This is a genomic window from Paenibacillus solisilvae (assembly GCF_042656405.1).
Classification (GTDB): domain Bacteria; phylum Bacillota; class Bacilli; order Paenibacillales; family Paenibacillaceae; genus Paenibacillus_Z; species Paenibacillus_Z solisilvae.
Map to the genome: position 1 here is coordinate 1 of NZ_JBHSOW010000058.1, position 57671 is coordinate 57671.

Below are 57671 nucleotides of genomic sequence, written 5' to 3' on the forward strand. Positions count from 1 at the left end.
CGCGACATGGGCGGACAATCTGCCGTTATTTGCAGCGAAACGGATGAAAAAACGAAAAGTTTGGCTGATATCGTTTGGGCCATGCCCGACACATTGCCGGGTGATGAATGTCTGACTCCGCTGCTATACCAGATTCCATTGCAAATTTTTTCATACTCTTACGCACAAGCGGTAGGTGCGGTCATGTTGGGATTTGACGATAAAGCCAGAATGGAAGTAAATTTCAGACAAATCTTTGGCAGCTCGATCATCGCTTAAGGAGGGTTTCAAATGGTTGAACATTTCCAAGTTGCTATCATCGGTCATCTGACGGTGGATGACATCGTACTGCCCAATGGCAATACAAAGATTGGATCTCCGGGAGGGAATGTTCTCTACGCTGCTTTGGGAGCAAAAGCCTGGGGTGTCAACCCATTCGTCATCACATGCCAAGGGAGAGATTATCCTTTGGAAACGATGGACACGTTGATTGGTGCGGGAATTGATACGAGCCATATCATTCCTTTAAATGTTTCGTCTGTCCGACAGTGGGCTTTATATGATGTGAACGGCGGCAGAAAATATGTCCTCATCAACAAGGAAAGCAACTACCTAGACATATCGCCCCGTCCCCACATGATTCCCGATCAATCGATGGATAATATTCAGTTTGCACATATCGCCCCAATGCCTGCGATAATACAAGAGGAATGGGTTGAGTGGTTAACGTCCCGGGGGGTCCGATACATTTCTCTGGATCCGCATGAGGATTACATGTCGGATGATCTTCTATGGAAAAGAATACTGCCGCAGTTGACGATTTTTATGCCGTCAACTGTAGAGGTCGAGGCCATGTCTGGGGATTGTTTAGATACGTTGAAAGCAGCTCGACGAATTGCTCAAATGGGTCCCAGAATTGTGGTGATCAAGCAAGGGGCTCATGGCAGCCTAGTGTACGAAAGGGATACTGACTCTGCCACGTATATTTCTCCCATTACGGCCGCGGAAGTGGATCCGACCGGTTGCGGTGATTCCTATTGCGGAGGATTTTTAGCCGGAATGGTGTCTGGCGGTGACCCTGTTTTTGCGGCAAAATGGGGAAGTGTTTCTGCTTCATTTGTGCTTGAAGGGTATGGGCCATCTGCTGCTTATGAGGTTAGTCGCTCATTCGCTGAAGAACGATATAAGAATTATGAAGATATTACTTTATAGTAGGGGATGTTTATCATTAATAATTGGTATAAGTCTAAACCGTTAATTGGAATGATTGGATGTCCACCGCTGCCGGGTTCGGGCGCGTACACAGGTATGGAAAGGGAGAAATACATCGATTGTGTTCTTCAAGAAGCCCGTACGTTACAAGAAGGCGGCTTTGATGGAATGATGCTGCAAAATATCGGTGACCTTCCCGTCTCTAAAGAGGCAAGTGCTGAAACGATCGCCTGGATGTCTTCACTTGGGGCATTGATAAGGTCGGAAGTCAATATTCCGTTCGGAATCAGCCTTTTAGAGGACGATCCTGAACCAATTCTTGCGGTAGCCCACGCTGTTGGTGCTCAATTTGTCAGATTAAAAGTTTATGTTGGAGCGATGGTAGGACCTGACGGAATCGTGGAAGGTGTAGCCGCTCGTGTCCAACGTTACAGAAGAGCTCTTATGGCTCAGCATATTACGGTGTTTGCGGATGTTTTTGATCGAACCAGAATGCCTCTTGGTAATTTTACATTGGAAGAAATGGCGCATGAAGCTGTTTGGTTTGGGAAAGCGGAAGGTTTGGTCATTACTGGCCGAAATCTGCTTCAAAGCTTTGAATTTCACGAACGGGTAAAAACCGTGACTGATGTGCCGATCTGGATTGGCGGCGGAGTTGATGTGGACAACATCGAGCAGGTTATGGAAAAAACAGATGGTATGATTATCGGAACTTCTATCAAAAAAGGCGGCAAATTATTAGAAATGATTGATCTCGAGCGCGTAAAAAGGTTAGCGGATCTCAAGAGAAAGTTTAGTGTTTAGTAGGAAACGAGGCTTCGTGAATCCGAAAAGACGCAGCCTGTAGTAAAAGGCTGCGTCTATTTTATTATTGAAAAATCTTGATATATTTATGTGTACGTGTATGATATGAAAGAATGAAATCTTTGAGATGAGAGGATTTTTTATGTTGGAACCAATTAATAAGAACTATCGGATGTTTGAACAAATCATAACACGTATACATAACTATATCGTAACTAACCATTTACAGCCCGGAGATAAATTAATGACAGAAAGGGAAATGGCCGAATTGCTGCAGGTCAGCCGTTCATCGGTAAGAGAGGCGCTGAGAGTGCTAGAAATGATCGACTGTATACAGTCGAAACCGGGTGAAGGTACGATTCTAAAAAGTCCGGACCTTTCCAAAATGATAACAAGATTTCTTCCTTTCTTCTCCATCACGCCTGTGGCGGCAGTGGAATTCTTGGAGACTAGAAGAATCCTGGAAGGGGGAATTGCTAAACTGGCCGCTCAGAGACGTACTAGAAAAGATCTAAACCTGATGAAACAGTCTCTGGATTTGATGAATACTACTAGCGAATTAGAAGTTCAGACACAAGCGGACCTCAATTTCCATTTTTATATGGCGAATGCAGCTAAAAATAAAACGCTGTCTGATTTTCTCTTTGTCGTTTCGGATAACCTACGGCAAAATTTATATACGAATCGGCTTCGGTTCTATTCAATACCGGGGGTTTACAAAGAATTAAGTGAACAACATATGTCAATTTATCAAGCAATTAAAGACCAGGATCCGGAACGAGCACAGCGGGAACTGGAAAGCAAACTGGATTATACCATTGATGTTTTGAAAAAGGTTACAGAATCGGGACGTTGGCTTTAAGTAATATAACATAGGCCAAACGAACAGACAATTGTTCTTGCAGCTAGGAGGTGGTCTGTTGAAACAAATAATATGTATCTTTTCTGGCATCCTTGTGTTTTCTTTTGGGAATTTGCTTTTTGCGATTCCTAACCATATAACACCGGGAGGAATTACTGGATTAAGTAATGTATTTTATTATGCGCACGGTATGAACATCGGCTTATCTCTTTTTCTGCTAAATCTGCCGATATTTATTATTGCATGGCTAATATACAGAAAGCTAGTATACAGATCACTCCTAAGCATGTTCTTATGTTCAGTTCTTACTGGTGTTTTTCAAAGTATTGTTGTGCCGTGGGGCATTCATAACATCGTCATTGGATGTTTATTCGGTGGTACTCTTATGGGATTAGGACTCGGCATTATTGGCATTTCCGATTCAAGCCTAGGAGGTGGTACTCTAGTCGGTAAGTTATTGCAGCTTAAATATGGCTTTTCGTTTAGTTTAACCACTTTACTCTTTGATTCGCTCGTATATCCGATTTCTTTTTTTGTAATTGGCGCGAAGGAAACTTTTTTTTCCCTTCTTTTATCCATTTTCAGTGCATCAGGTATACGTTTGGTTTCTTGGGCATTAGCTAAAGCGAAGAGAAGAAAGGTTACGGAGAATGCGATAGGAGAGCTTGATATCCTAAGCCACAGTGACTGATGACCGGACCCGGTGATTTGAATAGTAACTAAGACAAGTTAAACAAAAATTACAATATATTAAGTTGGAAGAAGCCGCATACGGGTAGACGCAATATAATTTATCAATTAGGAGAAATGAATTCATGACTTGGCTAAAAGATATTATTGGAACGGAAAAAGCGATTATTGCAATGTGTCATTTTTTACCCCTTCCCGGGGATCCGTATTACGATAAAGAGAAAGGTATGGAATATGTAATAGAGATGGCCCGAAAAGATTTGCTGGCACTACAAGAAGGTGGAGTCGATGCCGTGTTATTTTCAAACGAATTCAGCCTTCCCTATTTAACGGATGTTAAAACCGAAACCGTGGCGGCTATGGCTCGAATTATCGGCGAGCTCATGTCGGATATCAAGGTTCCTTTTGGTGTTAATGTGTTGTGGGACGCAAAAAAATCACTGGACTTGGCTGCGGCCACCGGTGCCAAATTTGTGCGCGAAATTTTTAGCGGAGTTTACGCAAGCGATTTCGGATTGTGGAATACAAACGTCGGGGAGACCATCCGTCACCAACATCGAATCGGCGCAGGCAACGTTAAACTTATTTACAACATTGTCCCTGAGGCTGCCAGTTACCTAGCAGATCGTTCTATTGAAAGCATTGCAAAATCAACGGTTTTCAACAATCGCCCGGATGCGCTTTGCGTATCAGGGCTTACTGCAGGGTCCATAACGGATTCGCAAATTTTGAAGCTTGTTAAGAACACAGTTCCGGATACTGTGGTGCTGGCCAACACGGGCGTCAGATTGGAAAACCTTGAAGAACAGCTCTCCATCACCGATGGAGCCGTGGTTGGGACAACTTTCAAATATGAAGGCAAATTTGAAAACCATGTCGATATCAACCGTGTAAAAGCTTTTATGGATAAGGTAAAATCGTTCCGAAAACCATTGATTACAGTTTAATGCAAGGATGGACCACAAAGTCCAAAGGATACAGTTGGTGAAATATCTCAAGTAATGATTATAGATTTGAAATTAGAATAATAAACAGCCTATAATGAGCCCGATTATTTGTTAATTTGGTTCATTATTGGCTTTTTTGTTTATGAAAGATTTTATTTAAATCGGTAAACGCTTTCATTTAGAGGTGTTTAAAAGGAGGGGTCAAAAAATTTATACGACGAAAGAAATGTTCGGGTGTTAGACTGCGATGCAGAATGATGCATGGAAACCGGAATATAAATATTTAAAATGGAGGTTCGATCCGGCGCAGCCAGCCAGGCTTGGTGCTGACCCAGCACTCCGCTTGACGTGTTCGATTCTGACACGCGAAGGAATATATTCATTGCCCGAAGGACGTCGATTCGCCATCATGAGACAAGAGGGGATGAGGGAATGATCGAATGTTATCATAGTTACATTGACGGCAAATGGGTCCAAGCGGAAAGGAACTTTGCTGTGAAGAACCCGGCGACGGGCGAGATTATTGCCGAGGTAGATCAATGCGACGAAGAGCATATCGAACAAGCGGTCGCAGCGGCGCGAAGAGCTTATTCGGAATGGAACGCCCTGGGACCGGCAGGCCGGTCGGAACTTCTGCTCAAATGGTCAGAGATTTTGAAAGAACGCGCCGACGAATTTGCGAGACTGGAGACGTCGCAGACCGGGAAACCGATCATTATGACAGAGACGTTCGACATCCCCTTTTCCATTGATAATTTGCGGTTTTTCGGAGCCGCCGCCCGAATCATGCCAGGGATGGCGACGGCGGAGTACGTCCCTGGGCATCAAAGCTCGATACGCCGGGAACCGCTTGGCGTGGTGGGCTTGATCTCGCCTTGGAACTACCCGATGAACATGGCCGTATGGAAGCTGGGTCCTTCGCTGGCTGCGGGCAATACCGTCATCATCAAGCCGGCCAGCCTGACCCCGCTGACCACCATCGAGATGGCGAGAGCAGCACACGAGGCCGGTATTCCGCCAGGCGTGCTGAACGTGGTCACGGGACCGGGAAGCGTTATCGGAGAAGCGCTTGTAAAACATCCTGACGTGCGCATGATATCCATCACCGGGGATACGCAGACTGGCAAGAGAATCATGGTCCAGGCTGCCTCCACGGTGAAGAAGCTGCATTTGGAGCTGGGCGGTAAAGCGCCATTCGTGGTATTTGCGGACGCGGATATGGACGCAGCGATCCAAGGAGCGGCTATGGGCGGATTCATCAATTCTGGTCAGGATTGCACGGCGGCCACGCGGTTGTACGTGGAATCTTCCATCTATGAGGAGTTTTTGTCAAAGTTGGCCGAGCGCGTGACACGGATTCGCGTGGGGCTCCCGATGGACCCGGGCACGGAAATGGGTTCTTTGATCTCGCATGAACATCGTGATAGGGTGGATGGATTCGTGCAGCGGGCTATCCTCACTGGAGCGAAGGTGGCAGTCGGCGGCTGCCGGCCAGATGCGCCCGAGCTGGCTGACGGAGCCTATTATATGCCGACAGTAGTCTACGATGTGAAACAAGATTCGGAGATCGTTCAGGAGGAAATATTCGGACCGGTATTGGTCGTGCTTCCTTTCGAAGGCGAGGAGGAGGCGCTTAGGCTGGCAAACGACACGATCTACGGACTTGCTTCGTCGGTTTGGACGAGGGACGTGTTCAAGGCGAACCGAATGTCTGCGGGCATTCAAGCCGGTACGGTATGGATCAACGATCATATCACCATCGTCTCGGAAATGCCGCACGGTGGCTTCAAGCAGAGCGGCTTCGGCAAAGATATGTCGCTTTACGCATTAGAAGACTATACGCAAATCAAGCACGTGATGGCCGATCTGACCGGCCGGGTCTATAAAGACTGGCATTATATGAAGTGATGTTTGCTAGCCTAGACCCGCCGCAGCTTCCAAAATATTATAGGTCGATGGGGTTGTCATGGAGCCACAAATTTCGGATTTTCCGTCAAGTGGACAATGAAAAAGCTTAATTATGATGCGGCCGTTTTCCGGTATTCAACCGGGGAACGGTCGCTTAGTCTTTTCTGGAACCTGCTGTAATTGTAAAATTCAGTTACCGGCGAACAAGGAACCACAACCAATTAATTCAAGAGGGTTCTAATAGAAGTCCTTACTCATCCAGAAGAGCTGTCCAAGAGTAGTTTTAACTACTGTGGAGCAGTTCTTCTTTTTCGCTGTTTTCTGGTATCATGTCGAATACTTCACTAATCTTGAAATTGCGATGTAGGTTATAAATGACTATCCATAGACAGGGTCTATGGCCTATGTCAAATATATTAATTACTTGAATGGGGTGATTTCGTATTATAGTGGAACTACGAATTAATACCACATTAAATTTATTCGTAACTGGGAGGAGTAACCATGAGACACTATTATAGTTCTAATAAAGCTCATATTTTCTGGGATGAAGTGGTAGAATCCGTTGTGATTAGCTGGAATTCCTTTGCCAATGGGAACGAGTTCCGCGAACCTTTAGATAAAATGATTGAATTGGCAGTCATAAAGAAGGCTAAAAAAGCCTTATTTGATAGCAGTCACATATTGGTCTTAGCAGAAGACACGAAATGGTTGTCTGAACAGTGGCTTCCAAGACTCTTGAATGCCGGCATTAAATATACGGCGACTGTTAATCCAACGAGATCAGATACAAACAGCGGCATTAAGAATACAACTACCGGAAAAGATACAACAAAATTGCTTCACCATGAATTTATGGATATACAAAAAGCAGTAGCATGGTTATCGGGAATAGCAGCGTGAAATTCATTATACATTAGCGTCACGAAAGGTGGAGAAGATTTTGGAGCGAGAGTTAGCATTAGAGATTGTACGCGTAACGGAAAAGGCCGCATTGGAATCCGCGCCTTGGATAGGCAGAGGAGATAAGGTCAACGCAGACGAAGCTGCTACTTCAGCGATGCGGAAGATGTTTGACTCCGTATCGATTAAGGGAACAGTCGTGATCGGAGAAGGGGAAATGGACGAGGCACCGATGTTGTATATCGGCGAAAAGTTAGGCATTCAACAGGGACAGGAAGTTGATGTAGCGGTTGATCCATTGGAAGGGACTACGCTGGTTTCAAGCGGTTTGGGCAATGCCTTGTCCGTCATCGCGATAGCCAAAAAAGGCAATTTGCTGCATGCCCCTGATATGTACATGGAGAAGCTTGCCGTTGGTCCTGCTTTAGCAGGAAGGCTTAATGTACTCGACCCCATTGAGGTAACGTTATCTAAAGCTGCGGAGGTTTTGCAGAAGAAAGTTTCCGAATTAAGCGTCATGGTGCTTGAACGAGAAAGACATCAGCCATTGATTCAAGCTTTACGGGATAGCGGTGTGAGAATTAAGCTTCTTTCGGACGGTGATGTCGCGGGCGCCATTGCTCCCGCGCTGTCGGAAACGGGGATTGATTTATATCTTGGCTCGGGAGGTGCGCCTGAGGGCGTATTGGCAGCTGCAGCCTTGAAATGCTTAGGCGGTGAATTTCAAGGCAGATTAATGCCGGAAAATCCAGCCCAATTTGATCGATGCGTCGCCATGGGGCTTGATAATCCGCTTAAAGTGTTATCCATGGAAGACTTAGTGGGAAACGATGACGTGATCTTTGCCGCGACCGGCGTGACTAACGGAGAATTTCTGGGAGGCGTGAGATATCTGTCTAACCAACAAGCGGAGACGCATTCCGTGGTCATGCGCGCCCAAACCAGAACGATTCGTTTTATTAAAACCATCCATTATCTGCCGATGTTCACGAAAAACAATTTGGCTTGATAATAATGTATAATCAGGGCTTTTAATAGACCTTGGATACGATGATCCTATTGGGAGGGCTGCCGCTTAGAAGTCTTAATGTGATTTTAATTACCTATAATTATAAAAAGGGACTCCGATAATTTGGAGTCCTTATATTGTATCTTGAGAGAAGAATTCATATTGTTAAAAAATCGTAGTGCTCTTTTGTGAATGGCCGGTGGCGTTATCGTCCTGCTTTGAAATAGTTTTGACGGTATTCCTTCGGCGTCATCCGGTAGCTGCGCTGGAACAGCTTCGTGAAATATTTTACGTCGGTGTAGCCAATTTGTTGGCTGATTTCATACTGCTTCAATTCCGCATTTTTCAACAGTTCACATGCTTTTTCCATTCTCAGCTGCGTTAAGTATGAAACGAAGGTTTCACCCGTAATTTGTTTGAAGATTTGTCCAAAATAATGCGGCGTCAAAAAATGCCGATTGGCGACATCGTTTAATGTAATGGTCGTATTCAAGTTACCCTTGATAAAAACAATGGCGAGATCAACTAACTTTTCGTGATATGTTTTCGGAATCTCCCGCTCGTTTGCCATGGCGACAACGGGTTCCTCTGTTTTGGACAGTTCCCTCGTTTCGTCAAGAATCTCATCAACAATGCCAAACAGCTCATCCGTATCGATCGGCTTGAGCACATACCCTTTCGCTTTATATTTCAACGCAAAACGGGCATAGTGGAACTGTTCATGCCCACTGATTAAAATGACGGAAACCTTCGGATTACACACATAAATCGATTGCAGCAGCTCGAGTCCGTCCATATCGGGCATTTGAATATCGGTGATGACGATATCAATAGTGTGGCGATCCATCCATTCCAGCGCCTGTTTGCCGTTCGATGCGGTGCCAATGACGTGGATTTGTTTGTCGTTCCATTCGTCCAAACTGCTTAAACTGGTAGCGACCAGCCTTTCATCATCCACAATAAGTAAATTCCTGAAGTGACTCATTCGGATTCAGCCTCCTTGGCAGCAGTAATTGTACTGTCGTTCCCGCATTCGTGGAACTGTCGATTGTAATACCGTAGGGCGATCCATAGTACATGCGGATACGCGATTGGACATTGTACAATCCGACTTTATTCCAGTATTTAGTCAACATTTCAGCGTGCTCGAGCTGTTGACGAATTTGCTCCAGAATGGTTTGAGGAATGCCGACTCCGTTATCTTTAACCGTAATGAGCAGATCGTCGTCCTGCGTACTTCCCGTTATTTCTATAATCCCTTGATTTCCCCCGGCTTCAAAACCATGAATGATGGCGTTCTCCACAATAGGCTGCAGAATCCATTTGATCGTATACAGGTTAAGCAAACGTTCGTCAAACTGAATCGAGAAATGAAACTCGTTTTCCTTCATTCTCAGTTTGTTGATATGCAGATAATATTCGGTATATTTGATTTCATTTTCGATAGGCACAAATTCATGAAACGACGAGATGCTGAAGCGGAGCAGCTTACCCAATAAGACGATCTGTTTGCTGATCTCATGTTGTTTATTGGATCTGGCGAGGGCATTAATGGATTCAAGCGCGTTGTATAAGAAATGGGGTTTGATTTGCGCCTGCAATGCGGAAATTTCCGCAGATCTTTTTTCCCGTTCCCGCGTATATAAGGTTTCGATCAAATTTTGGATATGACGGATCATCCGGTTAAAGCCCAGTCCAAGCTGGCCAATCTCATCCTTGGATATAACGGAAGCCCGCGGGTTCAAATCCCCGTTTTCGACCTGCCTCATCAATCGAAGCAGTTTCATAATGGGATGCGTAATACGGTACGAAAGATACATGGAGGCAAGCAGACATATCAATGTGCTAACCAGCAGAAGAACGAAAATAATCCGCCGGTATATCGTAATGCTGGAATACAGCTTCTCCTGCGAGAAATACGATACGTTGGTCCAGCCGGTTAACGGATCGGTTTTATAAAACATCCTATAATATTGACCGTCGGTCAATTCAATCATGTCTGGCTTTCCGGGATATTGCCCGGTGTACAGCTCCGAAAGCGCTGTACTTTTCTGAGGATATAAGACTTTGCCTTTGTGGTCCAAGATCAATGTACCCGAACCGTTATCGTTCTTCCCGCCAAACAATGAATCCAGAACATCGACTGGAACATCGATAATCAGAATGCCCTGAGAATTGGCTGTCGGGTTCCAAAATCGTTGTACGAACGAAAAGACCATTTTCCCGCCGTCTCTTAAAGCATAGCCGCGTGTATGGGGAGATGTAATAAAAGGCTTGTCTCCTATTTTCAACTCGTCGGGCATCCATTCGTAGGCAAGAAAATCCCGTTCGCCCCTGTTCAACGAATATCCGTAAAAATAAACGAGATTATGGCTGTTGATCAAAGTGATTCCCACATTTTCCGGTCGGATCGTCTGCAGCCCGTCCACAATCGGATCCAACTTCATAAAGGACTGATAATACTTTTCATCGATCTCCTGGATGCCGAGAAAATTGGAAAACAGGAGATTAGTTTGGATAATATGCTCCATCCGCTGCAGATCGTCAAAAAATCGATTTAACGTATTGAGCTTTTGTTCCATCTCGTTTTCCGCATGAATATCAAGCTCCATATTAATCGCTTTGCTCGAATGTCTGTAGCTTAACCAACCCGTTAACAGTAGTGGAATGATGGAGACCAAAACAAAGGATACAAGCAGTTTGGAAAATAAGATATTGCTCCTCATCGCAAATCCCCTTACACATTTTTTAGCTGAAAATCCGATCTTTATCAGTAAATGTGAGAATTGTGTTAAATATAGTTACAAAGAGAAAGTGAATGTATTGAAAATATATTTCAACCCTTTTCAATTGTCAAATTTAATTTCTGCAAAAAAACGCCTAATATGACCGTTTCGACCTTTTGTCCACCTTTTACCCCTTTTTGTCCCATTGGCGAAAGGTGTCATACAGGATAACATTTAACTATCAACGTTGATACATTTATGACAGCTAAAGTAACATTATGTTTTGGTGATTTCAATTCATGGGAGGTTCCAGGCTATGAGGTCAATCTCAAAAGTGAACATGTGGGTCTGTATCTCGATGCTTCTTGCGCTTGCCGTTACAGGCTGCTCCGCACCTACAGCCTCAAGTGGCGGCGGGCAAGCGGCCGCACTGGCAGCCAATGCTGCAGGATTGAAGTCCGGAGGGAATGGCGAGCCTCAAATGCTCTCTGTCCTAATTAAACCATTCGCCAACGATGTGGAAAAGGCGCATTGGAACACGATCGTCAAAGCTTTCGAAGACAAGAACAAAGACATTAAGGTGCAATTTGCTACCGGCGACGTTTCTGTGGAGTCAGGAAAACTGACGACGATGCTTAATTCCGGTGTAACGCCTCCTGACACGATTATGATCAACGCGGGACCTGCCCGGGTCGGCGTATTGTCCAAAGCGAACCTGATTATCCCAATGGACGATATTTACAAGAAATATAACTGGCAGGACAAGCTGAACCCTTTTGCCTACAACTTGGTCAGTTTCAGCGGGAAAATTTACGAACTGCCGCATGGGATCGATTACAATTCTATCGGTTTTAACAAAGATATTTTCCAAAAGGTTGGAGCTAAATTACCGACAACGCCGGAAGAATTTTATACCTCAATGGATCAAATGAAGAAGGCCGGATACGTCCCGATAGCGCTTGGCACCCGTGTCGGTTTCGGAATTTCGGGATTGTACGGTCAAATGCTTGAAGCGGTTGCCGGAACGGAGGCAGTCGAAGGTCTCTTTTTCGGAGATAGCAAATGGACCGATCCTCCGTTTCTCAAAACGACTGAGCTGTTGAAGGAATGGGCGGATAAGGGCGTTATTACCAAGGAAGCGGTCTCTCTTTCATTCGACGATCAAAAGGCTATATTTATCCAAAAGAAAGCCACAATGACGCAAGTCTCCAACTACCATATCGGTGATTTTATCGCCGCAAATGTGCTTGATACCGTTGGGATAACGCCGTTTCCGGTGTTCACTCCGGGGCTGCAGCCAAAGCCGACAGGCGGAATAGGTTTTTCATGGGTCATCCCGGTCGGAGCCAAACATAAAGATTTAGCAGAAAAATGGTTGAATTTTATCGTTGACGATTACACGGATATCAGCTATAAGGATCCGAACTACAATAACATTCCGGCGACGAAAAGAGCGCTTGAAATTACGCCGGCGGGACCGATTTTGGCTGAAATGGTAAAAGGCATCAAGCAGGGTGTCGGTTATCATCCGACACTTTTCATAGGACCTGAAGCTAAGAATGCTTTTCTGCAAAATCTGCCGGGTGTCATTACTGGGCTTGTGACGCCTCAGCAGGCGATGGAAAATATTCAGGCGGGCAAAATGAAAGATATCGAGGCAGGTTATAAGTTGAAAAAATAATGAAATTCAGCTGATCATCCGCAGCAGAACAGGAGGGAGAAAAAAATATGAACAAAACACGAAAGATACGAAATGGGCTTGTCGTTTTCTCCTTCTTGTCTCCGGCTGTACTGCTCTATGGGTTGTTTATGATCTATCCGATCGGGGAAGCGGTCAGGCTTAGTCTCTTTGATTGGAACGGTGCGGCCACGTCAATGAATTTCATCGGACTCGATAATTACATCATGACGATGAAGGATCCGTTTTTCGTCAAATCGCTGCAGCATAATGTCGTATGGCTTGGTCTGGATCTGGTCTTACTGGTCGTTCCCGTGCTCGTGCTTGCCGTCATGATCGGAAAAGTGAGAAAAGGAATGCTGTTTTTCCGAGCGGGTTATTATTTGCCCGCCGTCCTTTCCCTTCCTGTCGTCAGCGTACTGTGGGGAAAAATTTACGATCCTTTCATTGGCCCCATCAATCTTTTCCTGCGAACAATCGGTTTGGGACAATTCGCATTGAATTGGTTGGGCGACTCGTGGTTAGTGCTTCCGGCGATTATTGTGGCAGGAGCTTGGAGTTCATACGGCTTGTTTATGATTTTGTTTTTGGCGGGATTGCAAAATATCGACTATGCGTTATATGAGTCGGCTGAAATCGACGGGGCGGGTCCTGCCGTGAAATTTTGGCACATCACCATTCCTTCCCTGCGAAACACCATGAATCTCATCATTAGTCTCGTCATCATATACGGATTCAAAAGCTTTGCATTGGTCTGGATCATGACGCAGGGGGGACCTTATTACTCAAGCGAGCTTGTGGCCTCTTATGTATATAAAGCAGCGTTTATCATGAATAAAGTCAGCTACGGTTCCGCCGGCAGCATCATACTTGCCTTGATAGTCGTCGTTTTGACGATTTTGTTCAACTCGAAACGGGATAAGGGGGCTGCGTAGCATGCCGATACGGAGAATGGGAACGCAAGGAATGCTCTGGACAGTACTGTTCATTATTCTGCTTATCGTTGTTGCGCCAATCCTTTGGGTATTACTCGGCAGCTTCAAAACGAATACGGAAATCTTCGGAAATCCGTTTTCACTGCCCTCCTCATGGAATTGGGACAATTTATACAGCGCTTGGAATCTCGCCAATTTTAAAACATTTATCTGGAACAGCGCGGTTACTACCTCCAGCGGGATGCTGATCGTTCTGCTTGTTGCCTGTCCGGCCGGATACGCACTTTCTCATCTTAAATTTAAAGGGCGGCAGCTTTGGTTTTATTTCTTCTTGTTGGGTATGGCTATACCGGTGCAATCTATCATTATCCCGATCTTCTACCAACTGAAATCGATGGGACTGGTAAACACCTTAAAAGGCGTGACTCTCGTATCCGCCGCACTGGCCCTGCCGTTCGCTGTATTTTTAATGAGGAACAGCTTTAGGGATGTTCCGTGGGAAATCCGCGAAGCCGCGCTTGTTGACGGGGCAAGCGAATGGCGGTTGTATTTGACAATCATGCTCCCGATGGCTAAACCCGGCGTCGTCACCTTGATGGTGTACACCTTTATGCAAATCTGGAACGATTTTATGCTGCCGCTCGTGCTGCTGGTCAACAACGACAAATTTACGGTTGCACTGGGGTTGTATTCGTTAAACCAGGAGTACTCCACGCAGTACGGTATCGTATTCGGCGGCACTTTGATCAGCATGGTTCCGAGTATTATCATTTATGTTCTTTTTCAAAGGCACTTCATTTCCGGAATGGCTTCAGGATCGGTCAAATGATCAACAATTGAATGATAGGATGGTGTTAAACATGAAAAACGCGAACGATTATTGGTTTAATTTCGAATATACGAACAAAATAAAGGTCGGTTTTATCGGCTGCGGCGGGCACGCTTACCGGAATGTATACCCTACTTTCGATTACGCTCCGATCGATCTCGTGGCGGTATGCGATCTGCAGCTGGAACGCGCTGAAGCGTATAAGACCCGGTTTGGCGCCCAAAGAGCCTACACGGATTATAAGGAAATGTTAAAGAATGAAAAACTGGACGCAGTGTTCATGGTACTGAACTATGATAAAAACGATCACCCGCTTTATTCAAGATTTGTACCGGATATTCTTGCTGCGGGACTTCCGGTTTGGATCGAGAAGCCGCTCGCCTATACGGCCGAAGAAGGAGAAAGGCTGCTGGAGCTTGAGGCTAAATCCGGTCAATTTGTGCAGGTTGCCAACAAGAGGTATTTCTACCCGACGTACGTAAAAGCCAAGCAGATCGCCGATAGCGAAGCGTTCGGGGAAACCGTATCCTCTTCGTTCCGATATCCTCTCACCCTGTCGCGTTATCGCGAAGATATCGGGACCAGGATTTTCTCAAGCCAAGAAATGGAGCATACGGCGCTGAAATGGTTTTTAGATATTTGCCACCCGATGTCGGCAATCCATTTGATCATGGGCGATGTGAAGGAAATGCTGTTTACGGATCATCAGCCAAGCGGTAACGTGCAGACGATTTTTAAATTCAAATCGGGAGCCATCGGCTCGCTGCATTTGACGGCTACACAATCGCCGCTTGCGCCTATTGAACGTGCCGAATTTATCGGAAGCAACCTCCAAAATGTCGTCGTAGACAACGGGATGAGGCTCATTTATTACAAAGGCTCTAAAGGCAGCAGCACGACCTTCAACAGCGGCGCAACGTATATCGGCGACGATCCTGCGGACGGCCCAGTTATTTGGGAGCCAGAGTTTTCACTCGCCCAATTATATAATAAAAACTTGTTTTTGCAGGGCATGGTGCAAAGCGTTACCCAATTCGCCAACGCTGTCATGGAAGGTAAAAAAATCGAGAAATCGACACTGGCCGACGCCGTTCACTTGACGAAAATTTTCGATGCTTATAAGCAGCGTTCCGATCAATGGATCACAATCGACTAAATGAAGGGAGAGGTAGAGCTATGATACTTAGTACCATAACGGATATGTTATTTATCGATTCCTTTGAAGAAGCGCTCCGGACGACGAAGGAATTAGGGTTCGATTACATCGATGTGCGGGATAAGTTGGACGGAGATACCGTGGATTCCATCAGCGTAGAAAAAGCGCGCGAGCTGAAAAAACGGATCGACGCATACGGTTTGAAAACGTGTGTTCTCGTTTCCAGAATGATCAATCCGGTCTATCTGAAATACGACAAAAACGACGACAAGCATCATGCCCACACATTGGACTTAATAGCCAATTTGTGTGATCTCGCCGATGCGCTCGGAGCCAAATACATCCGCTGCAACCCTTTGTACAGACCGGCCGATTACCACTTGCTTTCCGGGCAAGAACAAGAGGAGCAGCAAAAACATAATGCGGCTGTTATGTTCGGTATGGGAGAGATGGCCAAGAGCAGGGATAAAATCATCCTTATCGAGAACGAGCCGCCTTCTATTGCGAATAAAGCAGAGGAATTGGGTTGGCTGGCGAAGCTGACAAATCATCCGAATGTTCGAATTAATTGGGATATTTTGAACGAATGGCGCGCCGGTATTTATCCGACATTGAATTCTTATCAGCATGTGAAAGGATTGTTGGGCGGGGCGCATTTGAAAGGGGCATATCGGGTATCGGGCTCGCAAAGCGCTGACAATCCGCACGGCTTGTTTCGAAACTATGGCATTCCCGACCAGGACAACTTTGATCACAAGCCAGTCCTGAAAGCAATTGCCCAATATGACCCGCAAGCCGTTATGACGATCGATACGCATTTTCATAATTTGGATGAAGAGGATCGGAAAATCGGACCAGTCGAAGTGATGCGCCGTTCAAAACTATTTTTTGAACGTATGCTCTATTAGAATAAGGTTAACGAAAAAAATTGAGGAGGATTATATGACTATTCAAAACCCGTTTATAGGAACCTGGAGATTAATTTCATATGAAGAAAGAACTGCCGATGGCAAAGTATATTATCCAACGGGTCCGGATGCAACAGGCTACATCATGTATAATGCTGACGGTTTTATGAGTGTGGCTATTATGGCGGCAAACCGGCATAACTTTGCTTCAGGCGATCCTGCAAAGGGCACTCCCGAAGAATTGGCCGCAGCAGCAGCATATCTTTCCTATGCAGGTAAATATGAAGTGATGGATAACCTTGTTATTCATCATGTTGAAATCTCTTTTTTTCCTAACTTGGCAGGAAACACTAGGGAACGTACAGCTGAGTTTAACGAAAATATACTTATCTTATCTTCACCCCCTTATGAAGTTAATGGCGTGATGCAAACTTCAGTAATCACATGGAAACGCGTTTAATAACGTGCCGAATTTATCGGAAGAAGCCTCCTAAATCTCGTCATAGACAAAGGGATGATGGATCACAATTGACTAAATGAAGGGAGAGGTAGAGCTATGATACTTAGTACCATTACGGATATGTTATTTATCGATTCCTTTGAAGAAGCGCTCCGGACGACGAAGGAGTTAGGGTTTGATTACATCGATGTGCGGGATAAGTTGGACGGAGATACCGTGGATTCCATCAGCGTAGAAAAAGCGCGCGAGCTGAAAATACGGATTGATCACTACGGCTTGAAAACGTGCGTGATCGTGTCAAGAATGGTCAATCCGGTCGCAATGACCGGCCCGAACAAATATGATAAATACGACGACAAGCATCCTGCCCATACATTGGATGTGATCAACAATTTGTGCGATGTAGCCGATGCGTTAGACGCCAAATATATTCGAGGCAATCCTTTGTACAGGCCGGTCAACTATCACTTGCTTTCCGCGCAGGAACAAGAGGAGCAGCAAAAGCATAACGCGGCTGTCATGTTCGGGATGGGGGAGCTGGCCAAAAGCCGGGATAAAATCATCCTTATCGAGAACGAGCCGCCTTCACTGGCCAATAAAGCCGAGGAATTGGGATGGCTGATGAGGCTGACGAACCATCCGAACATACGAATCAATTGGGATATTGTCAACGAATGGCGCGCCGGCATCTATCCGACGCTCGAGTCTTATGAGTATCTGAAAGGATTACTGGGCGGCACGCATTTGAAAGGGGCTTACCGGGTATATGGCTCGCAAAGCGCCGATAATCCATCCGGCTTGTACCGCAACTTCGGCATTCCCGATCAGGATGACTTCGATCATGAGCCGCTCCTGAAGGCAATTGCCCAATATGACCCGCAAGCGGTCATGTCGATCGACACGCATTTTCACCATCTGGATGAAGAGGATCAAAAAATCGGACCGGTCGAAGTGATGCGCCGTTCAAAAGTATTATTTGAACGTATGCTGACTTAAACATAGGCGGCATCATATTAATCGAGTCAAATGGCTTTTAAAGTGTTTGAAAAGACGGAAACATTAATTATTAATGAAGTGCACCCCTTAGAATGGACATTGGAATAAACCTCCGGTTTATCTGATGAAATTCTAGGGGATTTTTTTATAAACAAATCATTGGTCAATATCATGCAAATAATGATTAAGATCAACCAAAGATCGTAGTGAACAGTTTTTGTAAGATGTTCATATACCAATAAAATTCATGATGAAAGCTGGTATTAACTTGTGATTGCTATTGTTCAGAAAGCAGCGCAGGATCCTCAGTCTTGTGTTCGATAATCTATCATCATTAGGTTGTCTTTTCTGTTAAACGTGTAATATGAAGCATAAAATATGACATTAAGTTGCAACCCTCACCCAATTTGAATCTTTTTTGTTAACTATATTGACATAATGATAGGTGTGTTTTATATTATCATTAAATCTGAAACATCAGACATCATATATCAGAAAAAGAGGTAGGTGAGCAAATGGAGGATGTAGTCGTGAAAGGAGTCCGCAAAAAGACAGTTCAAAAAAAAAGTGTTTTGAAACTTATCTCAAGGGATAAGTATTTGCTCCTTTTTCTGCTTCCCGTAGTGGTTCATCTGTTCATCTTCTCTTATTTGCCTATTCTCGGGATTTCCGTTGCGTTTAGGGATTACCGGATTGGAGATCCGTTCCTGGCTTGGGGCAGTGACGCTAAATGGGTCGGCTTGAAACATTTTATTGAATTTGTGAATTCCATGTATTTTGTCAGGATTCTGAGAAACACCTTTTTCTTAAGCGCGTTATTCCTCATTTTTGGTTTCTGGGTTCCGATCGTGTTTTCGATCTTTCTAAACGAAATACGGCATTCGTTATACAAAAAAGTCATTCAGACCATGACGTTTATGCCGCACTTCATTTCAACCGTGGTGATTGTGGGAATCGTGGTCAATTTTGTTTCAATTGATGGAATTGTAAACAGTATCATTCAATTATTTGGAGGTAACAGAGAACAATTACTGAACAATCCCCAGTACTTCCGCGTCATTTTCATAGTCTCCACCATATGGCAAACGTTCGGATGGGGTTCGCTGTTATATTTGGCAGCCATCGCGGGAATCGATCCCGGTCAATATGAATCAGCAAGAATGGACGGTGCAAACCGTTGGAAGCAGGCGATTCACATCACTTTGCCTGGCATTACGCCTACCATCGTGATTCTTCTTCTTTTCACAGTCGGGAGGATACTGAGCACGGACACTGATAAAGTGCTGTTGATGTATAACCCGTCCATCTATGAAACCGCAGATGTCATTGGAACTTATACATACCGTACAGGATTGCTAGAAGGAAGTTTCAGCTATGCGTCAGCGATCGGTTTCTTTTCTGCAGTTGTCAATTTTATACTTTTGATATTCGCAAACAGTATCAGCAGGAGATATACAGAATACGGATTATGGTAGGAGGTGCTGATTGTTGTCTCGTCTGACCGGAAAACGCGGAATATCAAGAGGCTCGAAAACTACGGATGTTATCATTTATTTGATTGTTGGAGTTGCCGCTTTTACGACAATATATCCTTTTATTTACGTGATCAGCATGTCGATAAGCGACCCAAGCGAAACTCTGAAACATACCATTTGGTTTCTGCCGAAGGGATTTAGCGATGACGCTTATGTAAGAGTTTTGCACAATTCGTACTTATGGCGTTCTTTCGGAAATTCTGTTTTTTATGTGGCGGCAGGCACGGCGCTCAATCTTATAATGTCTGTACTCGCGGCTTATCCGTTGGCAAAAAAACAGCTCGTGGCGCGAAAATATTTCGTCATCTATTTAATTATTCCAATGTTTTTCAGTGGCGGATTGGTGCCCACCTTCCTTGTGGTCAATAAATTGGGGATGTACGATACCGTATGGGCGGTTATCATTCCCGGAATCGTCACCATATGGAACATTATTCTGGTCCGGACTTATTTTATGACCTTGCCTTATTCCTTGCAAGAATCGGCTTATATGGACGGCGCAGGCGATCGGACGATCCTGTTTAAAATCATGCTGCCCCTTTCAAAGCCAATTCTGGCTGTAATTGTTCTTTATTGTGCGGTGGATATATGGAACAGCTGGTTTAACGCGCTCATTTTTCTTCCTTCAAAAGAACTCCATCCTTTGCAGCTTTTTCTTGCCCGGGTTCTTATTTTTGCTTCAGGCGATTTTAAAACGTTCAGTAGTTTAAGCCTAGCAGATGTCCAAAAAAATATGGCAACGCAAGTCCAGTTGAAATACGCCGTCATCGTGATCAGCACAGTGCCCATCATGATGATCTTCCCTTTCTTGCAAAAATACTTTATTAAAGGGGCATTGATAGGCTCTTTAAAAGAATAACCGGCATTTTGACTCCTCGTTGTATGTTAAATATGTTTATGATCTCATAACTGATGCATCACGCATCATAAATTCTACATATCCTTTAACTCTGAGAGAAAAGGCGGAATCAGAAATGAACAAAAAAATGACGGCAATTCTGGCATCATTATTGATTATCTCCGTGTTATTGCTGGCAGCTTGTTCGAAAAGCAGTCAGGACGGCAATCAAGCGGGGGAAACGAATACACCGGCAACTAATTCGGAGGCAACAAATTCAGAAACAACTCCGGATCAATCACAAGGCGCACCAGTTAAATTTTCGTTTATGACACAAGACAGCTGGGATCTTAACTTCCCAATTTCTAATGGATTACCGGTGTTGGAAGAATTTGAAAAACGGACCAATGTCGATATTGAATGGGTCACAGCCGCTCCAGGCGAACAATACACAACCCTTCAGAAAACGAGAATGGCCTCGAACATTGATCTGCCATGCCTGGTGAACTTGCAGTCGTTCACGGAATCTGAGCTACTCAACCTCGTAGATCAAGGTACGATCATCCCGTGGGACGATTTGATTGAAAAGTACGGTCCTAATATCAAGAAAAATTTGATCGAAGGCTATCCCGATTTATACAAGACGATGATTGCGCCGGACGGAAAATTGTATTGGATGAGGTCGGTTGCGGGTGGCCCGATGAGCTTCTTGACGCCTGTCGTGCGTACGGATTGGATGGAAAAGGCTGGAATTACAAAAGTTGACACAACCGATGATTTCCACAATATGCTGAAAAAGTTTCAGGAGATCGATGCGAACGGAAACGGCAAAAAAGATGAAGTGTTTATCGATTACCAGGACGGATTGTTGAGATTGTCCGAATCTTTCGGAGTCAAGGGTTTAACGAGCCAAGCAGAAGGTTCATTCAGTTTGGGCGAAGATGGAAAGGTCGTGAACGCATGGGTAACGGATGGAACTAAACAATGGTTGGCATGGGTATCGCAAATGTATAAAGAAGGGCTGATTGATCCGCAAATCTTCAACCTGCAGCCCGAGGATTTTGTGGCCAAAGTCAATTCCAATACGATGTCCGCCATGCAGCATGCCCCTTACTACGGAAATTATCTGGTCCAGGGAATGTCGGACGCAGGGATAAAGGGAGCGAACTATAAGGGTATCATGCCGCTGGCAGGACCGGACGGGAAACGCTCCATCTTATTGAATCCGATCGCGCTTTATGGCTACTATGCAATTACCAGCACCTGCAAAGCTCCCGAAGCTGTTGTCAAGTATATCGATTTCATTTTTTCGGATGAAGGCCAATTGATCTTGAATAACGGCGTAGAAGGAACGGATTGGGTCAGAAAAACTGACGGAACGATCGATAATTCGATGTTTTTGGAAAAGAGCAAGAGTGATCCGTTATATAAAACCAAAACAGGTGTAGGCCACTCGAGTCTTCTGAAGCTTGAAATCAATGATTACGACGGGTACAATAGATTATTTTCTTATCTTACACCTTATGGATGGGATTTTGATTATACAAAGAAATTATGGGAGGATGTGCAGCAATATAAATACGACCCTCTCAGACTTTCGCCTCCTACTCCCGAGGAAGTAAAAGAGTTTGATTCCGTACCGAAAGATCTGTGGATTTATATGAATGAAATGGCCCAGAAATTTGTGACGGGCAAGGAACCGCTGGATAATTGGGATGCGTTTGTGGCGAAAACCAAAGAATTAGGACTTGATAAAGCAACTGCAGTCATGCAAAAACGAAGCGACAGATATAAATCCTTAACTTAGTTGAAGCAATAATCAGAGGCGTCATTCAAGCATGCCGCCTCTGATATGGAATTATGAAAGGGGAGACGGGGAAAATATGAGGATCATTAACATACCGACGAATTATTACCAACAGTTTGATGCCGATTATTCTCTAGATGTGCCGGGAGAAGGGTATGGAGGGTGGAAAAAAGCCAGACTGGAGTTGGATCTAGATCATACCGCGGTTGTGGTGATGCACGCAATGGATTACGGTACCAAGGAACAGGTTCCCGGTCTGTTCAATGCTTGTCAATATATTCCCAATGCTTATCGAGTGGGACAGGATATTTTTCCCGGATTGCTGGGCGCGATAAGAAATTCGGATCTCAAGCTTTTCCATGTTGTATCCGGCGGTTCCTATTATCAAGATCTACCGGGCTACAAAAAAATGCTTGAAGTGGTTCCGAACGATAAAAAACTGGAGCAAATTGCGCCGGATCCCGTTTACACCCGTTTAAAGGAATTCAAAAGGGATTATGGTTTTCCGGGAAAGCATAATTTGCCTTCGTATGATGTTTATGAAAAAATTGGCAAATTTCCGGCCGAGGCAGTGCCCGAAGATGATGAAGAGATTTTCGAGAATGAGGATCAATTATTTGAAGTATGCAAGAAATATGAGATCAATCATTTGATTTATGTGGGATTTAATGTGAACTGGTGCATGCAATTTTCTCCGGGAGGCATAATGCATATCAGCAAGAGGGGGATCCTTTGTTCTACCATACGTCAAGCGGTAACGGCGGTAGAAAACAAGGAAACCGCCCGGAACGAACTGGGCAAGGAACAGGCTCTCTGGACGATTGCGGTAGGTTTTGGGTTGATCTATGATTTGGAGGATTTTGTAACAGCCATCACTCCAAAAGTGAAAGCGTGACAAATTGGAGGACATGCGTATGAAAACAAAAGATATTGAAGTCATTTGCTTCGATGATAATGCAACACCTTTTGCTACCTTTCAAAGTCATAATCAAAAGGTGATCCGAAATTCAAACGGTATTTTTCTCACCTATCTCGTGACAAGAAATGAACCTTACACAGCGCAAAAGTGGAAATTGCTTTGGAGCAGAGACAACGGTAAAAGCTTCGATGTGCTGTATGAATCGGTAGACGCCACCAACCCCGCTCCGCTAGAAACGGACGCGGACAACAATCTTTATCTAGTTTATCCGGATTTTGTCGACAACCACTCCTACCTCATGATCTTCAAAGCGGAACAAAACTACAAGAATCCGGCCAAATCCGTAATACCGAACAGTTCAGCCGGCAAGGTATGCATGAACTATGATAAATATCGCAAACAGCTCTATTATTTTTCTAAAAACGATACGTTTCATATTATGGATCTGAACGGACAATTGAAGCATTCAACACAAATCACGAAAACCGGGAATTCCGCTCATGTCGAATATCCTCAGCTAAGCATAGACCAAGATGGCAATTTGCACGCAGCATGGACTACGAATAAATATAATACGTTTCATTACTGGAGTATCCACCATATGGTATCCAAGGATGGCGGGTATGCCTGGCAGCGGTTGGATGGCACTCCGATTGAGCTTCCCGTATTTTCCGACGAGAACGGCAATACAGACAGAATTTCGACGGATGAGGAATTGTCAGTATACAATACATGGCTGTCGAATTTTATGGCCCATAACGGAAAGCTGCATTTTATCTACCGGTCGGTTCCGCAACAAGAGTATAAGACGGACATGTTCCACCTGGAGAATTTTGCGAAAGGAAAACAGCATTACATCCGCTACGACATGAATTCCGGCAAAAAAGATAATGAAATATGGGCAAATGAATTCACCATTGCAAGCTGCGACGGCTTTTTCGCCACAGATCCTTCCAATGGTCATTCTACGTTGTACTATGTTTCCAAACAGGGCGGCCGTCTCGCTTGTGTGGCCAGCGAGGACAATGGGGAAAGCTGGTACGATTATGCTTTCAGCCGGGAGATGGCCGGTGATACTCACGCTATATATGCTATTGGCGGATTTAGGGAAATCACGAGCGACGGGTACATCATCGGCACATTCACGGAAAGATGCGGCGATTTTCGGGATATATTTGGAAAAACCAGAGTTCATTTTCTTAAAGTGAAAACGGGCAAATGACATATGGGGGAATTGCGATGAAAAAGATTGATGTCATGTGTTTCGATGAGGATGCGACACCCTTTGCTACATTTCAAAGCCATAACCAGAAAGTGATCAGCAATAAAAACGGCATTTTTCTCACGTATCTCGTGACCAGAAATGAACCCTATACCGAGCAAAAGTGGAGATTGCTCTGGAGCAAAGACAACGGGAACAGATTCGAAGTGCTCTATGAATCGGTAGATGCCACTAACCCAGCTCCTTTGGAAACGGACGAGGACAACAATATTTATTTGATTTATCCGGATTTTGTCGACTTAAACTCTTATCTGTTGATATTCAAAGCAGAACATAACTATAAAAATCCAGCCAAATCGGTAATCAAAAGCAGTGCCGGCGGCAAGTTCTGCATGTCCTATGATAAATACCGCAAACTTCTCTATTATTTTTCCAACAATAACACGTTTCACATCATTGACCGAAACGGGGATGTGAAATATTCTGCACCGTTCACCAAGCCCGGGAAGTCGGCGCAAGTGGAATACCCTCAGTTGAACGTAGACCAAAGCGGCAATATACATTCGGCATGGACGACAGATAAGTATAAAACGTTTCATTATTGGAGCATCCATCATTTAGTATCCAAAGATGGCGGCTATACCTGGCAGCGTATAGATGGTACGCCGATAGAACTTCCCGTATTTTCCGATGAAAGTGGGAATAGCGACAGAATTTCGACGGATGAGGAATTGTCTACATACAATACATGGTTGTCGAATTTTATGGCCCATAACGGAAAACTGCATTTCCTATATCGGGCGAGTCCGCATGAGGATTACAGACAGACAACCAGAGACGACTTTTTTAACGGAAAGCAGCACTACATCCGGTATGATACTCATACTGGAAAAAAGGATGTTGAAATTTTGCCGGATTTTGCCGGCAGTGAAATTAACATCGTAAGCGCCGACGGCTTTTTCGCGGCGGATTCTTCCAATCATCATTCAACGATCTATTATGTTTCCAAAGACGGCAATCGTATTGCTTGTCTGGCCAGCGATGATCACGGGAAAAACTGGTACGATTATGCCGTAAGCGACGAACTCGTTAATGACACTTATTCGATTTATGCGATTGGCGGATGCAGGGAAATTACCGAAGATGGATACATCATCGGCACCTTTACGGAAAGATGCGGAGATTATAAAGATATCTATGGAAAAACGAGGGTGCATTTTTTTAAGATTAAAGCGGGCAAGTGACATATGGAGGTGATACGATGAAAAATATCGACGTTATATGTTTCGATGAGAACGCCACACCTTTTGCCACCTTTCAGAGCCATAACCAAAAGGTGATCAGCAATGAAAACGGTATTTTTCTCACCTATCTCCTGACCAGAAACGAACTGTACACCGAGCAAAAGTGGAGATTGCTTTGGAGCAAAGACAACGGGAATAGCTTTGAAGTGCTGTATGAATCGGTAGATGCCACCAACCCCGCTCCTTTGGAAACGGACGAGGACAACAATGTTTATTTGGTTTATCCGGATTTTGTAGATTTGAACTCCTATCTCATGATTTTCAAAGCGGAACAAAATTACAAGAATCCTACCAAAACGGTAATCCCAAACAGTGCAGCCGGCAAGGTATGCATGAAATATGATAAATATCGCAAACAGCTCTATTATTTTTCTAAAATCGGCACCTTACATATTATAGATCGTGATGGCCAAGTGAAATTTTCTACGCAAATCACCAACCCCGGCAATTCCGCCCAGGTCGAATATCCTCAGTTAAGCATAGACCATAATCGCAATTTGCATGCGGCATGGACAACAAATAAATACAATACCTACCATTATTGGAGCATCCACTATATGGTATCCAAGGATGGCGGTTATAAATGGCAGCGTATGGATGGCACACCGATTGAACTTCCTGTATTCTCCGACGAGAATGGCAATACCGACAGAATTTCGACGGATGAGGAATTGTCCCGGGCCAATACCTGGCTGTCGAATTTTATAGCCCATAACGGAAAGCTGCATTTCATGTACCGTGCCATTGCCCATCAAGATTATAAGACGACCAAGGACGACTTTGATAACGGCAGGCAGCATTACATTCGCTATGATATCGCCACCGGAAAAAAGGATCATGAAATCGTGCCGTATTTTTCGGGAAGCGAGATTCAAATCATAGGAATGGACGGCTTTTTTGTTTCGGATCCTTCGAATCGTCATTCAACGTTATACTATATCTCCAAACAAGGCGGCCGTATTGCATGTCTGGCCAGCGATGATGATGGGACAAGTTGGTACGATTATGCCGTCAGCCGGGAAATGGTCAGTGATACCGGTGCGATTTATGCCATCGGCGGATTCAGGGAAATTACCAAAGACGGGTATATGATCGGCTCTTATACCGAAAGATGCGGGGATTTTGCGGACATTTTCGGAAATACCAGGGTGCAATTCATCAGACTTAAAGTCAATTACAAAAGGAGAGAATCGACATGAAAATGGCGCGACTAGGGGTCCTCCTGGATCAAAAAACGGCCGATAATCGCTGGAAATACGGGATAAACGTATTCGAAAATTATTATAAGGAAATTTTGGCTCATGCGGGCATTCCCTTTCAATCGCTCGATCATGTAAACCAGTTAGAGGAAAGTTCGCTGGATATCTTAATCGTTGCTTTAGAAGCCGACGATGAACAAACGGCATCCTCCATCTGGAAGTTCGCCGAATCGGGTGGAGTGGTCGTTTCGTATGGGGGATTGTCCCGAATGGCCAAAAAGCTGGGCTGCACTTTAAGACAAACTGCCGCAGCCGGTTATGCGGATGTATCCGATATGAGCAAAATTAGTGAAAAATTAAGATATTTGAAAGTGACTCCTTGGAAGGTCAGTGAGGTTGATACAAGCAAATCCGTTCAAGCTTCCGGAGCGCTGCATCATAACCAACCAACCGGAAATGTATTAGGTCCGGTTAAGTTAAGTTTCCCCATCGGCAAAGGTTCGATCGAACGGTTTGCTGTCCATCTTATCGAATCGATTGCGGGTTTCCAGCAAGGGACCCAGCCCGTATTAAAAGACGGCATATCCGCGCCTGACGGCACGGGGGACATTATCGACGATGTATTAAAAGCGGACGATGGGTTCGAAATGGATTGGGAATGGGATCGTGGGGCAACGGATAAAGGAACGCCTTATTTTTCGACTCCCTACGCTGATTTATGGCGGGAGGTCTGTATTTCCCATCTATTAAAGGTAACTGTAGCGAGAGGATTGACTTTGCCCTTCTTGGGATATTGGCCTGAAGGAATTTCCCAAGTGGCGATGATTTCGCATGACAGCGATTTGAATGAAGATACGAACGCAGAAACCACATTGGACGTATTGGAGCAAGCACAGGTTAAAACTACTTGGTGTATGATCGAGCCGGGATACAGCCCCTATATTTATGAGCGGGTGAAGCGGGACGGGCATGAACTTGCTTTTCATTATAACGCCATGTCCAACGACAACGGTCAGTGGGGAGAAGAAGAATTCCTCCGTCAAAAACAATGGTTTCATGATGCTACAGGAATTGAGGTAGTGAGCTCGAACAAAAATCATATTACCCGTTATGAAGGTTGGGGTGAACTTTACGAGTGGTGCGAAACACACGGGGTTCTGTCCGACCAAACAAGAGGGCCGAGCAAAAAAGGAAATGTTGGATTTATATTTGGCACTTGTCAGCCTTATTTTCCGATTGCCTGGTGGAATCAACAAAATCGTATCTATGATTTGCTTGAAATCGGTTTTCTTACTCAGGATATGGATATGGGGAAGTGGGCGGACAGCGATGTAATCGACCCCTTTCTCACCCAGGTGAAAAGAGTGCAGGGCGTAGCCCATTTTCTGTTTCACCAATATCATTTGCACTATAAGGAAGAAGTGCGCGCCGCATTTTTCACTTGTGTAAACAAGGCAAAAGAGAACGGATTTACGTTCTGGACCGGAAAGCAGATTAATGATTGGGTCCGGGCCCGAAGAAAAGTCACAATCAAAGAAGTAACCGCAGGCGGACAAATCGTTATCGACAATAAGGGAGATGCCGCTTCTTTGGTTGTGTGGGTACCCGTTGCGGACGACCAAGCAAATGATTCAACGGAACGTTGGGAAGAAAAATTTGGAGTGAAGTGTGTCAAAAAAGTGTTATGAGAATTGCGAATATAACTGCAATTCCAATCAAGGTTCCCCGAGAGAGACCTTTCCGGACTACTTTCGGGGTTAGCCAATATTCACAATACGGCATTGTGATCGTGGATACGGACGAAGGTATCCAGGGTGTGGGCGAAATATCGTTCATCTGGAGCGGCAACGGTCATTCGATGTGTCATGAAATAGAATCCATCTTTAAACCATTGTTGGTTGGAGAGAACCCGTTCAATCTTACCCGATGCATTCAAATTCTGGAGAAGGCATATCCCTGGTCCCGCAAAATTTTCGCGGCCATTGCGGCTCTCGACATGGCTTTACACGATATTGTCGGCAAAGCTTTAAACACTCCGGTGTACAATTTACTGGGGGGTAAAGTAAGGGACGAAGTCAACTTATCGGTTTCCATTCCGATAGACGAGCCGGAGGTTATGGCGCAAACGGCTTTGGAATACAAAGATCAGGGATTTAAAGCGGTGAAGGTCAAGGTTGGGATTCATCTAGAGAAGGAAATTGAGGCGATCGGGCGGATCCGGAAAGCATGCGGAGATGATTTCATTATTCGAGTGGATGCCAATATGGGTTGGAAAACTTCTAAAGAAGCCATTCAAGCCATTCGAAAAATGGAGCCCTATCATATTCATTCCGTAGAACAGCCACTGCCGTACGATATGACCGAGGAAACGGCTTATATAAGGGAACGGGTGGATGTTCCCATTATGATCGATGAAAGTGTCTGGTCGATCTATGACGCAATTAATACCGTACGCCATTGTGCAGATTATTTGAATGTGTATACCAGCGAAAGCGGAGGATTATATCGGGCGATGCAAATCTTTCACATTGCAGAAGCGGCGAGAAGGTCGTGTTTTATTGGAAGTATGCCTGAGCTGGGTGTGGGCACAGCGGCCAATCTTCATTTGGCGGTATCCGTTCCACAATTGGGCGAACCGAGCGATGTTTGCGGCTATCTTTATCATCAGGATGACATCATTATGGAAAAATTCGAATTCAAGGACGGAAAAATCAGACCGTTTGATCAGCCGGGCCTCGGAATCCATTTGGATATGGATAAAATAAACAAATATAAGGTATAAACACTGCAAAAAAATATCGATCTTCAGTTCGCCAATGGCATCGATTAATTTGAAATCAAAGAGGAGTATTTATTATGGAATTATTTGATGCTCATATCACGGTCGGGAACGGACTACACTTCCAATTGGAGCCTGTAGAATTATTGCGACAAATGGATTTATACAAGGTTTCGAAAGCTTTTATCAGTCCTCCAGATCGATGTATGGCTGTAGCGAACGAAGAAGGTCATCATTATATTCTGGATCTCGTAAGAACCTTTCCGGAACGATTTACCGGTTATGCGTCCATCAATCCTTGGTATGGAAAATCTGGTCTGGAGATCTTAATCCGAGCTTTGGAACAAGGTTTAAGAGGGATTAAGCTGCATCCCTTTTTACAAGGATTTACGCTATTTGACAGTATAGTTCAACCTGTACTGGAGATTGCAAAACAATATTCTGCTGTTGTATATATACAAACTTGGTCTTCCATCAATGCGCTGCCACTTCAGGTTGCCGAAATCGCCAGACAATATCCCGAGGTGAACTTTATATTAGGCCGTATGGGAAAGACGGATTTTGCCATAGATGCCGTTCCTGCTCTTAGCCAAGCTTTTAATTTGTATGCCGAAACAACTTATAATCAACCGGATTATTTAAAGAATCTAGTCCAACGTTTTGGAGCTGAGCGGGTATTGTTTTCATCGGATTCACCGCTTACTTTTATGGAGATGGAAATCGCGAAGTTTCACGACATAGACATAAGCGACTCGGAAAAGGAATTAATTGCTCACGGTAACTTGGAACGGCTGATTTCCTAATGAGTGAGGTAAGCAACAATGGATAAAGTGTATAAACTGGCCGTTGTAGGATGCGGCGACGTGGCCCAAAAAGGTCATTTTCCTAGTTTTAGCAACAATCCCCGTGTTCAGGTCATTGCCGTATCCGATATTGATCCTGTGAAGGCCGAACAAACCGCCAGGCAAAATAACGTTTCAACATGGAGTGCGGATTACAAAGAGATCCTATCCCGCGGAGATGTGGATGCCGTGTTCGTGCTTACACCTCCTCATGTATCAGCGAAAATATCGATACACGCTCTACAGATGGGAAAAGACGTGTTTTGCGAAAAGCCTATGGCCATTGATATGAAGGAAGCAATTCAAGTTAAAGAGGCCATTCGTTTGTCGGGTCGCAAACTGCAGGTGGGCTTCAAAAATATTTTCTCTCCGCTCATGGAGAAACTGAAGCAAAGAATCAAAGAAGGCTGGTTCGGTTCGCCGTTGGTCTATCGAATTTCTTCATTTGATGAGGTTTATAACCTGGAAGATCCGGAGCATTATCATCGGATTATTGGAACACATTTGGCGCATGGCTCGCCCATGATTCATGAAGGGGCCCATATTGCCGACTGGATGCGCTGGTTTACCGATTCATCGCCGCCTAGAAGGGTGATGGCGATCGGAAGCAAATCGCAAGCGGAATTTCCTAAAACGAATTATACGAGCGCATTGGTAGAGATGTCGAACGGAGATGTCGCCCAGTTAGAATGCGCTTGGTTGTTCCCGGATTTTTTCCCGGGCAGCATCACGGTCATGGGCGCAAAGGGTGTGGCCAATATGTCCAGAGCTCATAAATCGTTAACTTTTCGAGACGGAAAAAATGAAGAAGTGGTTCATATGACAGAAGATTGGAATACCATATGCTTTAAAAAACAATTGGATTATTTTGTTCGGTGTTTGGATGACAATATAGCGCCAGTTCCAGGATTAGAAGAAGGAATTTATAGCATCAGGCTTACCCATGCGATGGAAAATTCGCTGCTTTCAGGAGAAATCGTTTCATTTGACTTATAAATCTTATTAGGGGGAGTGATAGGGAATGGAAGCAGGGATGTTAGTATTTAACGATCAAGGACGCATGCTGGATAGTCGCAATGAGGAAATTTCCTATAATGCGTGGATTAAAAAGCAGTTTACCATACAGATTAAAACTCCGCAAAAAAGCCATCTGTCCATTTTTCTTTATGAATACACAGGAAATGAAGAACCCTTGAGCCTTTATGTAAATGGGAAAAAGCATAACCTTTCACCCAATCCCAGCCTTCAGGGACATTTTCGTTGGAGAACGTTATCCTTGCCCGAAGGAACCGCAATAAACGGTCAGAACGAGGTTATCGTTCAATCCGCCAACTACAGCTACAGCCACTGGATTGTGGGCATAGATAACGGGAATTTTTCAGGCGCGAGCTTTAAGAGCTACGATCAAGGGGCAACCTGGTCCTCCGAACGGATGGGTTATGACTATTCTCTGAGAGGAGAATACGTTATCCGCTGGTTTGTGGAAAGCAATGAAATCCAGTCCGACGAACCGGTTCGTTGGGCATTGCAAAGTTTAGACCATCCTGATTTGAAAGTTTTCAAAGTCATGGAAAATCTGGATGGAATAACGAAGGGCACAGATTCCGATTTTGAAAAGGCGCAGCGGTTATGCAGTTGGGCGGCCAAGCAATGGGTGCACACCGGCGGACTCATCTATCCCCCATTCCACTTACCCACGATATTGGATTGGAAACGAAAAGGCCGGGGGCACGGTTTTTCGGACATCAGGGGATTTTGCGTTCATTTTGCCAATTTATTGATGCAGGCTTGTTGGGCCAGCGGAATGTATGCGAGAGGAGTCGCGCTTCCCTCTTATACGGATACGGGGCCGGAAGGACATTTCGTAAGCGAGGTGTACTGCCGGGATTTAGGAAAGTGGGTGATGTTTGATCCCGATTTTGACACTCAGGTATTTGACGGTGGCCAGCCTTTGAATGTAGGGGAGATTCATCGTTGTTGGAAAAACGGGACGATTGATCGCTTAACCATGCATCAGGGACCTTCCTTCGGGACCAATCCGCTAGGGTTGGATGTGTTAATAAATCACTTTAAAAAGGGAGGTTACCGGCACTTCGCCATCTATCGGATGCAGGACTACCTGTCGCGTCCTGACCATCAGATGGTCAACCATGGCGCGATTGATGCGTTGGCCTACCATGAACCGGATATGGTTTGGTATGACGACACTTTGGAACTGAGAAAACATTTCCCCCATGTTAGCGACGATTTGGAATTATTTTATTTCGATCCGACGGGAGAGGTTCGGAGATGATCGTTGATTTCCATATGCATTTGCCGGGCGGTCATATGTTTGAAAGATGGACAACCGCACAATTTTTAAAGATGATGGATGATAGTGGGATCGACGCGGGTGTGATCTTTACCATAGACGGCTTCTTTACGGAAAATTATGTCGAGTCGAATAACCTTCTGTATAACCAGACATCGGAATGCCCAAGCCGTCTGATCCCTTTTTGTTCCGTGAACCCCAGGCAAGGACAACTTGCTGTGGAGGAGACACGCCGGTCCTTAAGTGAACTTGGAATGAAGGGCATTAAATTTCATCCTTGGCTGCAGGGATTTTCCCCGCTGCAATTTAATATCATGGATCCGATTTGTGAATTGGCGATCGAGTTTGATGTGCCTATCATTTTCCATGACGGAACTCCGCCCTATTCTGCGCCTCTACAAATTGGATTTCTGGCATCCCGGTTTCCCCAATGCAAGATGATTTTAGGACACGGCGGCCTGTTTGACATGTGGCAGGAAGCAGTGATTGCGGTCAATCGAAATGAAAATCTTTCCGTTTGTTTATGCGGTACGGCTCCTCAGGCCATTTTCTCCAAAATCGTTTCATCCGTCGAACCCGACCGTCTTTTATTCGGCACCGATGCGGGGTTCGGCAAAGACAATTATATGCCCCGCTATCGGGTGGATGAAGTGTTAAAAATGCCGCTAAAAGAAAGTACAAAAGAAGGCATGTTGTATAAAAACGCATATCGCCTGCTAAAAATGGCCGACCAAGCGAAATGAAAATATGGAACGAAATGACGCGGGAAGAAATCGGAGAATGGGCCAAAGAGGCGACGGTCGTTTGCCGATGGAGCAACGGAGCAGAACGGACCTTCCAAAGAGCTAATTTCTTTTCACAACAATCATTAGAGGAGGGCTAAAGATGGAGAAATTGGCTATCCATGGCGGAAAACCCGCACGAAGCAAACCTTTGCCGCCGAACTATCCAGGTGCCGTGGTAATGGGGGATGAGGAGGCGCAAGCGGCGGCGCATGTGATCACATCTCAATCGCCGTTTCGGTACTACGGTCCGGAAGTAAACTATATGGTCAAAGCGTTAGAGGACCAGATGTCCAACGATTTAGGCATTCCCTATGTGCTGGGTGTCTCATCGTGTACGGCAGGATTGGTTGTTGCGTTAAAGGCGCTCGGAATCGGTTACGGGGATAAAGTTATTGTTCCTGCGAATACGTTTATTGCAACGGCCGGTGCGGTCGTGTGCAGCAATGCCGTTCCCGTATTTGTCGATGTCGACGATTCTTTAAACATGGATCCGGATGATTTGGAACGGGTCATGGATGACGAGGTAAAAGCCATTATAGCTGTACCTATTCTGGGTAACCCGTGCGATATGCAGCGCATCATGAAATTCGCGGAAAAGTACAATATTTACGTAATCGAAGATGTTGCGCAATCATGCGGAATTAAAAATAACGGCCGGTTCGCCGGAACCATCGGACATATTGGAGTATACAGCTTTCAAATGAATAAAATCATCACGACGGGCGAGGGAGGGGCGGTTGTCACCCGCTCTGCCGAAATTTTCGAACGGGCCGTACGTTATCACGATCAAGGGATGTTTAGAGATAAACAACGCTTTAATATTCATTTCTCCGATGAGGATCATGCGATAGTGGGTCAAAACTACAGAATGAGCGAAATAACCGGTGCAGTGGCTCTTAAGCAATGGGGTAAATTAGACGAAATCCTTTCCAGCATGAAAAGGCACTATAACAAAATAAGTCAGGCGCTCTCTTCAGAATTGCCCGGCCTTCAGTTTCGCAAGGTGACGGATCCGTTGGGGGACATTGGGTCCAATCTCGGCATGATTTTACCGACCCAAGATATTGCGGAACAGTTCACCAACGCTCTTAATGCCGAGAACATCAATACCAATATCCTATACAATGGTAAACCGATTTATATGGTTCCCCAACTGTTTCATCAAAGAACAGCTGATAAAAACAATTTTCCGTATGATTATCCGTTTAAACATCCTGTGAAATACACAGAAGACATGTGTCCCAGAGCGGTCGACCTGATTGCGAGAACGGTTTATTTGCCAGTTAGCCCGGTATTGAAGGAACAAGACGTCGAAGAAATTATAGCGGGGATTATTAAAGTCTATAAGGGGGTCATGGGTGGTCGGGGATGAACCCACGAAGGCCCGCTCCGGAGACCGCCTGTACGATTAAGGAAGCTTGTATAACGTGACGAGCGGTGTTGGAAAAATTGCACCGGTTGGCGAAGCTGTCATCCGAATGGAGCATGGAGCTCAATGAACTCGCCATCGCGTATATGCTTTCATTGCCGGGCATGGGACCGGTTATTCCGCCCGGGTCCGATGTGATTGGAATCCAACGCCTCTGCCGGAAAAATCATTCTGAGCAATTCACAAAAATGCAAATAGAAATCGCGCTAAAAAACGATAAAAAAAGGAGAAATGTATCGTGAAATTTGCGGTAGTCGGATGTCAGCATGTGCATATCAAAATGTTTATCGATGAAATGTTGGAGCTGGGCCATCAATTTGTGGGCATTTACGACCAAAGCGAATATTTCTTGCCTAAGCAATATTCGCAAGATTACAAAGTTCCTCTCATCCAACGTTTAGACGATTTGCTTGATCAAGGCGTAGGTATCATCGGCAACGCTGCGCGAAACGACGAGAAGATCGATTTTATCGAATGGGGAGAGAAACATGGGATCCATGTCATGACGGATAAGCCCATTGCGGTCGACGAAGCGGGTTTGAAACGGTTGAAACAAGTGATCGACCGGGGCAAAATCAAAGTCGGAATGATGCTGACCGAGCGTTTCGAACCGACGTTATATACTTTGAAGCAATTGATCGCTGACGGGGAAATGGGTGAACTGATGGACTTCACCTTCTTGAAACCGCACAAGATGAACCGGACGAGACGTCCGGATTGGTTTTTTGAGAATTCGGTCAATGGCGGTCTGATCATTGATATCTTAATTCATGACGTGGACTTGCTGGGATGGCTGACCGGCAAAAAAATGGTGAGTTATCAAGGCCATTTGATCAAAAGCGCATCGTTTGAATTTCCGGATTTCTACGATAACGCTCAAATGAATATTTTGCTCGAAGATCAAATTACAGCTACCCTGAAATCCGATTGGCTGATGCCGGATGCCTTCGATTCTTGGGGGGACGGGCGTATCTTTGTTACGGGAAGCAAAGGAAGAGTGGAGATCAGATCGGCTGGGGATATATTGGGTCAGCCAGGTCCCTACATCACCTTATCTACTCATCAGCAAAAGGCAAGGAGATTAGACGTGCTGAAGGTGCCGAACAATTTATCCGGTGACTTTATCAATCAGATTGAAGGCAAACCGTATAGGTTGTCGGCGCAAGAAATATATGAATGCAACGCGACGGTTATCAGAATGGATGCCGCAGCCAACAAGTTAATGAAAAGCAAGAATGGATGATCTTATCTTTCATGAATAGAGCAGGCTGAATTCAGCCTGCTTCTTAACAAACGTTACCGGGGGACCAATGCATGAGCCGACAGGTTCCAACCGCCGGCGCCGGGCGGGTTTCCGGGATCGTCCTTCAGCAGCTTCCGATACTGGCCGATCACCTTGCGAAAAGCGAGCGCATATTCCTCAATCATCTCGCGGCGGTTGTGCTTGAACCAGGGGATGTGATAAACGCGGGCGTTTAAGCTCTCGGTTACGGGCAAACTCCCTGCCCCTTGCCCTTGTCTGACATCCCTAAGCGAATGAGCGATCCGCGTCGGTCTGCCGTGCCCGTAAACGTCCACTTCATGGAACAACGCGTGCACATGAAGCGGAAGATTGCAGCCCGGAGCGCAGGCGACCGCTCCTTCGGCACGTATCGCTTCACAGAATCGGGTGATAGACAAACCGTCCAATTCGTCGGATAAGTAAAAGCCATGTGCGGCATACCATCCTCCCATGGTGCTTCCCGAATCCTTTGCCGGACGGTGTGGCCGAATTCCAGGCAAACCTTCCAGCTGATCCCAAAAATAGTTCATCGCCTTGTCGATTTCCGCCATACGCTGATCATAATATTTCAACTGTACCCTTCCAACCGCGGAACTGACCTGATGCATCCGATATTTGTATCCACCAAAAGGCAGTCCTGCAAACGGACGCAGCTCTTCCGAATGGATATTGGCACTGAATCGTTCATAGTGGCCGAATGCGACTGCCCGTTCATAATATTCCTGGTTGTTTGTGACGAAAATACCGCCTTCACCGATCGCAAACGATTTCCCGCTCATGAGGGACATGGCGCCGATATCCCCGATTGTCCCCACTTTGCGTCCTTTGTACAAACCTCCGTGCGCGTGGGAAACGTCCTCAATGACTTTCAAGTTGTGCTTCTTTGCGATGTCCATGATGCGATCCATGTCTGCGGGATGGCCCATATAGTGGACAACGATGATCGCCTTCGTTCGTTCCGTAATGCGGTGCTCGATGTCGATTGGATCGATGCAAAGCGAAACCGGATCTATATCAGCAAAGACTGGCGTTCCTCCTAAAGAATAAACTTGAAGCAGCGATGCCCAGTAAGTCATACTCGGGCAGATGACTTCATCGCCGATCCCGATCGAGCAGGCATACATAGCGGCGTGTATGGACGCTGTGCCGCTGCTGAATCCCAGCGCATAATCCATTTGCAGCCATGCGGCGAATTCTTTTTCAAACAGCAGCGTCTCATCGATGCCCGACATGCTTCCCTTGCGAAGCACTTCAATCGCAGCCGTTTCGTCTTCTTCCGTTATAATCGGCCATTTAAACAGGTCGTGATGATCCGACGTTACAGCCGGAATTCCTCCAAACAGCGCCAATTCATCCGCATTTTTCATAACATCGCCTCCATGAATATATCTTAAATCATCGTCCGGCAATGTTCAGGCCATTAATTCATTTCTTTATCTCAATATTTTCCTGGAGGGAGCCAACTTTGCCTCAAATTCCGATAAACGACAGAAGTCTCACACAGGAAACGTTCTCATTCCCGCTTATCGTCCATGAAGTCACAAGAAAGACATCCGTTGCGCCACATTTCCACCGGTTTTTCGAAATTTCTTTCTACATCGGCGGATGTGCCTGGGAAATTGTTGATGGCAGCATGATCCTTGCCTCAAGGGGTATGGTTGTTTGTAAATTGCCGCATAGAATACACAGCACCAAAACCAGGGCAGGAAATGTTTATACCAAATTCAATCTCATGTTTGACATAGATATCCTTCTCGAATCGGAAAGGGACTCCGAACTGAAACATTTTTACAGTGTCAAGCCGGGTGACGACCATCCTCTTTTTTTATTGGACGAAAACAAAACCCTACAATTGGAACAGTCGTTCAGGGAGATGGTGGCCGAGTTTAATTCAGAATCTCCATTCAAAAAAACTTTCATACGAGCCAAGTTGATGGAAATTTTGATTATCGTCGCAAGAAGCCGAATGGAAGAAACGAAGGGGGATTTCGTAGCACCATTAAATACTCCCCCAATCGTGAAATCGAACAGAAGAATGACCGATATACTCCACTATATGAACAATCATTTCGTGACTGATTTGACGCTCGGCGGTCTTTCCCGGAAATTCAACATCAGCATTCCGCACATTAGCAAGATGATCAAAAAAACAACTGGTATGAACTTTTCTTCTTACCTGAATGAAATGAGGATCGAACTCGCCTGCAGTTTGCTTGTTTCCACGGAGATCAGCATTCTGGAAGTTTCGGAAGAGTCGGGGTATCGCTCATTCAAGACGTTTTCACGCAGGTTTCTCCAAAACAAAGGAATGTCTCCCACCAAGTACAGAAAATATCGTGCCGCTCTCGCAAACAACGACACAAACGCCAATTATCTTGACAAATCACATAAATACATATAATTACTCTTTTATGCACAGATATTAATTCCTTTCTGATTTGAAGTTATAGGGGGCCATTCCGGTGACGAATTATGAAATCTTGTCGGGCATTTCGGTCACTACGCTAGTCTGCAAAGCAACGCTCTTTGCTTCTTGGGCATGGAGTATTGACAGAGCAATCCGAAATCCTTTATTATTTATTATTGATGCATCAAACATCAAAATCATTAATACAGCAAATAAGGAGAGGAGGTATATGAAAATCGAACCGTTGGAGCCGCGGTCGTTCTCACCACCGTACGGAGAAGTGGTGGCGATCGGTCAGGAGCCCGGATACATTCTGCACATGCGGGATGACCGCGCAAACGGATGGATTTGGGCCAAGCCGTCCTCCCCGCGATCCCGTTCGGGAGAGGGGGTTTCACCCGAACAGCGATGAAGTTTTCATTTCGGTATCCTGTGATATAATGTTGTATGTCCCTGCACAGAAGCATCCGGGCGAGGTGCGGGCGTTCCATTTGACTGTTCTCCGGATTCGCGCAGGCGTATGGCATACCATTCGAAGCAGATCGGATGATACGCTCCTGCAAATTGTGGAAAACGCCGATGTGACAGGAGTCACGTGAAAACACTGGACAATACTTTGGGATCATGAAGATCGAAGGAATGAATTGAACCTCTTGATAAAAGGGTATTATGTTTACTGAATGTATCAAAATGGAAAGTTGGGGTGGATTTTTGGATTATTCGTCTATTTTTACGGAGATGAATTATGTTTCCGTAAGCGAAAAGGTTTATGAAGCGATCAAAGGTTCGATTTTGTCCGGAAAGCTGAAAGTCGGAGAGCAATTAAACGAGCGATTGATCGCCAAGCATATGGGCACGAGCGTATCTCCGGTTAAAGATGCGTTGAGAAAAATGGAAAAAGAAGGACTTGTCGTCATTGTCCCCCGTAAAGGTTCCTTTGTCGCGGAAGGAATTATGACGTCTATTGAAGAAATATACATGGTTCGAGGCGCTTTGGAGTCGGTGGCAGCCTATTTAGCCGCCCAAAAGCTGAATGAAGAGCAAGCGGAACGGTTGAGGACCCATTTTCGTCTGATGGAGGAAGCGACCCGCAAACAGGATCTGCTGCTAACGATTGATTTGAACCAGAAGTTTCACGTGATGATCCGGAAAATAGCCAACAATTCTTATTTGATGCATCAATTGGACGTGATTCGATCATTCGAATTGTCTACGCTGCAAAAACAATTTTTGTCCGAGCCGGAACAGCTAAATCTGGCGCTGGTGGAACACGAAAGCATTCTTCTCGCGATTCTGGACAAGGACGCTCTGTTGGCCGAGGAAAGGACAGCCAAACACATCCAACGAACGGTGGAGTATTTGCGTTCCAAAATGAATCCGCAGGTGCGTACATAAGGGAGAGAAAAACAGATTTGGCCTACGGCTGTTTTTTTCGAAATTTCATGATGCATCATATTTCAAGGACAATCAGGAGGACACTTGGCATGAAAACCACCTAGGTTGAAGCGGTCCCTCTCTGAGTGCCGCGGTCGAAGACAATGAAAGCGTACGGCGGCACGCTCACCTAATCCGACTTCGCAATCGTGGGTGGCCAAATGCTTTCGCCATCTGAAATTCAAAGTTGGCCGGCAGGGAACGGGTTTGGAACAGGCCGCATTGCAGGCCGTTCGCATACGCCATCGAGACCATCCAAGTGGACGTCGTTCCGAACTATCGAAGTCCGCTGAGGGCGGTTCAGGAAATCCGCAGGATGGAAGAACACGGACTGCTTATTGTCGAACAGCCCGTAGAATGATGCAGGATCGATTTCATGGCGCAAATCCGCCAGCGAATTTCCACGCCGCTGATAGCCGATATTGGATGGATGCCGTTGAATTGGCAAAACGCGAGGGGGCGGATGTGCTCAGCGTCTACGTCAGCGAAAGCGGAGGCCTGTTCAGCGATTTAAAAGCGTTTTCAATTGCGGAAGCGGCGGACATGCTCGCGCTCAACGGCAGCCAGTGCGGAATGGGGATCGCCACGCCCAGCTTCATCTTGCCGTTGATTCCGTTCCCGAAGATCATTGGAGAGTTTCCGAGTCGGGCAGCATATCTAAGTCCACCTCATGGACAGGTTGAATGAGTGCGACCAAAGAATTCCTGAGAAACCACTTTCTATGGCGAGTGGCTAAGGGGATGTGCGTTTGCGCTTTTTTCGGCACAACATTTTCTTGAGTTTCAATTTGGTTCCGCGAAAGTTGATGTCTCACTCTTTCAGTTATATCGAAATTTTGAGATTTAGAGAGCATTTGAGAGATAGGTGTTCTCATAGAGGGAGGATAGTTTAGTGTTAGTTGCTCCTGATATAGTCAAATTCTGAAGTTAGTTTCAGGGTGTCAGTTAGTTTTGTAGAGGCAGTTTTCCCCCGCTCATTAGTTTTATCTTCACGTATCTTAAAGTCCGTTTCCCAAATGCTAACCTCCGGACGGGCGTTTCCTCATCGTTAGTTTCTCATAGGCCTAGATTATTCAACAAGCTAATAGGTGATGTAATAAAATATCACATTAAAATTCAAAAAATGAGAATTTTCAATTGAGTCATGTAACAATATACTACATAAAAACTGAAAAATAGAAAATTTTGATTGACAATTACCAGAATATTAATATACTGAAGCTATTGATGCATCACATATCATTGTGAAGGGGGCTCTAAATGTCAGGAATAATATCATCAAAAAAATGGCTCGGGTTGGTCATTTGCTTGGCGTTCACAGTTTTTACGGCCGCATGCAACTCTAGCAGCTCCCCATCTCAGGCAACCGCTTCCACTTCGGTTTCGTCTGAAACCAAGATTCAGGGTTCGATCGAAGTGGGCGTGCTGCAAGCGGAGGGAACTTCCGGATACCAGTTTGCCGTTGATATGGCCAAGTCGATCACCGATAAACATCCCGGTACGGATATTAAATATCTATTCGCCAACACCCAGGCGCGTCCGGCGATTGATCAACGCTGGAGATCCGGAAATCCGCCGGATCTTGACTATTCTGTATTTAATTCCAAGCTTTCGAGAACGCATGAATTTGTCACGGGCGGCTTGCTTGAAAACTTGAAGCCCCAGATGGAGCAAACTCTTCCCTCAGGCGGCAAATGGCTGGATACTTTCCAATCCGCAGTGTTGCCTTTAATGGAATTGAACGGCGGCTATTACGCTATCCCAACGGAAATCACGGTGTTTGACCTTTTCTACAATGAAAAGATGTTTAAAGAATTTGGAATCAAGCCTCCAACGACTTGGGATGAACTCCTGACTGCGGGAGAGACGCTGAAATCCAAAGGAATAGACCCGATCGCAATAACAGGCCAAGTTGACCCGTACATGGCAATGTGGACGGATTACTTGTTCGCGAGGGAGGTAGGCGGACAGAAAGCTAGTGAAGCATTGTTCGGTAAAGGTGTGGCGGACGATCCCGGATTTTTACGTGCTGCGCAAAAGATTCAGGATATCCGCGATAAGGGCTTCTTTCTCAAAGGTTTTAAAGGAACCGACTTCACCGCCGCGCAGCTGGCGTTTTTCCAAGGCAAAGCAGGCATGATTCTGGTGGGAAGCTGGCTGGCGTCGGAAATGAAAGATTCCATTCCTGCTGATTTTCAACTGGGTGTCACGGCTTTCCCTGCAATCAAGGGAGGTCAAGGAGACCAGAAGGAGCTGTTCGGAACAGCGAACATGCTATCGCTGTCTGCAGCGTCCAAGAGCAAGGATCTGGCGATCGAATATCTCAAGCAAATCACAGATGTTAAACTTCAGGAAAAACGCGCGGAAACGATGTCGCTCATCTCGCCGATAAAAGGCGTGCCTGCACCGGCTAATCTCAAGGGAATAGACACTGTCGTAAGCGAGGGAAAGATAATTCAGAGATACCTAGGACTGGAAAATAATCCAGAGCTTCAAAACGTATACGGGGTCGAAGTCAACAAGCTCTTCTTCGGGGATTCCAGCGCCGAACAGTTCATTGCGAATCTCGACAAGATCATCAAGTCCCATCAGAAGAAATAAAACGGTAAAACGAACTGAGGAGCTTCATGCTCCCTTGCATGTCGAGATGCGGATCAGGAATCGACCGTAGGCGGGATGGTCAGCCTGCGGTCCAAGACACGATGAGCACCCTCAAGTTGGTTTATCTGCTGTTTTACTATGGCTCCAAAGCTTACGCCGTTTCTTGGGTGGATCGTTTTACGCAAACCGGGGACCGGTCATCCCCTTCCAAAAGGGTGAATTGAATGTATGCCAAAAACCGACAAAAATTGATCGTTCCCATGCTGCTTCCTGCCATGCTGCTTCTCGTCGTGTTTTTCTATTGGCCCGCCGTGAATACCGTTTGGGTTTCCTTTACGGATTGGAGCGGTGTACTGAAAAGCGGAAACTTTGCCGGGTTCGCTAATTACCATGCTCTGTTCAACGATTCCTTCTTTCTTCTGGCTGTCCGAAATACAGGCATGTTCTTTCTGATCGCGTGCATCATCATGTTTCCGTTGACCTTGTTTCTGGCAGTGGCTTTACGCAAAATTCCGGTAGGCGGGGGGACGTTCCGCTTCACGGTATTCGCGCCGGTCGTGCTGTCGGTCGTTGTGGCTGCGGTAGTATGGAAGTTCCTACTTAATCCGGAGATCGGCTTGTTCAATGAATTGCTTCGCCTGGCGGGATTGGAATCGTTGACCCGGGCTTGGTTGGGGGAACCTTCCATTGCCTTGGTGGCCGTCGTGTTGGCATCGATATGGCACGGGATCGGCACATGGGTCATCCTGGTTATGGCCGGAATGGACCGCATACCGACCGAACTATATGATGCCTCCGTCATCGATGGGGCGAATGAATGGCAATCCTTTCGTCACGTTACGTTTCCGCTTCTGGGCGAAGTTCTGCGTTCGTTGCTGATTTTGTCATTTGTGCAAGCAATGCAGGCATTCTCGTTTATTTACATCATGACCCGCGGCGGACCGCAAGGAAAAACGGAAGTGATGGGCAGCTACTTGTACAAAATGGCTTTCGAAGGACAGGAGTTCGCTTACGGGGCGGCACTGTCGGTGTTCATGGTTGTTATCATCATCGTCATTAGCGCCGTCGGCAGCAGGCTCTTCAAGCGGGACACATCCCAATATTGAGGTGATGGCATGAGGATTCTGAAAACCAGCACAAAAATTTACTATTTGGTGCTCATCCCATACGGTTTGTTTACCGCGTTCTGCTTTGCCTGGCTTGTGGTGACTTCCTTAAAATCGAATGCCAGTTTCTTCGCCACGTCCCCATGGTCGTTTCCTGACAAATTTCAGTGGGGCAACTATATCCGAGCATGGGAAATAGCCAACATAGGCAGTTATTTCGTCAACAGCATGATCGTCACGACGGTGGCCACGCTAGGAACTTTGATCATTGCAAGCATGGCAGCCTACATCGTGGCGCGTATTCCTTTTCGATGGAGCGGCATGGTTCAGATCTTTTTTCTTGTCGGCATGATGCTGCCGCCGTTCATGATCGTCATTCCCCTGTATTCGGTATTGCAGACGATGTTCTTACTGAACAGCATCTGGGGATTGATCTTCGTTTACATTACGACACAGATTCCATTCAACTTATTCATCATTTCCAGCTTCTATAAATCGATTCCATACGATTACGAAGAAGCGGCAGCCATTGACGGAGCCGGTCCGTTCCATATTTTCGCCCGCATTATCGCCCCGCAGACATGGCCTGCATTAGTAGGGTGCGGAATTATCAATGTGCTTCACAATTGGAACGAATTTTTGTATGCGCTGGTCTTCGTCAGCGACAAGAAAAACTATACACTGCCGCTGGGATTATTCCGGCTGAACGAAACGGCGCTGTATTCGGCGGATTGGGTGACCTTGTTTGCCGGTATGGCGATATCGAGTGTTCCGGTTCTGATTCTGTTCGCTCTGATGCAGAAGCATTTTACTTCCGGCATGTCGCAAGGAGCGTTGAAATAATCAACGATTGCGACAACTTCTAACAATTCGATTGATTGCGGGGGAGAAACCGATCATGATGGTATGGCCATTGGAACCGAAAATGTTTGCCCCATATGGGGACGTAGTCGTTGTCGGAGAAGAACCAGGATATGTTTTGCGGATCCGGGATGACCGCGCGACCGGCTGGATCTGGGCGACAAGTTGTCCGTCATCCGAACCCGTGCAGGAGATGGGATTTCATCCGAACAGCGATGAGGTATTCATCCCGGTGCACGGTGCCATGGTGCTGTATGTAGCCGAACAGGATCGACCCGATGATATCAAGGCTTTTCATTTGACCGATCCAATCCGCATACGCTCCGGTGTTTGGCATGCCATCGTCAGACGTTCGGAAAAGGCACTTCTTCATATTGTGGAGAATGCAGATGTAACGGGAGTAACGAGGAAGCTTGGCCGTGTATTGGAATAATTTATGCGGTCCCGGCAGGGCGAATATGAACATCATAATGTTTGAAGCTTTCTGGTGAACCCATTCCTTTAATAAATTTAGGTGGTGGCCGTTGGTGGATTATTCGTCCATTTTTACCGAAATGAACTCCGTCTCCATAAGCGAAATGGTATATGAGGCTATCAAGAGCTCGATTCTATCTAGGAAATTAAAGGACGGGGAGCAGTTCAACGAGCGAGCAATCGCCAAGCATATGGGAACTAGCGTTTCCCCGGTCAAGGATGCGCTCCGCAAGCTGGAGAAGGAAGGATTAGTGGTCATTATCCCGCGAAAAGGTTCGTTTGTAGCGGAAGGCATAATGACATCCATAGAAGAGATTTATATGGTTCGGGCAGCGATGGAATCGGTCGCCGCTTATTTGGTCGCCCAAAAGCTGACCCCCGAGAACGCCGAAGTGCTCCGAAACCATTTTCGGATGATGGAAGAGGCGACCTGGAAAGAGGATTTGAAACACACAATGGAGTTAAATCGCAAATTTCATGTGCTAATTCGGAAGCTTGCAAACAATTCGTATCTGATGCGGCAACTGGATGTCATCCGATCATTCGAAATATCCACGCTGCAGGAAGAGTTCTTGTCCGAGCCGGCAGAATTGGGAAGGGCGCTTGCAGACCACGAAGGCATTCTGAAGGCAATTCTGGAACGGAACGCGCCTCTGGCCGAGAAAAGGACATCCGAGCACATTCATCGTACGGTCGAGTATCTGCGTACCAAAATGTCGTCGCGGACTTCATAAACAAGGTCTACGCGGCCATTAGCTTGTTCTTTTTCGGATACGTATGATGCATCACATGTCACTAGATAGGTTGGAGGGGTTCGGTTTATGAAAATTACCAAGGTCGAAGCGGTGCCGGTTTGCGTGCCGCGCTTAAAAACAATGAAAGCGTTCGGAGGAACAATTACCGCATCCGACTTTGCCATTGTTTTTATCGACACAGATGAGGGACTTCAAGGCTTGGGTGAAATCTCGATGAATGTGGATCGCAACGGGCGGTCGCTCAGCCGTGACGTCAATGAAATCTTCGCTCCGCTGCTAATCGGTCAGGATCCTCTTCAAGTCCACCGGCTGTCAACGTTGATCGATAAAACCATCTTGGGATCCGGGGCCGCAAAATCAGGGGTTGAGATGGCCTTAATGGATCTTGCAGGCAAGGCGTTGAACGCGCCTGTGTACCAACTACTGGGAGGGAAGTGTAGAGACGAAGTCTCGGTAACGTGGGGATTTCCCTACGGAAATCCGGAAGAAACAGCCGAAGAAGCATTGGAATGGGTTGAGAAAGGCTTCATGCACCTGAAATTCAAAGTAGGCAGACCGGGAACGGGCTTGGATCAGGCAACCTTGCATGCCGTTCGCAAACGCGTAGGAAACGGTCCCACCATCCGGGTGGATGCGAATACGGCTTACAGCAGCCCACTTGAAGCGGTACAGGAAATCATCCGGATGGAAGAGTTCGGGCTTTTGCTCGTCGAGCAGCCGGTAGAAGGACGAAGGATCGATTTTATGGCGCAAATTCGTCAACGCATCACGACTCCGCTGATGGCCGATGAATCGATGTACCATTGGAAGGATGCTGTGGAGTTGGCGAAATGGGAAGCGGCCGATGTGCTAAGCATTTATATCAGCGAAAGCGGCGGCGTGCTCAGCGCTTGGAAGGCATTTGCCATCGCCGAAGCGGCGGGGATGCCTGGATTGATTGGCAGCCAGTGCGAGATGGGCATCGCGACAGCAGCGCAGCTTCATCTGGCCGTCAGCATTCCGGAAATGAAATATGCCTCGGATATAACAGGCCCGCTGCGTTATCCGGATACACTGGTTGAGCAGCGGTTCGAATACCGCAATGGGTTCGTGAAGCCGCCGGAAGGCATTGGACTCGGCGTTACGCTGGACCGGGAAAAGTTCAATTATTACCGCAGCGATCGCTGATACGAAAGGGGATGAAGCAAGATGAACATATTGCAACGTTTGGAAGACCTTCAAATTACGCTGGCGCCTCCCGTTTCGAATAACAAGCCTTATGGAACTTATGTAGTTATTGGAAATATGGTGTTCCTGTCAGGTCACGGACCGGACAGGGCAGGCGCCAAATGGAAGGGTGGCGTAGGAACGTCTTATTCGGTAGAAGAAGGATACACCGCAGCCCGCTCCTGTGCGGTGAATTTGCTCTCTACCCTTCAGGCAGCCGTCCCGGACCTAAATGCTGTACGGATTGTTAAAGTGACCGGTTTCGTTCAGGCACCGTCCGGATTTGCGGAACAGCCGCAGGTTATCAATGGCTGTTCCGACCTGCTGCGAGAACTTTACGGGGACGAACGTGGAAAGCACGCCCGGTCGGCAATTGGAGTAGCGAGTTTGCCCAATGATTGGCCGGTTGAAATCGAAATGATCGCAGAAATCGTCCAGGCGGTTACGGCATTAACGAGGACATAACGGGAAGTAGGAGCGAACCATGAAGTTGCAAATAAGTGAAGTGCGTAAGCAGCTTGGGGATATTCAAGGCATTCATGTCGTTCCGTTTCGCGAGGACGGGGCAGTAGACGAAGAGGCCTTGGTCGTACATCTGCAAAACTTGTCGTCGTCCGGCATCCCTGTGATCGTCACTTGCGGCAATACTGGTGAATTTTATTCCCTCAGCTTGGAGGAAGCGCGGAGCGTTACGCGAATTGCCGTGAAGACTGTGGGAGACCGGGCATTGATGGTCGGAGGGATTGGATATGATACGGCAACCGCGGCCGAGATGGGACTTTACGCGGAGGAATGCGGCGCACAAGCGCTCATGCTGCATCAACCCGTCCATCCTTTTCAGAGTGAGAGAGGGTATTTCGAATATGTTAAAGCGATATCGATGAAAACCAAATTGCCGCTTCTTCTATATGTGAAAATACCGCTTTCTCCGGAGTGGTTTCCACGGCTCGCTGACTTGGACGGTGTGATCGGCGTCAAATATGCTGTTCCCGATCCATTGGCGTTCGCTGAAGCCGTCCGAACAGAAACCGAACGTCTCGTATGGATCTGCGGCTTGGCCGAAATGTGGGCGCCTCTGTTCGCCGAAGCCGGCGCGACAGGCTGGACGAGCGGTTTGGTCAACGTGGCCCCCGCCATCTCAATCGGCATGCGGGATGCGCTGGAGCAGGGGGATAAGGAGCGCCTGTGGAAGTTGTGGCATTTAGCCGTTCCTTTCGAGAAGCTTCGCGCCCGCTATCATGATGGAAACAACGTATCCGTTGTGAAGGAAGCTATGGCCCAGCTCGGATTGGGACCGAGACATGTCCGGCCTCCGATTCATGAACTTCCGGCCGAAGAGCGGGCGGAAGTCGACAGGATCTTGCGAACGTTGGCATCATACTAATGAGAGGATGTGGGACCGGTCATGAAATGGTTGGATGCTCATGTGACGGTCGGGGATGGGGTACATTTCAAGCTTGATCCCGGCCGGCTTCTAGATGCTATGGACAGGCATGAAGTGGAGACGGCTGTATTGTCGCCGCCGGATCATGAAGTTGCCTTCCATAACGAGGAAGGCAACGAATCCATGCTCAAGCTGATTCGCGCTTATCCGGGAAGATTCGCCGCATATGCCGTATATTCCCCCTGGCGTTCGCTGAAGGGGACGGCTCCTCTGGAAAAAGCATTGGAAGGCGGCTGCAGGGGGATAAAGCTGGATGTTATGGTACAGGGCTGTTCTCTGTTAGATCCTATAGTGGATCCGCTCATCGATGCCGCGCGCCGCCACCGCGCTTTCGTTTATGTGCGCACCGGCGCTTCCATGCATGCCTTGCCGCTTCAAGCTGCGGAGCTTGCGAGGCGTCATCCGGACGTATCATTCATTCTGGGCCGGATGGGAAAAACCGATTACGCCGTAGAAGCCATCCCGGCACTGCTTCAGGTTGACAATTTGTATGCGGAAACCGTTCATAATTACGTGCCCTATTTGAAGACGCTTATCGCAAAAATAGGGGTAGGACGAATCTTATTTTCATCCGATTTGCCGCTTACTTCTTATGAACGAGAAACGGAAAAAATCAAGGATCTGCAATTGCCCGACGAACTATTGGAACCGATCGTTCATGGCAATCTGCTTCGATTGCTTTCACCGGATAAGGAGGGTTTATATGATCGTTGACGCCCATAGCCATTTGATGTGGTATCCGGACCACTTGGACAAACGTTACGCGGAGGCTGCGCTCGCTTCCAAGCTGGTAAAGCTCAAACGTTCCGGAGGAGAGGCTTACCAGGGCAAGTTGGATTTGCACGCCTATGACTCGCTCCCGGAAGAACATTGGAAAGCGTCTGAACCCGCCGGCAAAGTCGTCGTATTCGGACTGCAGGCAAGGCACTCGGGCATATGGATCCCCAACGAAATCATCGCCCATTACCGGGATGAGCATCCCGAGAAGATCGAAGGCTGGGCGTCCGTCGATCCAACACAGGATGGTTATCTGGATGAGTTCTATCACTGTATAGAGACACTTAAGCTTACCGGATTGAAATTGGGGCCGATCTATCAGAATATTCATCCCCAGGATCCACGAATGCATCCTCTCTATGCTGTATGTCAGAAATTGGGGATGCCCATCATGTTTCATCAAGGAACGACTTTCCCGAGACAAGCACCATTGAAATACGCAAGTCCGCTGCAAATTGAAGATATAGCCATCCAATATCCGGAATTGAAAATGATCATCGCGCATCTCGGTCATCCTTTTGAAGACGAGACCGTTGCCGTGATCCGCAAACAGCCGAATGTATTCACCGACATCTCCGCCGTTCATTACCGGCCATGGAGGTATTGGGACTCCATGGTCAAGGCGGTGGAATACGGAGTTGAAAATAAAATTTTGCTGGCTTCCGACTTTCCTTCCGGCACGATTACGAATGTCATCAACGGCTTGAAGAACATCAACAAAGTTGTGGACGGAACGCCGCTTCCCCGCATCTCCGATGAAGTGATAGACATGATCATGCACGAGAACTGGAAATCCATTTTTCCTCAATGGGCCAGCTCGAACAAGGAAGTGTAGTCATGACCGCTGTTATCAACATTGCGGTGATTGGATGCGGAGACATCGCCTTTCAAGCGCATTTTCCTAGTTTTCTCAGACAGGAAAGAATCCGGGTTCAGGTCTTGTGCGATCCCGATCGGGAAAAATTGCGCAGAGCGGCGGATTTGTTTCCCGAAAGCACCGTCTATACGGATTCGGACGATGCGCTGTTGCACCCCGACATTCAAGCTTCTTTCATCCTTACGCCGCCTGCCGCTACGCCGCATTTGGTGATGGAAGCCTTGAAGAGGAACACCCCCGTGTTCTGTGAGAAACCTATGGCGCTTCAAGAGAATCTGGCTCTCCAAATCATCGAGTTGGAGAAAAAGGCCGCCGTTCCAGTTCAAGTGGGGATGAAGAATAGCTTTCATCCTCTGATGACCGAACTACGGGAACGGATCTGTGCCGGATGGTTCGGTTCACCTGTTGTTTACCGGATCGGCGTATTCGATGAGGTGTTTGATCCGGATAATACGGAACATACGGGACGAATTGTGCGTGCATTGCAGGAAGGAAGCCCCCTTGCCCATGAGGGGGCGCATGTCGCAGAGTGGCTTCGCGAGTTTACGGATAATGCGGCTGCTGCGTCTGTTCGGGCGGACGGGGTCCGCTCGGAACCCCATTGGCCTAGCCCGAATTATGTTACGGCGTCCGTGTCGTTCGACAACGGAGACTTGGCGCAAATCGACGCAGGTTGGCTGTATCCCGCTTTCTTCCGGAGTTCGATCGACGTCTTCGGACCCAAAGGCGTCGCGCGGTTAACCCGCGCGGAGAACACCCTGGCTTTCCGGCGATTGAACGAAGAGGAAGTCATCACGGAAGACCGCGATTGGAATGTCTTATGCTTTGACCGCCAGCTGAACCACTTTATCAAGTGCCTGGATGAACGGTTGACGCCTTCGCCGGGCACCAGAGAAGCGTTGTACGGAATCCGCCTGATCGCCGCCATCGAACATGAATTAAGGGAGGGACAAGCCTATGGGCAGCCGGCTCATCCATGATGATGAAGGAAGAGTGTTGGAACATCAATACGAGGAGATATCCCGGTTCAGCATCGCACGGAAGCTGCTGAAACTCGAGCCGGGCGATTTTCCGCTTGAGAGGTCAAAGCTCTGTTTGTTTGTGGCCGAGTACGATGGAAACACATTACCGCTCGAAATTTTCATTAATGGAACTCGCTATGAACTGCATTCGGGGGAAACCAAGAGACTTTTCCATTGGAGACAGCTAGAAGTGGATCCCGCAGATTGGATTCCAGGCTTGAATGTGGTCGAACTACGCAGTTCAGAGCTGGCCCACTGTACATGGATGATGGCGGTAGAAAACCGGCCCGGTCCGCTGCGCAGCCAGAAAAGCTTCGACGAAGGTGTGAGTTGGCAGGATGGGAGATTGGGCGTGAATTATACCGTGCAAGGGGAATACCTGATCAGGCTGTTGGTTGAAGGACCATCGATCCCGAAGGAGCGGGATTATCCGCAGCTTGTATTTCAATCTCTCAATCATCCGGCACTCGCAAGGTTTTCACAGTCCGAGCAGCTGCATGAAATTACGAAGGCCGCCGAAGGGGACTACGGCAAAGCGGTGTTGCTGTGCAGTTGGGCTGGAAAACAATGGAGATATACATACGGCACGGTATACACGCCTTTTTTTCTCCCTACGCTGCTGCATTGGAGAAGAAACGAAAGGGGGCACGGATCGGGCAGTGTCCGGGGCTACTGCGTTCATTACGCCCATTTGTTGATCCAGGCATGTTGGGCAATTGGGATTCAGGCACGCGGAATTGCGCTGCCTCCCTATGACAAGACGAAGGGGAGCGGTCATTTTGTGATGGAAGCTTTCTGCAGGGATCAGGACAAGTGGGTCATGTTCGATGCGAATTACGATTTGCACCTTCGCAAGGATGGCGTGCCTCTCCATACGGCCGAATGGATGGCGTTGCGCAACCGGGGAGATTCAAATCGAATTGAAGTCGTTCGAGGGACGTCATTTGGATTTAACGATAAATTTGATTTTTTCCTTGATCATCTTCACACGGCGAGATACGAAAATTTCGCCGTGCCTCTCCGCAGTGACTTGTTGGACAGACCTGACCTGTATCTAGTGCACCATGGAGCGATTCCTGCCGTGGACTACCATGAAACGCAATTTATCTATTACGATGTATCCGGAACGTTGGAAGAAAGATTTCCCTATGCAACGAAAGACGCAAATCGGCTATATGCGGCTCCCCATGTCGCCATAAGGAGTGAATAAGAATGATATTCGATTTTCATCTTCATTTTCCATTCGGACGAAGCGGAAGTCCGAAATGGAAGGATGAAGACTTCCTGGACATGATGGATTCGGCCGGTGTCGCGAAAGGTGTCATCTTTACGATTGACGGATTTTACACGGAACGGTACGAAGTCGAGAACGAAGGGCTTTGCGAAGCAGCGGAACGGCAGCCCGAGCGTTGGGTTCCTTTCTGTTCGGTAAATCCCAAACAGGGAAAAGCGGCGATCAAGGAAGCCATACGTTGTTTCGAACAGCTGCGAATGCCTGGGATGAAGCTGCATCCGTGGATACAAGGCTTCCATCCGATTTGCAAGGAAATGGAAGAAATTTGTGAAATTGCCGGCCATTATCGGGCGCCTATCCTATTCCATGACGGGACGCCTCCGAACTCTTACCCACTCATCATCGGCTGGTTGGCCGAAAAGCATCCGGAAACGACGTTTATTTTGGGTCACGGAGGGCTCTTCGATTTATGGCAGGAAGCGGCGGTCGTCGTCAATCGTCATGCCAACGTTTACGTGTGCGTATGCGGGACGGCTCCTGAAGGCATATTCCGCAAGGTTGTCGAAACGGTGCCGTCCGACCGGGTGCTCTTCGGTACGGATGCCGGATTAAGCCGCGACACCTATATGGCTCAATTTCGAACTCGAATTGTAAAGCAAATGCCGCTCGAAGAATCGCTGCGCCGAAAGTGGCTGTATGAGAATGCAGACATCCTGCTGGCGCGAAGCGGAATACGGTCGACAAAATGATGGGAGTGGGAAATATGCATATGTTGATGGACATGACGCGGGAGGAAATCAGAAGCATCGCGCCCGACGCTACCGTCGTGCTGCCGGTCGGAGCGGTTGAACAGCATGGGTATCATTTGCCCGTATCCACGGATGTTCTGCTTGTGGAGCGAATCGCCGTGCTGAGCGCAGAGCTTGCAGGGCTGGAAATTCCGCTCGTGCTGGCTCCAACGCAGCCATTCGGCTTTTCCCACCATCATTTTTTATACCCGGGAGCAATGTCGCTCCCTACGGACTTGCTGCAGAAAGTGCTGGTGGAGCTTGTTGAAAGTCTGATCCGCAGTGGATTTCACCGGATCTTTATTTTGAACGGGCACGGAGGCAATGAAGAATGCGTCCGGATTGCGGCACGGATGGCTGCACTTCAACACCCGGTATTGGCCGGAGCCGGTTCTTATTGGACGATGGCGTGGGATGACATGCGCGAGTACGGACTTCAGCAGGGCTTATACGGGATGCCCGGACATGCCGGCGCATTCGAGACGTCGATGATGTTGGCTGTCCGTCCGGATTTGGTGCATATGGATCGTGTGCCGGTACGGCAAGGGCATGAGGCTGGACCCCCGGGAAAAGGGCTGCTGGAGCGCCCGAGAATCGAGCACCACGCATCCTGGTCCCGGATCGACGGATATTCGGACGAGCCGCTTAAGGGAGAGACGCGTCACGGAACGGCTCTGCTGAAAATCATCTCAAAGGCGGTAGCGTCCGAATTTATTACGTTTCATCACAAGTTATGAACCGTTTCTCTGTTTATCTATACCCCTGGGCACTGCAAGATCAGGTGTTGAAGCCGTCGCGGATGAGCTGCTTGTCATCGGACCGCTACATAGCCGGACTGGATGCTGGCGTGTTCGTTGAAGCTTGCTAATTCTAATTGGGAAGGTGCTACAAAGCTTTTAATCTCTATTATTTTAAGCTTTAAAATTATTAGTAATTGGAGGGAAGTAGAAGATGAGTGTGATTCGAAAAGGGTATTCAAGACAAATGCTTCGCATTGGTGGGGTGCTTATGGTTGTAGTTACGTTATTTTGGCAGACTCAAATATCTTACGCTCTAGGAAATGCATCTTCAGAACGAGTGACGGCCGCAACGATTACCGACTCGCTGCATATTGGAAACGTGGTACCGACATGGGGACAGCAGATACCGAAGCTTGTTTATGACGGGAAATGGTATTATGCAGCCTCCTTGGATGGTGAAATGTATAACTATCCATGGGATGGAAAAATATTTAAATCTCCGGACGGCGTGAACTGGTCGCTTGCAGCACAATTCAATAATCAAACGACCTATCAGCCTCCAGGATTGCTGCTGGATTATAAAGGCGACCTACATATGCAAGTGGGCTGCTATGGATATGCAGATAAGCCTTGTTTCCCGGGTTTTCAAACGAATGGAACTGGTGCGGTTTCCTATCACCATGTTGTGTTCAATAACCGTCTTGCAGATGGATCGTTTGATTTCTCCACTTTTGCAGATCACAGTGTAATGAACAGTCCGTTCTATTATATGGGAACGGCTGTTGATAAAACCGGTCGGTATATTTATACGGCATACGCGGATGATGTCTGGGATCTTCATTTGGCGGTATTCGATGTAAAGAAAAACGATTATATCGTGCAAAAAGTCATTGTGACTCCTCCTTCTAATAGAGCTTGGTTGTACCCTAAAGTACAACCTGGAAACAAGCCTGGTGAAGTGAGTATTTTAACCGGCCAGTATGTATTGGGATCTCCCAACTCTGCAGTTTATGATGACGTTTTCTACCTGAATAGTACGGATTTCGGTCAAACTTGGTCCTCACCGCAACTCGTAACCCATGTTGATAATCCTAACGGATATGAACGTTGGGTCGACGCGACGGATCTTGCCATTGATGCCCACGGGCAGATTCACATGTTGTATTTTGAGAAATCTGACGGCAATCCGGATAACGAGCTGTGGTATAAGGAAGGAATAAACGGCTCGCCGGTCGGATTAGGCAAGCTGGATAATCATGCTCAGCTCAAAATCGCTCCAAATGGAGAACGATTTATTTTTACAAGTGAAGGTGCAGGACTGGCAGTGTACCGCAGCACGGACGGTGTCCAATGGTCAAAGGAATATTATCCGGTCGACCATGTTCAGAGCATCTTTTGGCCGACGTTAGTTGAAAAAAGTAATGGAAGTAAAACGAAACCGCATGAGGTTAAAATGATTGTAGCGGGACAGGTTTCAGGGAGCAATGCATTTTCTCATTTATTGATGCTTACTTATAGCTGGTCTCCAAATCAACAAGGTAATAACGAGGCGGAATAATATGATTATGTAGCCCATTAAGATCTACACAAACTGATAGAAAGGTGCTGGCCAAGAATCAAATCCAGCACCTTTTGTTTGCTTAGCTTCGTATGCCGAATTTCAGCCCAGTTGACATCATTCCAGCCTAAATGGAAAAAACTCTACGTAAACCCGGGATTCTCTTCAGTCTAAATGTTCAATGCCAGGGCAAAATAGAAAACAACTTTTTCAGTAGTGAATTGTCTCCTCTTTCAGTTGAGGATGAACAGTCTGGATCGACTTAGAGACACGATTAAAAAAGCGCTCCTGCGAATATTTCCGCAGGAGCGCTTTTCGTAGGAATAGATTGTCTGGCTTAGCGATAGTCGGCGCGAATGTCCAGCTTGCCCGTTAATCCGGTCAGATCGATTGTATCGGTGGCGGAATCGAATTGGCTAAACGGTCGTCCGTTCACATTGACGCCGGTCAACTGCTTGCCATCGGGAACCCGCAGTCTGAGCTGCAGGCTTCCGATCGGAGTCCGGTCAGGCACATCCAGGTCGACATTGACCTTATTGTGCTTAATATTGGAAGTAATCGTATAGCTAATTGGACCAAATGAGGTCGGCGAGTTTTGAACCTCGATTTTTTTACCTTCATCCAACCAGTCTCTCGGTGTGGAAAAGGCTAGCTGCAAGCTTTGAGGCTCTCCTTTGTTATTAGTCACTTCATTGATCAGCATGAGGCGCAGCAGTCTCAGGAATAAACCGTTGTTGGCGCTGTTTGGCGAGAGATACATTCCTCGGTAATATTCATCCGATGCCCAACCGTTCTCGAAGCTCGGCGGGGTACATGGGGCTCCAATCTCGCAGGCTCCAAACTGTAACGGCCATTTGGAAGCTAGCGGACCGATATTAGCCGCTTCGCCGGTAATAAAAGTATTTCTAGTCATTCCATGGGCAAGTTGGTTGTACAGGCTCAGAACCAACTGATCGGATTGGTCGTTATCCGCCAAAAACTTCGCTTGTTCAACTGCGTATACGCTGTTGATTGCGCCATCCCGTACCTTCAGCAGTCCCAGTATGCGGGAGCCGTAATTATACAGATATTGGAGCGTAGCTATGGCCTCTGGAGATTCTGGTTCGTAGACATGGGCAGAATAGCCATATTGCACCACAAGATTCCAGTAACTGCCCAGAAGAGTCGACGGAATGTCAAGATAAGGCTCCTCTTTATCCAGCAGCATAACTGGCGTAAATAGACTTCCGTCTGCCAGTGTAATGCTAGAATCCTGTACAGCTTTGTCAAACCATGTACGCAGATCGTCTGCAACAGCTTTGTAAGTATCGCTCAGCTGATTTTCCCCCATCTGCTCCCAGACGGATGAAATGCTTTGCAATCCATATAGAGCCGTTCCGATCTGATGCAGCCCATAGACCTTGCCTTTCACGTCGCTGGAATATTGCTGCTGTGCTAGCAAATGGTTAGGGTCGCTGGCATGCTGGGCTGCTAGATCGGCAGCGTAGCTCTCGTATGCCGTCAGGTTCTCCTTAATTAGGGAGGGGTCGCCTGTTAATCGATAATAATCGGCGGCATGGGATAGTTTCTCGCCGATTTCCCAGTTGCGCCGGTCAATTCCTTTGGACTTGGGCAACAGGTCCTGCAGTGCTTGCTTATAAACATTCGTGAACCCGTAGCGTCCAATTGTATCCATTGTGCTACTGCTTTCCGGCTGATAGAAGGCCTCATAAGCATTTCCGAGACTATAGCGCCATGTCATTAGCAGGTCTTGAATCAGGAGGTTGCGCTGGGCATCCATAATCTTAGATTCAGGCACCTTGAGCAGGCTTCCCTCGGATAGCCGGTTGTTCCAGTAAGTGGAAGAATTTTCCGAGGCCTGTTTCTGCCCCTTCTTGTCAGCCGTTATCGCCGGAGCGTTTGCTACAGGGGAAACCGGCCGAATAAAATACACGGAAGTTTTCCCGTTTTTCTCAAGACCCAGGTCGTAGACCAGATCGGAATTGCTGAAGGTGGCGCCAGGGCTGAAATAAAGATAGGTTTGGCCTTGATCGTCCATCAGCTTATTGCCTTCTTGATGCAGATCGCAGTTCCCGCAAACCTGAATCCGGATGGCGGACTGTCCCGATTTCTTCATGCTGTGGTCTGCCGTGAT

54 protein-coding genes (1 of these 54 running past the window's edge) are annotated in these 57671 nt (G+C 46.7%); 50 read left to right on the forward strand and 4 right to left on the reverse strand.

Annotation, left to right across the window (positions count from 1 at the left end; genetic code table 11):
• The 9 genes from ACFPYJ_RS15565 to glpX all read left to right on the forward strand — a co-directional run.
• The coding region (locus ACFPYJ_RS15565) for a hypothetical protein (protein ID WP_379189075.1) at positions 1–258 on the forward strand (258 nt) is incomplete at its 5' end.
• A 12-nt stretch (positions 259–270) separates the two neighbouring features.
• Positions 271–1191, forward strand: a complete 921-nt coding sequence (locus ACFPYJ_RS15570) for a carbohydrate kinase family protein (RefSeq protein ID WP_379189076.1) — start codon at positions 271–273, stop codon at positions 1189–1191.
• Positions 1192–1197: 6 nt separating this feature from the next.
• Positions 1198–1995: a BtpA/SgcQ family protein gene (locus ACFPYJ_RS15575; protein ID WP_379189078.1), complete on the forward strand. Its 798-nt coding sequence runs from the start codon at positions 1198–1200 to the stop codon at positions 1993–1995.
• Positions 1996–2137: 142 nt separating this feature from the next.
• Positions 2138–2857 (forward strand): FadR/GntR family transcriptional regulator, encoded by a 720-nt coding sequence (locus ACFPYJ_RS15580; protein WP_379189079.1) that lies wholly within the window; start codon positions 2138–2140, stop codon positions 2855–2857.
• Between the two features lie 58 nt (positions 2858–2915).
• Positions 2916–3548 (forward strand): YitT family protein, encoded by a 633-nt coding sequence (locus ACFPYJ_RS15585; RefSeq protein ID WP_379189080.1) that lies wholly within the window; start codon positions 2916–2918, stop codon positions 3546–3548.
• A 124-nt stretch (positions 3549–3672) separates the two neighbouring features.
• Positions 3673–4494, forward strand: a complete 822-nt coding sequence (locus ACFPYJ_RS15590) for a BtpA/SgcQ family protein (RefSeq protein WP_379189081.1) — start codon at positions 3673–3675, stop codon at positions 4492–4494.
• 432 nt (positions 4495–4926) lie between these two features.
• Positions 4927–6402 carry a gamma-aminobutyraldehyde dehydrogenase gene (locus ACFPYJ_RS15595; RefSeq protein WP_379189082.1) on the forward strand — a complete coding sequence of 492 codons (1476 nt, stop codon included), beginning with the start codon at positions 4927–4929 and terminating at the stop codon, positions 6400–6402.
• A gap of 504 nt (positions 6403–6906) precedes the next feature.
• Complete coding sequence (locus ACFPYJ_RS15600; protein ID WP_379189083.1) at positions 6907–7305, forward strand: hypothetical protein; 399 nt, start codon at positions 6907–6909, stop codon at positions 7303–7305.
• A gap of 40 nt (positions 7306–7345) precedes the next feature.
• Positions 7346–8314, forward strand: coding sequence for a class II fructose-bisphosphatase (gene glpX / locus ACFPYJ_RS15605; RefSeq protein WP_379189084.1), 969 nt, complete (start codon positions 7346–7348; stop codon positions 8312–8314).
• Positions 8315–8519: 205 nt separating this feature from the next.
• On the opposite strand, the gene ACFPYJ_RS15610 is transcribed toward glpX, so the two are convergent.
• On the reverse strand, positions 8520–9299 hold the full coding sequence (locus tag ACFPYJ_RS15610) for a response regulator transcription factor (protein WP_379189085.1): 780 nt from the start codon (positions 9297–9299) through the stop codon (positions 8520–8522).
• Complete coding sequence (locus ACFPYJ_RS15615; protein ID WP_379189086.1) at positions 9265–11040, reverse strand: cache domain-containing sensor histidine kinase; 1776 nt, start codon at positions 11038–11040, stop codon at positions 9265–9267. The genes ACFPYJ_RS15610 and ACFPYJ_RS15615 overlap by 35 nt, the downstream gene beginning before the upstream one ends.
• 316 nt (positions 11041–11356) lie before the next feature.
• Here ACFPYJ_RS15615 and ACFPYJ_RS15620 point away from each other — a divergent pair, with 316 nt between their 5' ends.
• From ACFPYJ_RS15620 to ACFPYJ_RS15725, 22 genes are all read left to right on the forward strand, one after another.
• Complete coding sequence (locus tag ACFPYJ_RS15620; protein ID WP_379189087.1) at positions 11357–12721, forward strand: ABC transporter substrate-binding protein; 1365 nt, start codon at positions 11357–11359, stop codon at positions 12719–12721.
• Between the two features lie 47 nt (positions 12722–12768).
• On the forward strand, positions 12769–13653 hold the full coding sequence (locus ACFPYJ_RS15625) for a carbohydrate ABC transporter permease (RefSeq protein WP_379189088.1): 885 nt from the start codon (positions 12769–12771) through the stop codon (positions 13651–13653).
• Position 13654: 1 nt separating this feature from the next.
• A complete protein-coding gene (locus ACFPYJ_RS15630) occupies positions 13655–14482 on the forward strand; it encodes a carbohydrate ABC transporter permease (protein ID WP_379189089.1) in 828 nt (275 codons plus the stop codon).
• 31 nt (positions 14483–14513) lie between these two features.
• Positions 14514–15638 (forward strand): Gfo/Idh/MocA family protein, encoded by a 1125-nt coding sequence (locus ACFPYJ_RS15635; protein ID WP_379189090.1) that lies wholly within the window; start codon positions 14514–14516, stop codon positions 15636–15638.
• Between the two features lie 20 nt (positions 15639–15658).
• Positions 15659–16546 carry a sugar phosphate isomerase/epimerase family protein gene (locus tag ACFPYJ_RS15640; protein ID WP_379189091.1) on the forward strand — a complete coding sequence of 296 codons (888 nt, stop codon included), beginning with the start codon at positions 15659–15661 and terminating at the stop codon, positions 16544–16546.
• Positions 16547–16580: 34 nt separating this feature from the next.
• Positions 16581–17006 (forward strand): lipocalin-like domain-containing protein, encoded by a 426-nt coding sequence (locus ACFPYJ_RS15645; RefSeq protein WP_379189092.1) that lies wholly within the window; start codon positions 16581–16583, stop codon positions 17004–17006.
• 96 nt (positions 17007–17102) lie between these two features.
• On the forward strand, positions 17103–18002 hold the full coding sequence (locus ACFPYJ_RS15650; protein ID WP_379189093.1) for a sugar phosphate isomerase/epimerase family protein: 900 nt from the start codon (positions 17103–17105) through the stop codon (positions 18000–18002).
• Positions 18003–18517: 515 nt separating this feature from the next.
• Positions 18518–19477, forward strand: a complete 960-nt coding sequence (locus ACFPYJ_RS15655; protein ID WP_379189094.1) for an ABC transporter permease — start codon at positions 18518–18520, stop codon at positions 19475–19477.
• Positions 19478–19556: 79 nt separating this feature from the next.
• Positions 19557–20396, forward strand: a complete 840-nt coding sequence (locus ACFPYJ_RS15660) for a carbohydrate ABC transporter permease (RefSeq protein ID WP_379189095.1) — start codon at positions 19557–19559, stop codon at positions 20394–20396.
• Positions 20397–20511: 115 nt separating this feature from the next.
• Positions 20512–22182 (forward strand): extracellular solute-binding protein, encoded by a 1671-nt coding sequence (locus ACFPYJ_RS15665; protein ID WP_379189096.1) that lies wholly within the window; start codon positions 20512–20514, stop codon positions 22180–22182.
• A 76-nt stretch (positions 22183–22258) separates the two neighbouring features.
• Positions 22259–23077, forward strand: coding sequence for a hypothetical protein (locus ACFPYJ_RS15670; protein ID WP_379189097.1), 819 nt, complete (start codon positions 22259–22261; stop codon positions 23075–23077).
• Between the two features lie 19 nt (positions 23078–23096).
• Positions 23097–24323, forward strand: a complete 1227-nt coding sequence (locus ACFPYJ_RS15675) for a hypothetical protein (protein ID WP_379189098.1) — start codon at positions 23097–23099, stop codon at positions 24321–24323.
• 17 nt (positions 24324–24340) lie between these two features.
• Positions 24341–25567: a hypothetical protein gene (locus ACFPYJ_RS15680; RefSeq protein WP_379189099.1), complete on the forward strand. Its 1227-nt coding sequence runs from the start codon at positions 24341–24343 to the stop codon at positions 25565–25567.
• A gap of 17 nt (positions 25568–25584) precedes the next feature.
• Positions 25585–26826: a hypothetical protein gene (locus ACFPYJ_RS15685; protein WP_379189100.1), complete on the forward strand. Its 1242-nt coding sequence runs from the start codon at positions 25585–25587 to the stop codon at positions 26824–26826.
• The gene (locus ACFPYJ_RS15690) at positions 26823–28514 is read left to right on the forward strand and encodes a polysaccharide deacetylase family protein (RefSeq protein WP_379189101.1); all 1692 of its coding nucleotides are present in this window, start codon (positions 26823–26825) and stop codon (positions 28512–28514) included. The genes ACFPYJ_RS15685 and ACFPYJ_RS15690 overlap by 4 nt, the downstream gene beginning before the upstream one ends.
• On the forward strand, positions 28511–29608 hold the full coding sequence (locus tag ACFPYJ_RS15695) for a mandelate racemase/muconate lactonizing enzyme family protein (protein WP_379189102.1): 1098 nt from the start codon (positions 28511–28513) through the stop codon (positions 29606–29608). The genes ACFPYJ_RS15690 and ACFPYJ_RS15695 overlap by 4 nt, the downstream gene beginning before the upstream one ends.
• Positions 29609–29682: 74 nt before the next feature.
• Entirely contained in the window at positions 29683–30408 is a 726-nt protein-coding gene (locus tag ACFPYJ_RS15700) for an amidohydrolase family protein (protein ID WP_379189104.1), read from the forward strand.
• Positions 30409–30426: 18 nt separating this feature from the next.
• Positions 30427–31443 (forward strand): Gfo/Idh/MocA family protein, encoded by a 1017-nt coding sequence (locus tag ACFPYJ_RS15705; RefSeq protein ID WP_379189105.1) that lies wholly within the window; start codon positions 30427–30429, stop codon positions 31441–31443.
• A gap of 280 nt (positions 31444–31723) precedes the next feature.
• Positions 31724–32740: a transglutaminase-like domain-containing protein gene (locus ACFPYJ_RS15710; protein WP_379189106.1), complete on the forward strand. Its 1017-nt coding sequence runs from the start codon at positions 31724–31726 to the stop codon at positions 32738–32740.
• Positions 32737–33501, forward strand: a complete 765-nt coding sequence (locus tag ACFPYJ_RS15715) for an amidohydrolase family protein (RefSeq protein ID WP_379189107.1) — start codon at positions 32737–32739, stop codon at positions 33499–33501. Before ACFPYJ_RS15710 ends, ACFPYJ_RS15715 begins: the two co-directional genes overlap by 4 nt.
• Before the next feature lie 142 nt (positions 33502–33643).
• Positions 33644–34915, forward strand: coding sequence for a DegT/DnrJ/EryC1/StrS family aminotransferase (locus ACFPYJ_RS15720; protein ID WP_379189108.1), 1272 nt, complete (start codon positions 33644–33646; stop codon positions 34913–34915).
• Between the two features lie 295 nt (positions 34916–35210).
• Complete coding sequence (locus tag ACFPYJ_RS15725; RefSeq protein WP_379189109.1) at positions 35211–36215, forward strand: Gfo/Idh/MocA family protein; 1005 nt, start codon at positions 35211–35213, stop codon at positions 36213–36215.
• A gap of 53 nt (positions 36216–36268) precedes the next feature.
• Here ACFPYJ_RS15725 and ACFPYJ_RS15730 read toward each other — a convergent pair whose 3' ends face one another.
• Positions 36269–37621, reverse strand: coding sequence for a DegT/DnrJ/EryC1/StrS family aminotransferase (locus tag ACFPYJ_RS15730; protein WP_379189110.1), 1353 nt, complete (start codon positions 37619–37621; stop codon positions 36269–36271).
• Positions 37622–37719: 98 nt separating this feature from the next.
• On the opposite strand from ACFPYJ_RS15730, the gene ACFPYJ_RS15735 reads away from it, so the two are divergent.
• The 19 genes from ACFPYJ_RS15735 (at position 37720) to ACFPYJ_RS15825 (ending at position 55537) form a co-directional block, all read left to right on the forward strand.
• Entirely contained in the window at positions 37720–38655 is a 936-nt protein-coding gene (locus ACFPYJ_RS15735) for an AraC family transcriptional regulator (RefSeq protein WP_379189111.1), read from the forward strand.
• A 235-nt stretch (positions 38656–38890) separates the two neighbouring features.
• A complete protein-coding gene (locus ACFPYJ_RS15740; RefSeq protein WP_379189112.1) occupies positions 38891–39073 on the forward strand; it encodes a hypothetical protein in 183 nt (60 codons plus the stop codon).
• Positions 39074–39351: 278 nt separating this feature from the next.
• On the forward strand, positions 39352–40056 hold the full coding sequence (locus tag ACFPYJ_RS15745) for a GntR family transcriptional regulator (protein WP_379189113.1): 705 nt from the start codon (positions 39352–39354) through the stop codon (positions 40054–40056).
• A 396-nt stretch (positions 40057–40452) separates the two neighbouring features.
• Complete coding sequence (locus tag ACFPYJ_RS15750; RefSeq protein WP_379189114.1) at positions 40453–40782, forward strand: hypothetical protein; 330 nt, start codon at positions 40453–40455, stop codon at positions 40780–40782.
• Positions 40783–41354: 572 nt separating this feature from the next.
• A complete protein-coding gene (locus tag ACFPYJ_RS15755) occupies positions 41355–42695 on the forward strand; it encodes an ABC transporter substrate-binding protein (protein ID WP_379189115.1) in 1341 nt (446 codons plus the stop codon).
• Positions 42696–42919: 224 nt separating this feature from the next.
• Positions 42920–43801 (forward strand): carbohydrate ABC transporter permease, encoded by an 882-nt coding sequence (locus ACFPYJ_RS15760; protein ID WP_379189116.1) that lies wholly within the window; start codon positions 42920–42922, stop codon positions 43799–43801.
• A 9-nt stretch (positions 43802–43810) separates the two neighbouring features.
• A complete protein-coding gene (locus ACFPYJ_RS15765; RefSeq protein ID WP_379189117.1) occupies positions 43811–44644 on the forward strand; it encodes a carbohydrate ABC transporter permease in 834 nt (277 codons plus the stop codon).
• Positions 44645–44699: 55 nt separating this feature from the next.
• Positions 44700–45095, forward strand: coding sequence for a hypothetical protein (locus tag ACFPYJ_RS15770; protein WP_379189118.1), 396 nt, complete (start codon positions 44700–44702; stop codon positions 45093–45095).
• Between the two features lie 94 nt (positions 45096–45189).
• Positions 45190–45870 carry a GntR family transcriptional regulator gene (locus ACFPYJ_RS15775; RefSeq protein WP_379189184.1) on the forward strand — a complete coding sequence of 227 codons (681 nt, stop codon included), beginning with the start codon at positions 45190–45192 and terminating at the stop codon, positions 45868–45870.
• Between the two features lie 87 nt (positions 45871–45957).
• Positions 45958–47058, forward strand: a complete 1101-nt coding sequence (locus ACFPYJ_RS15780) for a mandelate racemase/muconate lactonizing enzyme family protein (protein WP_379189119.1) — start codon at positions 45958–45960, stop codon at positions 47056–47058.
• Between the two features lie 21 nt (positions 47059–47079).
• Complete coding sequence (locus ACFPYJ_RS15785; RefSeq protein ID WP_379189120.1) at positions 47080–47562, forward strand: RidA family protein; 483 nt, start codon at positions 47080–47082, stop codon at positions 47560–47562.
• 19 nt (positions 47563–47581) lie between these two features.
• Positions 47582–48481: a dihydrodipicolinate synthase family protein gene (locus ACFPYJ_RS15790; RefSeq protein WP_379189121.1), complete on the forward strand. Its 900-nt coding sequence runs from the start codon at positions 47582–47584 to the stop codon at positions 48479–48481.
• A 21-nt stretch (positions 48482–48502) separates the two neighbouring features.
• Positions 48503–49255: an amidohydrolase family protein gene (locus ACFPYJ_RS15795; RefSeq protein ID WP_379189122.1), complete on the forward strand. Its 753-nt coding sequence runs from the start codon at positions 48503–48505 to the stop codon at positions 49253–49255.
• A complete protein-coding gene (locus ACFPYJ_RS15800; protein ID WP_379189123.1) occupies positions 49245–50153 on the forward strand; it encodes an amidohydrolase family protein in 909 nt (302 codons plus the stop codon). Before ACFPYJ_RS15795 ends, ACFPYJ_RS15800 begins: the two co-directional genes overlap by 11 nt.
• Before the next feature lie 2 nt (positions 50154–50155).
• Positions 50156–51175: a Gfo/Idh/MocA family protein gene (locus ACFPYJ_RS15805; protein ID WP_379189124.1), complete on the forward strand. Its 1020-nt coding sequence runs from the start codon at positions 50156–50158 to the stop codon at positions 51173–51175.
• Positions 51153–52427, forward strand: a complete 1275-nt coding sequence (locus tag ACFPYJ_RS15810; RefSeq protein WP_379189125.1) for a transglutaminase-like domain-containing protein — start codon at positions 51153–51155, stop codon at positions 52425–52427. The genes ACFPYJ_RS15805 and ACFPYJ_RS15810 overlap by 23 nt, the downstream gene beginning before the upstream one ends.
• Positions 52428–52429: 2 nt before the next feature.
• Entirely contained in the window at positions 52430–53200 is a 771-nt protein-coding gene (locus ACFPYJ_RS15815; RefSeq protein ID WP_379189127.1) for an amidohydrolase family protein, read from the forward strand.
• 14 nt (positions 53201–53214) lie between these two features.
• Positions 53215–53976 (forward strand): creatininase family protein, encoded by a 762-nt coding sequence (locus ACFPYJ_RS15820; RefSeq protein ID WP_379189128.1) that lies wholly within the window; start codon positions 53215–53217, stop codon positions 53974–53976.
• Positions 53977–54190: 214 nt separating this feature from the next.
• Entirely contained in the window at positions 54191–55537 is a 1347-nt protein-coding gene (locus ACFPYJ_RS15825; protein ID WP_379189129.1) for a hypothetical protein, read from the forward strand.
• A gap of 337 nt (positions 55538–55874) precedes the next feature.
• On the opposite strand, the gene ACFPYJ_RS15830 is transcribed toward ACFPYJ_RS15825, so the two are convergent.
• Positions 55875–57671, reverse strand: the 3' portion of a protein-coding gene (locus ACFPYJ_RS15830) for a hypothetical protein (protein ID WP_379189130.1). 645 nt of this gene lie beyond the right edge of the window; 1797 of the gene's 2442 nt are visible here — the last part of the coding sequence; its start codon lies off the right edge, out of view; its stop codon occupies positions 55875–55877.

What these genes read in the sequence shown, in the direction of transcription:
- ACFPYJ_RS15570 (WP_379189076.1), top strand. Translation starts at nt 271, where the DNA reads ATGGTTGAACATTTCCAAGTTGCTATCATCGGTCATCTGACGGTGGAT.
- ACFPYJ_RS15575 (WP_379189078.1), top strand. Translation starts at nt 1,198, where the DNA reads ATGTTTATCATTAATAATTGGTATAAGTCTAAACCGTTAATTGGAATG.
- ACFPYJ_RS15580 (WP_379189079.1), top strand. Translation starts at nt 2,138, where the DNA reads ATGTTGGAACCAATTAATAAGAACTATCGGATGTTTGAACAAATCATA.
- ACFPYJ_RS15590 (WP_379189081.1), top strand. Translation starts at nt 3,673, where the DNA reads ATGACTTGGCTAAAAGATATTATTGGAACGGAAAAAGCGATTATTGCA.
- ACFPYJ_RS15595 (WP_379189082.1), top strand. Translation starts at nt 4,927, where the DNA reads ATGATCGAATGTTATCATAGTTACATTGACGGCAAATGGGTCCAAGCG.
- ACFPYJ_RS15600 (WP_379189083.1), top strand. Translation starts at nt 6,907, where the DNA reads ATGAGACACTATTATAGTTCTAATAAAGCTCATATTTTCTGGGATGAA.
- ACFPYJ_RS15610 (WP_379189085.1), bottom strand. Translation starts at nt 9,299, where the DNA reads ATGAGTCACTTCAGGAATTTACTTATTGTGGATGATGAAAGGCTGGTC.
- ACFPYJ_RS15615 (WP_379189086.1), bottom strand. Translation starts at nt 11,040, where the DNA reads ATGAGGAGCAATATCTTATTTTCCAAACTGCTTGTATCCTTTGTTTTG.
- ACFPYJ_RS15620 (WP_379189087.1), top strand. Translation starts at nt 11,357, where the DNA reads ATGAGGTCAATCTCAAAAGTGAACATGTGGGTCTGTATCTCGATGCTT.
- ACFPYJ_RS15625 (WP_379189088.1), top strand. Translation starts at nt 12,769, where the DNA reads ATGAACAAAACACGAAAGATACGAAATGGGCTTGTCGTTTTCTCCTTC.
- ACFPYJ_RS15630 (WP_379189089.1), top strand. Translation starts at nt 13,655, where the DNA reads ATGCCGATACGGAGAATGGGAACGCAAGGAATGCTCTGGACAGTACTG.
- ACFPYJ_RS15635 (WP_379189090.1), top strand. Translation starts at nt 14,514, where the DNA reads ATGAAAAACGCGAACGATTATTGGTTTAATTTCGAATATACGAACAAA.
- ACFPYJ_RS15640 (WP_379189091.1), top strand. Translation starts at nt 15,659, where the DNA reads ATGATACTTAGTACCATAACGGATATGTTATTTATCGATTCCTTTGAA.
- ACFPYJ_RS15645 (WP_379189092.1), top strand. Translation starts at nt 16,581, where the DNA reads ATGACTATTCAAAACCCGTTTATAGGAACCTGGAGATTAATTTCATAT.
- ACFPYJ_RS15650 (WP_379189093.1), top strand. Translation starts at nt 17,103, where the DNA reads ATGATACTTAGTACCATTACGGATATGTTATTTATCGATTCCTTTGAA.
- ACFPYJ_RS15655 (WP_379189094.1), top strand. Translation starts at nt 18,518, where the DNA reads ATGGAGGATGTAGTCGTGAAAGGAGTCCGCAAAAAGACAGTTCAAAAA.
- ACFPYJ_RS15665 (WP_379189096.1), top strand. Translation starts at nt 20,512, where the DNA reads ATGAACAAAAAAATGACGGCAATTCTGGCATCATTATTGATTATCTCC.
- ACFPYJ_RS15670 (WP_379189097.1), top strand. Translation starts at nt 22,259, where the DNA reads ATGAGGATCATTAACATACCGACGAATTATTACCAACAGTTTGATGCC.
- ACFPYJ_RS15675 (WP_379189098.1), top strand. Translation starts at nt 23,097, where the DNA reads ATGAAAACAAAAGATATTGAAGTCATTTGCTTCGATGATAATGCAACA.
- ACFPYJ_RS15680 (WP_379189099.1), top strand. Translation starts at nt 24,341, where the DNA reads ATGAAAAAGATTGATGTCATGTGTTTCGATGAGGATGCGACACCCTTT.
- ACFPYJ_RS15685 (WP_379189100.1), top strand. Translation starts at nt 25,585, where the DNA reads ATGAAAAATATCGACGTTATATGTTTCGATGAGAACGCCACACCTTTT.
- ACFPYJ_RS15690 (WP_379189101.1), top strand. Translation starts at nt 26,823, where the DNA reads ATGAAAATGGCGCGACTAGGGGTCCTCCTGGATCAAAAAACGGCCGAT.
- ACFPYJ_RS15695 (WP_379189102.1), top strand. Translation starts at nt 28,511, where the DNA reads ATGAGAATTGCGAATATAACTGCAATTCCAATCAAGGTTCCCCGAGAG.
- ACFPYJ_RS15700 (WP_379189104.1), top strand. Translation starts at nt 29,683, where the DNA reads ATGGAATTATTTGATGCTCATATCACGGTCGGGAACGGACTACACTTC.
- ACFPYJ_RS15705 (WP_379189105.1), top strand. Translation starts at nt 30,427, where the DNA reads ATGGATAAAGTGTATAAACTGGCCGTTGTAGGATGCGGCGACGTGGCC.
- ACFPYJ_RS15715 (WP_379189107.1), top strand. Translation starts at nt 32,737, where the DNA reads ATGATCGTTGATTTCCATATGCATTTGCCGGGCGGTCATATGTTTGAA.
- ACFPYJ_RS15720 (WP_379189108.1), top strand. Translation starts at nt 33,644, where the DNA reads ATGGAGAAATTGGCTATCCATGGCGGAAAACCCGCACGAAGCAAACCT.
- ACFPYJ_RS15730 (WP_379189110.1), bottom strand. Translation starts at nt 37,621, where the DNA reads ATGAAAAATGCGGATGAATTGGCGCTGTTTGGAGGAATTCCGGCTGTA.
- ACFPYJ_RS15740 (WP_379189112.1), top strand. Translation starts at nt 38,891, where the DNA reads ATGAAAATCGAACCGTTGGAGCCGCGGTCGTTCTCACCACCGTACGGA.
- ACFPYJ_RS15745 (WP_379189113.1), top strand. Translation starts at nt 39,352, where the DNA reads ATGGAAAGTTGGGGTGGATTTTTGGATTATTCGTCTATTTTTACGGAG.
- ACFPYJ_RS15750 (WP_379189114.1), top strand. Translation starts at nt 40,453, where the DNA reads ATGATGCAGGATCGATTTCATGGCGCAAATCCGCCAGCGAATTTCCAC.
- ACFPYJ_RS15755 (WP_379189115.1), top strand. Translation starts at nt 41,355, where the DNA reads ATGTCAGGAATAATATCATCAAAAAAATGGCTCGGGTTGGTCATTTGC.
- ACFPYJ_RS15760 (WP_379189116.1), top strand. Translation starts at nt 42,920, where the DNA reads ATGTATGCCAAAAACCGACAAAAATTGATCGTTCCCATGCTGCTTCCT.
- ACFPYJ_RS15765 (WP_379189117.1), top strand. Translation starts at nt 43,811, where the DNA reads ATGAGGATTCTGAAAACCAGCACAAAAATTTACTATTTGGTGCTCATC.
- ACFPYJ_RS15770 (WP_379189118.1), top strand. Translation starts at nt 44,700, where the DNA reads ATGATGGTATGGCCATTGGAACCGAAAATGTTTGCCCCATATGGGGAC.
- ACFPYJ_RS15780 (WP_379189119.1), top strand. Translation starts at nt 45,958, where the DNA reads ATGAAAATTACCAAGGTCGAAGCGGTGCCGGTTTGCGTGCCGCGCTTA.
- ACFPYJ_RS15785 (WP_379189120.1), top strand. Translation starts at nt 47,080, where the DNA reads ATGAACATATTGCAACGTTTGGAAGACCTTCAAATTACGCTGGCGCCT.
- ACFPYJ_RS15790 (WP_379189121.1), top strand. Translation starts at nt 47,582, where the DNA reads ATGAAGTTGCAAATAAGTGAAGTGCGTAAGCAGCTTGGGGATATTCAA.
- ACFPYJ_RS15795 (WP_379189122.1), top strand. Translation starts at nt 48,503, where the DNA reads ATGAAATGGTTGGATGCTCATGTGACGGTCGGGGATGGGGTACATTTC.
- ACFPYJ_RS15800 (WP_379189123.1), top strand. Translation starts at nt 49,245, where the DNA reads ATGATCGTTGACGCCCATAGCCATTTGATGTGGTATCCGGACCACTTG.
- ACFPYJ_RS15805 (WP_379189124.1), top strand. Translation starts at nt 50,156, where the DNA reads ATGACCGCTGTTATCAACATTGCGGTGATTGGATGCGGAGACATCGCC.
- ACFPYJ_RS15810 (WP_379189125.1), top strand. Translation starts at nt 51,153, where the DNA reads ATGGGCAGCCGGCTCATCCATGATGATGAAGGAAGAGTGTTGGAACAT.
- ACFPYJ_RS15815 (WP_379189127.1), top strand. Translation starts at nt 52,430, where the DNA reads ATGATATTCGATTTTCATCTTCATTTTCCATTCGGACGAAGCGGAAGT.
- ACFPYJ_RS15820 (WP_379189128.1), top strand. Translation starts at nt 53,215, where the DNA reads ATGCATATGTTGATGGACATGACGCGGGAGGAAATCAGAAGCATCGCG.
- ACFPYJ_RS15825 (WP_379189129.1), top strand. Translation starts at nt 54,191, where the DNA reads ATGAGTGTGATTCGAAAAGGGTATTCAAGACAAATGCTTCGCATTGGT.